Raw genomic sequence first — 54,581 nt, 5'->3', positions numbered from 1 at the left:
GCAAGACCGTCCCGCTCCAGGTCCCGGCGCAGGCGGAGGTCGTCATCGAGGGCTGGCTGGAGCCCGGCGAGATGCTGCCGGAGGGCCCGTTCGGCGATCACACCGGCTTCTACACGCCGCAGGAGCCGTTCCCGGCGCTGAAGATCGACTGCGTGACGATGCGGAAGCGGCCGCTGCTCCAGTCGATCGTGGTGGGGCGCCCGCCGACGGAGGACGGGCCGCTGGGCCGCGCGACGGAGCGTTTCTTCCTCCCGCTGCTGAAGATCATCGTTCCGGACATCGTGGACTACCACCTGCCGGAGTCCGGCGGCTTCCACAACTGCGCGATCGTCTCGATCGACAAGAAGTACCCCAAGCACGCGCAGAAGGTCATGCACGCCATCTGGGGCGCCCACATGATGTCGCTGACCAAACTGATCGTCGTCGTCGACGCCGACTGCGACGTCCACAACCTCCACGAGGTCTCCTGGCGGGCGCTGGGCAACACCGACTACGCCCGCGACCTGACCGTCGTCGAAGGCCCCGTCGATCACCTCGACCACGCCTCCTACCAGCAGTTCTGGGGCGGCAAGGCGGGGATCGACGCGACGCGGAAGTGGCCCGAGGAGGGCTACACCCGTGACGGCGGCTGGCCGGACATGGTCGAGTCGGACCCCTGTACGGCGGCGCTCGTCGACCGCCGGTGGAAGGAGTACGGCCTGTGAGCAGCGAGACTGTTGCCGCGGAGGGCAGCGCGAGCGGTCCCCACCGGCGTGGGGGTGTTCCGGCGTTCTTGCGCCTGGTGATGATCGAGCACTCGGTCTTCGCGCTGCCCTTCGCCTACATCGCGGCGCTCACCGCGATGTACGAGTGGGACCGGAACATCCACTGGGTCCGGCTGCTGCTGGTGACGGTGGCGATGGTCGGGCTGCGGACGTTCGCGATGGCCGCCAACCGCATCATCGACCGTGAGATCGACGCCCGGAACCCGCGCACCGCCGGCCGTGAGCTGGTGACCGGCGCGGTGTCGGTCCGCTCGGCGTGGACCGGCGCGCTGATCGCCGTCGTCGTCTTCCTGGGCGCGGCGGCGCTGCTCAACCCGCTGTGTCTGGCGCTGGCGCCGGTCGCGGTGGTGCCGATGGTGGTCTATCCGTACGGCAAGCGGTTCACCAACTTCCCGCAGGCGATCCTCGGTCTGGCGCAGGCGATAGGGCCGGTCGGGGCGTGGCTGGCGGTGACCGGGTCGTGGAACTGGGACGCGGTGATCCTCGGGCTCGCCGTCGGCATCTGGATCGGCGGCTTCGACCTGATCTACGCCTGCCAGGACGTGGAGACCGACCGTGAGGTCGGGGTGAAGTCGGTGCCGGCGCGGTTCGGCATCCCGGCGGCGATCCGGGGCGCCCGCGCCTGTCACACCGTCACCACCGCCCTGCTGGTCTGGTACGCGCTGGCCACCGGCGCCGGGGTGTTCTTCTGGATCGGCCTGGTGATCGTCGCGGGCGCGTTCCTCTACGAGCACACGATCGTCCGGCCGCACGACCTGTCGCGTCTGAACCGCGCGTTCTTCAGCGTCAACGGCTTCATCGGCATCGCGCTCTTCGTCTGCGCCCTGGCCGATCTGCTGGTGCGCGGTCTGACGGTGTGACGGCCTGACGCGGCGGTACACGGACGGCGGCGGCCCGGAGCTTCGGCTCCGGGCCGTTCACGTCGGCGGGGCGGGAGCGCCCGCACCGGGTGGCCCGGCCGGTCACCGCCGCGGCGACCGGCCCCGGGGGCTCACGGCTTGAGCATCGGCCAGGCGACGAGGCGGGGGTAGGACCACCACTCGCCGCGGTTGGCCTTCACCGTGGCGATGATGCCGCAGATCACGCCGGCGAGGCCGTACCCGCCCATCATGATGATCACCGTCAGCATCGGCACGGCGAGCCCGGCGGACTCGCGCTGCGCCTCGTTGGCCACCATGCCGTAGACGAGCATCGTGCTGAAGTAGAGGACGGTACCGATGACCGCCATGATCGCCTGGGTGAGGCCGAAGTTCAGCGCCTCGGTGGTGTGGTGACGCAGGTACGGGTCGTTCTTGTTGCGGGAGTCGTTCCGCATCGACATCGGACCGATCCAGCCGGCGAACGCGCCGATGCCGCAGCAGATCATCGATCCGGCGGTGAGCGTCAGTACCGCGCTCAGGTGCGCCCACATCGCGGTGGAGTGGGACGACCGTCCCGACGGGGGCTGCGGGGCGTACCCCGGGGCGGGGTACTGGCCGGGGGCCGGGTAGCCGTATCCGCCGCCCGGCGGGGCGGGCTGCTGCCATCCCTGGGAGCCGTAGGGCTGCTGCGGCTGCCCTTGCGGGCCGTAGCCGTAACCGGGCTGCTGGTCGGACATCTCGTCACCCCGTCGTACCGCTGAGCCGGACGGCAGGCCCGCCCGGTGCTCTTCCTTCACCGAGAGATTACGGGACACCACTGACAGCGGGGCGGGCGGTGCGCCGGGCCAGGGCCCGCAGCGCGAACGCGGCGAGCACCCCGCCGGCCAGCCCGAAGAGGTGGCCCTGCCAGCTGACGTCCCCGGCGCCGGGCAGCACGCCCCACAACAGCGAGCCGTAGACCACCGCCACGCCCAGGCCGATGAGGACGTCGGGCAGGGAGCGGTCGGTGAAGCCGCGGGTGAGGAGGAGGCCGAGGATGCCGAAGACGACGCCGGAGGCGCCCAGGGTGTTGCTGTGCGGGGCGGCCGTCAGCCAGACGCCGAGCCCGCTGACGACGGTGATGAGCGCGACGGCGGCGAGGAAGCGGCGCACGCCGGTGCGGAGCGCGGCGAGGAAGCCGAGGACGAAGAGCGGCACGGTGTTGGCGGCGAGGTGGGCGAAGCCGAAGTGGAGGAAGGCGGCGGGGACGATGTCGGCCAGCTCCGGCAGTTCGCGTGGCCGGATCCCGAAGGTGTCGAGGGCGTTGCCGCTGACGCTGTCGGCGATCTCCAGGACCCACAGAAGGGCGGTCCAGCCCAGCATCAGGAAGAGTGCGGGCTTCGCGCGGCTCATGGTCCGGCCTCCTCGGTCGCGGCGCCCGCCCGGACGGCGGGGTTCACGGGGGAGAACGGCCGTGACGGGGTCGGCGGTTCCGCCGGATAGGCTCGATGTCGTGGAGTTCTCGCCCGTCGACACCAGTTCATCCGGCGCCCCGCAGCCGGCTCCCGGCCCGCGCCGCCCGTGGGTCGTCGGGGTCTCCGGCGCCTCCGGCACCCCGTTCGCCGCCTCGGTGCTCCGCGCCTTGCTCGCCGCGGGCGAGGCGGTGGATCTGGTGGTGAGCCGGGCATCCCGGCTGACGTTGCTGGACGAGACCGGTATCGCGTTCCGGGACGCCCACTGGCAGCAGGATCTGCGGCAGTGGCTGGCGCGCGGCGCCGACGGCGGGCAGGGGACGTTCGCGGTGAGCGACGAGGAGCTGGCGCGGGTGCGGCACTGGCCGGCGGGGGATCTGGCGGCGGGCCCGTCGTCGGGTTCGTATCCGGCGAAGGGCATGGTGATCGTCCCGGCGAGCACGGCGTGTGTCGCCGGGGTGGCGCTCGGACTCTCGAAGGATCTGCTCCAGCGGACGGCGAGCGTGACGCTCAAGGAGCGGCGGCCGCTGGTGGTCGCGGTGCGGGAGACCCCGCTGAGCGGACCGACGCTGAAGCAGCTGGTGGCGCTGGACGAGGCGGGCGCCGTGGTGCTGCCCGCCTCTCCGGCGTTCTACGCGGGGGCGACGCACATCCAGGATCTGGTGGATTTCGTCGCGGGCCGGGTGCTGGACGCGGCGGGGGTACCGCACGGTCTGTACCGGCGTTGGGAGGGGGAACTGGGGCGGGCCTCCCGTGAGGAGGGCCCCGGTGTCCGTTAGGGAGGGGTCCGCGGGGGCCGTGCCGTTCGGTGGCGCGGGGCCCGCGGTGCGCGGGTCAGCGCTTCTTGGCGGCGCGCTGCGTACGGCGCCGGGCCCGCGGGGCGGCGGGCTGGTGAGCACGGGAACGATTGGCCCGGTCCTGCAGCTCGCGCATGCGGGCGTAGGCCATCTCGATCGAGTACACGGTGACAACTCCTGTGAAGATCGTCCTTGATCGTTTGAGAGAATCGCAGGGCATCGGGCCCTGTATGCCTTAGATTCTACATGTAGAACTCGAAAATGCATAAAGATTGGAAGGCTAGAGTCCATGGACGCGGTGGATAGGCAGCTCATCCAGGCACTTCGCGAGAACGGGCGGGCCTCGTACGCGGAGCTGGGCCGGCTCGTCGGCCTCTCCGGGCCCAGCGTCACCGACCGCATCAACCGTCTGGAGGCGGCCGGGGTGATCACCGGCTACCGCGCGACGATCGACGCCAAGTCCCTCGGGCTCGGCGTCACCGCGCTGGTCGGCATCTCCCTGTCGGACGCCGCCGACCACGAGGACGTCGCCCAGCGGCTGCGCGACCTGGAGGAGATCGAGGACTGCTGGTTCATCGCCGGCGACGACTCCTACATGCTCAAGGTCCGCGTCGGCGACGTCGACGGCCTGGAGACCACGATCCGGCGGCTCTCCGGCACCAAGGGCGTCTCCCGCACGCGTACCACCATCGTGCTCTCCACCAAGTGGGAGAACCGCGTCGGCGAACTCCCCGAGGAGTCCGCGTAGCAGACCCGGGGCGGGCGGGGTGCCCTCAGGGGGCTCCGCCCTCCCCGCGGGCGGGGGAGTAGGCTCGGGCGGGTCCGTTCGCAGGGGCGGAACAGGACGGAATCGGACACGGCAGAGACTGGAGGCGACCGGATGGCTGCGTCGATGGATGCGGGCCTCAAGCGCGAGCTGGAGGCGAAGGTCCACGCCGGCGAGCGGCTGACCCGCGAGGACGGCATCGCCCTCTACGAGTCCGACGACCTGGCGTGGCTGGGCGGTCTCGCCCACGAGGTGCGCACCCGTAAGAACGGCGACGTCGTCCACTTCAACGTCAACCGTCACCTCAACATGACGAACGTGTGCACCGCGTCGTGCGCCTACTGCTCGTTCCAGCGCAAGCCGGGCGAGAAGGACGCGTACACCATGCGCATCGAGGAGGCCGTCCGCCTCGCCAAGGCGATGGAGAACGACAACCTCACCGAGCTGCACATCGTCAACGGGCTGCACCCGAACCTGCCGTGGCGCTACTACCCGCGCTCCCTCAGCGAGCTGAAGAAGGCGCTGCCGAACGTCTCGCTGAAGGCGTTCACCGCCACCGAGATCCACCACTTCGAGACCATCTCCGGGCTCTCCGCCTCCGAGATCCTCGACGAGCTGATCGAGGCGGGTCTGGAGTCGCTGACCGGCGGCGGCGCCGAGATCTTCGACTGGGAGGTCCGGCAGCACATCGTCGACCACCGCACCCACTGGGAGGACTGGTCGCGCATCCACCGCCTCGCGCACGAGAAGGGTCTGAAGACCCCGTGCACGATGCTCTACGGCCACATCGAGGAGCCGCGCCACCGCGTCGACCACGTCCTGCGGCTGCGTGAGCTCCAGGACGAGACCGGCGGCTTCCAGGTCTTCATCCCGCTGCGCTACCAGCACGACTTCGTCGACATGCAGGACGGCAAGGTCCGCAACAAGCTCCAGGCGCGCACGACGATGGCCACCGGCGCCGAGGCGCTGAAGACCTTCGCCGTCTCCCGGCTGCTCTTCGACAACGTCCCGCACGTCAAGTGCTTCTGGGTGATGCACGGCCTGCAGACCACGCAGCTCGCGCTCCAGCACGGCGCGGACGACATGGACGGCTCGGTCGTCGAGTACAAGATCACCCACGACGCGGACAACTACGGCACGCCCAACAAGCTGACCCGTGAGGACCTCCTCGACCTGATCCGCGACGCCGGCTTCCGCCCCGTCGAGCGCAACACCCGCTACGAGGCGATCCGCGAGTACCCGGGCCCGGACCCGGACCGCCGTGAGTCGCCGCAGGCGATGCGCGTCTGACGCGGTGCACCGACAGCGCCCCCCGGCTCCGGCCGGGGGGCGCTGCCGGTGGTCAGGGGCGTCCCTGTGCCGGCCGGGCAACGGCCGCCGGGGCCACGGAAGATCGCCCTCGGCGCTGTGCTTGACTGGTTGGCGACCCTTTGGTTGCCGTTGAGAAGAAGGTTCCGCACCGTGAGCAGCCCCAAGTACGCCACCCTCCGCTACACCGCGCTCCGCATCGGCCTCTTCCTCGCCTGCTTCGCGGTGGCCTGGGGGCTCGCCTGGCTCGGGGTCATCCCGCTCGCGATCAAGGGCTCCAACATGGTCTGGCTGCTGCTGGTCGCCATCGTGGTCTCCGCGCCGCTCAGCCTGGTGCTGCTGCGCAAGCAGCGGGACGCGATGTCCGTGCAGATCGTCGACAAGGTCGAGCGGCAGCGGGAGCGGCTGGCCGCCAACCGCAGCCAGGAGGACGGCCTCCTCTGAGCCGCCGGGCCGCGCCGCGGCCCGCCGCCGTGCCACCGCCGCCCGCCCCCGCGGTGTCGGACACCTCACATCCCTCTCCCGCCGTCCCGGACGCCCCGCCTCGGAATTTCCCTTCCGTGGCGGGGCGTTCGGCATGGATGGCCGGTTCCGCGGGCGAAAAGACCAAAGATTTCCTTTGGGTTCCCCAAAGCTTGAGTGTTAACGTAATCGCCATGAAGACAGCAATCGCGCACACGTTCCCGCCGGGCATCCGGCTTGTGGCGCGCCTGCACGTCGATCTTTGCCGCTGTGTCTCCGCGGCCTGTTGCCGTCGCTGAACCTGAGCGGCCGGAGATCCGCGTACGGACCTCCGGGCGGCCTGACGCCCCCCACCTTCACCTTCCCGACGCCTGACCTGTCCAGGAGTGTGTCCGTTGTCCACGTCCTCCGAGACCTCCGCATCCGCGGCCAAGTCCCGCATACCGAAGATCCCGTTCTGGGCCCAGATCCTGGGCGGTCTGGTCCTCGGCGTCCTGCTCGGCTGGGTCGCCAAGAGCGGTGATGTCGCCTGGCTGACCTCCACGCTGGAGCACATCGGTGACCTCTTCGTCCAGCTGCTGAAGCTCGCCGTCGCCCCGCTGGTCTTCTTCGCGATCCTGGTGTCGATCACCAACCTGCGGCAGGTCAACAACGCCGCCCGGCTGGCCACCCGCACCCTGCTGTGGTTCATGGTCACCTCGCTGATCGCCGTCGCCATCGGCCTCGCGATCGGCCTGCTGACCCACCCCGGCGCGGGCACCGGCCTGACGCCGAAGGACGGGCAGGCGCCCGAGCACGCCGGTTCCTGGATCGACTTCCTGACCGGCATCGTCCCCACCGACGTCATCACGCCCTTCACCGAGCTGAACGTCCTGCAGATCGTCTTCCTGGCCGCCGTCGCCGGTATCGCCGCCCTCCAGCTCGGCGAGAAGGCCGAACCGGTCCTGAAGATCAGCCGTTCCGCCCTGGAGCTGCTGCAGAAGGCCCTGTGGTGGGTCATCCGCCTCGCCCCGATCGGCACCGTCGGCCTCATCGGCCGCGCCATCGCGACGTACGGCTGGGACCTCATCGGCAAGTACGTGACGTTCACCGTCGACATCTACGTCGGCTGCGCCCTCGTGCTCTTCGGCGTCTACCCGCTGCTGCTGTCGACGGTCGCCAAGGTCAACCCGATCCAGTTCTTCAAGGGCGCCTGGCCCGCGATCCAGCTGGCCTTCGTCTCGCGCTCCTCGGTCGGCACGATGCCGGTCACCCAGAAGGTCACCGAGCGTCTGGGTGTGCCCAAGGAGTACGCGTCCTTCGCGGTGCCGTTCGGCTCGACGACCAAGATGGACGGCTGCGCCTCGATCTACCCGGCCATCGCCGCGATCTTCATCGCCCAGATCTTCGATGTGCCGCTGGGCATCGGTGACTACATCCTGATCGTGTTCGTCTCCGTCATCGGCTCGGCGGCGACCGCCGGTCTGACCGGCGCGACGGTCATGCTGACCCTGACGCTGTCCACCCTGGGCCTGCCCCTGGAGGGCGTCGGCCTGCTGGTGGCGATCGACCCGATCCTCGACATGATGCGCACCGCCACCAACGTCGCGGGCCAGTCGGCGGTCCCGATCATCGTCGCCGCCAAGGAGAAGATCCTCGACCGCGACGCCTACGCGACGGCCCACGGCAGCACGCTGGAGGCGGACGCGGAGAGCGCCGCCGCCGAGCAGGTCGCCCCGGTGCCCGCCGCGGCGGCGGCGAGCTGACCCCGCGCGGGCCGTCCGTCCCCCGGCCCGCGCGCGAACGGCGCCCCCGGAACCCCACGGTTCCGGGGGCGCCGTCGTCGTACGGGCCCGGCGGCCGGCCGGCGTCCGCGATTCCGTCGGCGCCGGGGGCTGCTCAGCCCCTTTCCGCGGCGGCCGTGTGCGCCAGGATCGCCGCGGCGAGCGGGCCCTGGACGGCCGGCGGCAGGGCGTGGCCCATGCCCGGGATCTCCGTGGTGCGGACGGCGCCCAGGCACTGCGCGAGGTGGTGCGGGTGCGGCGGCGGGAACACCGGCTCGGCGGGGGCCACGACGACCTGCACCGGAACGCGGTTGGCGGCCAACTCGGCGGTGCGCAGCAGCCCGTCGGGGTCGGCGCGGGAGTGTGCGCTCGGCGGGGTGTGCGTCCCGGTGTGTGTGATGATCCGCCGCTCCAGCTCCCGGTACCAGGCCGCGTCGAACGGCAGCTGCCCGCCGGCGAGGAGCCGCCAGTGTTCGGTACGCCGGTCCAGTTCGGCCTCCTCGCCCCGGTCCTCGACCGGCCGTGCCCAGAACTCCAGGACCTCCGGTGCGATGCCCGGCAGTTCGTCGGCGGGCACCTCGGTGCCGTCCGGCGCGGTGTACGGGCGGGTGCTGAGCGCGTTGGTGCCCATCAGGGTGGCGGAGCGGACCCGGTCGGGGTGGTCGGCGAGGACGAGTTGGCTCAGCATGCCGCCGAGGGAGAGTCCGACGAGGTGGGCGCTGCCGATGCCCAGCCCGTCGAGGACCGCGACGACGTCCTCGGCGAGGGTGGTGACCGGATAGGGATCGGTGTCGAACGCCCAGGTGGAGCGGCCGGTGTCGCGGTGGTCGTAGCGGATCACGCGGTGCTGGACGGCGAGCGCGTCGACGAACTCCTCCGGCCAGCCGATGCCGGATGCCTGCGCGCCCATGACCAGCAGCAGCGGGGGTGCGTCGGCCGGTCCGCGCTGTTCGGTCCACAGGCGGATGCCGGGGGCGGCTTCGACGTACTGCTGCATGGGGGACCTCCGGGGTCGGATACGGGGCGCGGGCGGTGCCGGGCGGGCCGGTGTGTCGGCGTACGGCGGAACCGCACCGCGAAACGAGACGTTCCGTCTCGTTATGGCGAGACGCATCGTCTCGCCACATGGGGGGTGCCGTCAAGGGAAGGGGGGTGCGAGCCGAAGATCGTAAACTTCGGTGCGGTCGAGGGTGGGACGGAAGGGCGTTCGGCGTGGGTGCGGTGAAGGGCAAGCGGGTGCCGCGTGCGGTCCGCGAACAGCAGATGTTGGACGCGGCGGTGATCACCTTCGCCCGGCACGGCTACCGCGCCGCCTCGATGGACGGCGTCGCCGAACTGGCCGGGGTCTCCAAACCGCTCGTCTACCTCTATCTGCACTCCAAGGAAGAGCTGTTCAGCGCCGTCATCCGCCGGGAGGCCGCGGCGCTGACGGCGGCGGTGACGGCGGCGGTGGAGCCGGACGCGCCCGCCGACCGGCAGCTGTGGAGCGGACTGACCGGCTTCTTCGCCTACACCGCCGCGCACCCCGACAGCTGGGCGGTGCTGCACCAGCAGGCGCGGACGCAGGGCGAGCCGTTCGCCCGCGAGGTGGCGGCGATGCGCGCCGGACTGGTCGACTTCGTCGCCGGTCTGATCGCCGCCGCGACCCGCGAGGCGGGCTGCGCCACCGGACCGGCCGGCCACGAGGTGGCGGGCCTCGCCCATGCCCTGGTCGGCGCGGCCGAATCGCTCGCCGAATGGGCCAACGTCCGCCCCGGGGGAGAGGGTTCGGCGCCGGGTGCCGCGTCCGACCCGCAGGAGGCGGCCGAGCGTACGGCCGCCACGTTGATGGACTTCGCCTGGACGGGGATGGGGCGGCTGATGGCCGGAGAGCGCTGGGAGCGGCGGCCGGGGGCGGCCGGGGAGCGCCGCCCGTGAGGGGTGTCCCGGGGGGCGGGTTCCGCTCCGGGCCCAAGATCGAGTAACTGCCGGGGGGCGGGGCTTTTCCGCAGGTCGGGGGTGCGGCGCGGGGTGGGTGACGCCCCGCTCCGGCGCGGGGTGCGTCCGTGCTGCGTCCCGGCTCCGCCGTGCCGCGCTCCCGGTTGCGCCGTGGCTCGCTCCGGCTCTGCTGGACCCGTTCCGGCTCCGCCGTACCGCTCCCGGCTCCGCCGTGCCGCACTCCCGGCTCCGCCGTGCCGCTCCCGGCTCCGCCGTGCCGCACTCCCGGCTCCGCCGTGCCGCGCTCCGACTCCGCCGGGCGGACGGCGGGTTGGCGCCGTGCCGTCCGTGAATCCGTGCCACGAAGGCGGTCACCGGGCATTGGCCCCCGCGTCGCCCTCGCGTAAATTTACCCGGAAGTAAGGTTACCGGCGGGTCGGGTCGGCTGCTGGTCGCCCGCCGCCCGGTGGCCTCGCTCTGCCCTCAACACCCTGGAAAAGAAAGGGAGTTGGCAAACCGGCCGCGCGCCCCCACGCGTTCCCGTGCACCCCGCCCGCCCCGTACCGCTCCGCCCCGCTCCCCTCCCCACGTAGCGCACCCGTCCACGTTCCGCGTACGCGGCGTGGCCGCCGCCCGTCGGCCGTACGTGGCCGACGGCGACTCCACCACCGACGAGGAGCCGCTCGTGTCCCGCCAGGACTCCGCCCCGCCCCCGTACCCGCCCGCCGGTTCCGCGACGGCCCACGGCGGCGCCGTCCGGGAGGCGGCGACGCCCCCGCTGGCGCCGCCGCTCCTCCACGGCTCGCTGGGGGACCTGTCGTTCGTCAACGCCGACCGGGCGCCCGGAGCCGTCGCACTGGCCCGGCGGCAGGCCGACGGCGGCTGGCGCGACATGACCTGCGCGGCCTTCGCCGACGAGGTCCGGGCCGTCGCCAAGGGCCTGATCGCCCACGGACTGCGCCGTGGCGACCGGCTCGCCCTGATGGCCCGCACCACGTACGAGTGGACCCTCATCGACTGTGCCGCCTGGGCCGCCGGACTGATCACCGTCCCCGTGCACCCCACGGCCTCCGCCCCTCAGACGGCCTGGATCCTGCACGACTCCGGGGCCGCCGCCTGCGTCGTGGAGAGCGTCACGGAGACCCGGCTGGTCACCGGGGTGCGCGGCGGACTGCCCGGACTCGTCCACCTCTGGCAGTTCGACACCGGCGCCCTCGCCCAACTCACCGCCGCCGGACGGGAGGTGCCCGACGCGGCGGTGGACGAACGGCGCGCCGCCACCGGCCCGTCCGACCTCGCCACGCTCCTCTACACCTCCGGCACCACCGGCCACCCCAAGGGCTGCGCGCTCACCCACGGCGCCCTCCACGCCGGCATCGACAACACGGCGGCGCTGCTCCGCCCCGCCCTCACCCCGGACGACGAGGGCCCCGCGGCCACCCTCCTCTTCCTCCCCCTCTCCCACGTCTTCGGCCGGATGGCCGCCCTCACCTGCCTGCGCGCCGGGGTACGCCTCGGCCACGCTCCCGGCGTGGCGACCGGCGACCTCCTCGACGGTCTGGCGTCCTTCCGCCCGACCTTCCTCCTGACCATCCCGTACGTCCTGGAGAAGCTGTTCCGCTCCGGCCGGGCCACCGCCGATGAGGCGGGCCGCGCCGCCGTCTTCGACCGCGCGGCCCGTATCGCCCGCGCCTACGGGAAGGCCACCGCGGCCCGCGACCACGGCGGCGGAAAGGGCCCGGGGGCCGGTTTGAAGGCGGCCCGCCGTCTCTACGATCCGCTGGTCTACCGGCCGGTCCGCGAGGCGCTGGGCGGCCGGGTCCGGCAGGTGTTCTGCGGCGGCTCCCCGCTCGACCGCCGCCTCGCGGGCTTCTACGCCGGCGCCGGTATCGACGTCTTCGAGGGCTACGGCCTGGCGGAGACCTGCGGCGCCGCGACCGTCACCCCGCCGTCCCGGCCCCGGCCGGGCACCGTCGGCCGGCCGCTGCCCGGCGCGGCGGTACGGATCGCGGACGACGGTGAGGTGCTGCTGAGCGGCGGGCAGCTCTTCGCCGGTTACTGGGACGCGGCCCGCGCCACGGCGGTGCCCGCGACCACCGGCGGCTGGTTCGCCACCGGTGACGTCGGCGCCCTCGACGCGGACGGATACCTCACCCTCACCGGCCGCAAGGACGAGCTGATCGTGACCAGCGGCGGCCGGAAGATCGCCCCCGGCCTGCTGGAGGACCGTCTGCGCGCCCACCCGCTGATCGCCCACTGCCTGGTCACCGGCGACAACCGTCCCTACCTCACCGCCCTGCTCACCCTCGACCCCGACGCCCTCGCCCACTGGCGCCGCACCGCCCGCAAACCGGACGCCCCGCTCGCCCGCCTCGTCGGCGACCCGGACCTCCGTGCCGCCCTCCAACGCGCCGTCGACGACGCCAACCGCCTCGTCTCCCGCCCCGAATCCATCCGCCGCTTCGCCGTCCTCCCCACGGAATTCACCGAACGCTCCGGCCATCTGACCCCGTCCCTGAAACTCCGCCGCACGGCCGTGACCAGCGACTTCGCGGAGTGGATCGAGGGGCTGTACGCGAGTGGGGGCGGTGGCGGAGGTGCGGGGGTGAGGTGACGCGCCGCGTCGCGGGTGGCGCGTCACCCGCGACGCGGCTGCGGCGGCCGTCGCCCGCTGCGGCTCCGTTCGGTGGGCGCGGTGCGGTCCCGTACGGCCCGGGTGCGCCCCGTACGCGTGGATCGGGCGGCCCGTGTGAGCCGCCCGGAGTGACCCACGTGACCTGACTCCCGCGTAAGAAACCCGGCGCCCCCTATGGAGCCATCCCGCGCGGCACGTCAGACTGGAACCCCCGTGTCACCTCTGTGGGGGAGGTGGCACGGGGATTTCCGCGTACGGGGGAGGGCGGGGCGAGCGCCGCGGTGGGGCGAGCCCCGGGCGGAGGCGGAGAGCCGGCGCCGGGCCCGGGTCAGGCACCCTGGAATTCAGGGAAACCCCGGGGACCCTCCCGCCGTACCCCACCCCCTCACCGGGTAGGGGCAGAACCGGGGGCCCACTCACCCCCTACGGGACATCCCCCACCCGCCCCCGGGCCCCGCCCGAACTTCCCCCCGGCGCCTCACTCCCGCAGCAGCTCGCACCACACGGTCTTGCTCCCGTGGCCGCGCCGCACTCCCCAGCGCAACGCCACCGCCTCCAGCAGCGCCAGCCCGCGCCCGCCCTCCTCGTCCCGGCACGCGGTCCGCCGTACGGGTAGCGCGAACGGCTCCGGATCGGTCACCGCCAGCCACGTCCGCCCGTCGCCCCCGCCTGTGACCTGCACCGTCACCGGCGCCCCCGACCCGACATGCCGGATCACATTGCTCAGCAGCTCACTGGCGCACAGCTGCGCGTCCCCGCACCCGTCCCCCAGATGCCTCCGCAACTCCCGCCGTACGGTGCGGACCGCGCCCGGCACGGCCAGCAGCTCCAGCAACAGCGTCGCCCTCACCGCACCGCGGCCTTGAACAGTGCCCCCGCCAGCCGCAGCGCGGTCGTGCCGTTGCACCGCCCCAGCGCGACCAACGGCATGTGCCGCGTCCCCGCGAACGCCACCAGGTCCACGTCGAGCGAAGGCAACGTGATCCCGTTCGCCCGCAACGCGTCCCGCAACGTCGCGCAGCAACCGTCGACGTCATCGGGGGACGGGAAGTCCTCGGGAAGCGGTGAGAGGTGATCGGTCATGACATACGCCCTTCCGTGCGCTGTGTGACGAAGCCCTCACAGCGTGGGGTCACCGGGCGTAGCGTGGGAAGGGATTTCGGCCCCACTGCGAGAACCGTGGAACGGTGAACCATGCCTGCGCCCAAGGAGATTGACGGATCCGTCAGCGTCCCCGCCTTCTACGGCAAGGAGCTGCGCTGGAAGCGCGAAGAGGCGGGCCTGACGCTCGCCGAAACCGCCGAGGGGAGTTTCTTCAGCCCGACCTACCTGAGCGAGATCGAACGCGGCACCCGCCGCATGCCACTGGATTTGGCCCGCCATGTTGACCGCGTCCTGGGCACCGACTTCTTCGAGCGCCGCTGCGAGGACGTACGTAAGGCCAAGCAGGGCGCGCACGCGGCGTACTTCGCGCCGATCGCGGAGTCGGAGAAGCGGGCGCGGACGATTGAGGAGTGGAACAACGCCGTCATCCCCGGATTGCTCCAGACCGAGGTGTACGCCCGCGCTGTCATCCAGTCCACTCATCCACTTGACCTGCCGGAAGAGGTGGATGCGAAGGTGGAGGCTCGAATGCAGCGGGCCTGTCTCTTCGACACCCGGAAGCGGCCGGAGTACTGGGTGGTGTTGCACGAAGCCCTGGTGCGCGGCCCCGGTCTGCTGATTCCTCCGGCAGAGATGGCCAAGCAGCTGGACGAAATCGCAGAGCTGGCGCGGTCGCGTCGAGTCGTGACGCAGGTCCTGCCGTGGAACCTCGCGACCGGTCCGCTTGTGTCGTTGGCGCTCACGTTCATGGAGTTCGACGACGAGCCTCCGACGATGTACACGGAAGGGCCGTACCACGGCCAGACTGTGGACGATCCGGCGCTCGTGAAGCAGTACCACAAGGCATACGATCGGCTCAGGGCCGCCGCTCTGTCTCCGGAAGCGTCCCTCTCCCTGATCACCGAAGCCGCTGAGGACTACCGAAATGGCACACACCGCACCTGACTTGAGCGCAGCAGTCTGGCGGAAGAGCACCTACAGCAACGGTGACGGCGGCAACTGCATCGAGGTGGCGGAGGGGTTCCTCGGTGCCGCCCGCTGGCGGAAGAGCAGCTACAGCAACGGCGACGGCGGCCACTGCATGGAGATCGCCGACAACCTCCCCGGCATCGTCCCCGTCCGCGACTCCAAGGCGGCGCCGGGTGGACCGGCCCTCGTTGTTCCGGCGGGGGCCTGGCACCGGTTCGTCACGGCGGTGAAGGGCGAGGAGTTCGCCGCGTAGGGACAAGGGCCGGGAAATTCACCGAATTCTGATCTCCCCGGTCGGTTTCCTGTTCTCTCAACTGAGCTTGCTTGACCCTGCTGTTGGCCTTACGCGAGGATCCGTGGAGACATCAACGGAGGGTGGGGGATAGGTGAAGCTCAAGCAGCTTGCCAGTAGCTGTGAAGACGGGCCGTGCCCGACGGTATGGGCTGTTGAGGGGACGCGGGACATTCTCGTTCAGGGATTCACAGTTGATGACGCCGAGGCGTTGGCTGCCATGCAGCTCCCGAGCACCGAGACTGCCGTATGCATCCCTGTGGATTTGCCGAGGAAGGTTGCGCGTGACCATCTCAACTGAGGAATTTGGGAATCTCTTCGACACGTTCGAGCGCGAGGCATTCCGTCTGGAGACGCTCGACGACTACGGTCAGTCCGGTGGCGTGGACGCCTACCAAGATTTCCTTTCGGGGAAACCGCGGCCAGAAGGCTACGATTCGGCGCCCTGGGTGCAGAAGGTACGCAAGGCCACTCAGGCGGGAAAGCGGATGTACCGCGTGCACATCCTCTCCCGGCCGCTGACGAAGTACCTTCAGTACGAACTCTCCTGGGGGTATCGGCGGAACATGACGGCGGGCGAGGAGTTCTTCATCCTCGATACCACCGAGCAGGAGAACCCGTTGCCGGACGTCCCGGATTTCTGGATGTTCGACGAGCGGTCCGTGGCCCGCATGAACTATGACGGCGCCGGGAAATTCCTCGGCGCCGTCCAGCCGGACGGTGACCCGGCACGGTGGACGGAATACCGGGACGTGGCCCTGCGGCACGCCGTCCCGTTCGCCGAGTGGTGGGACCGGCACGGAACGGAGTGAACGGACCGGACATCGGCAAGGCGCTACGGGAACTACGCGAGGCCGACGACGTGCAGGCCAAAGTGGTTGCCCGTGGCGCCGCCATGTCTCCGAGCAAGCTCAGCAAGATCGAGAACGGGGCGCTGGCGCCGAGCGTCATCGACGTGGACCGCATCTTGACGGTTCTCGACGTCCCCGACGACGTGAAATCCCGGCTTTCCGAGGCGGCGCGCCGAACGGCTACCGAGGTCACGGCATGGCGGATATACCGCCGGGCCGGATTGCCACAAACACCAAGAAGATATCCGTGCTGTAGAGGCGCAGACCGCATTGCTCCGCGTCTTTCAGCCTTCCTGCATTCCGGGACTGCTGCAATCGCCGGAATATGTCCGGCGGCTCCAGCAGCGCCGGAATCCTACCGAAGATGCGTTGGAGAAAATGGTCGGCGCCAGACTGCGCCGCCAGGAGATCCTCTACGACCGTGAGCGGTCTTTCCGGTTCCTCGTCACGGAATCCGTGCTGCGGTGGCGGCTGGTGCCCGCCGCGATGATGGCCGCCCAGCTCGACAAATTGATTACCGTGTCACGTCTGCCGAACGTTTTCCTCGGCGTGGTGCCGCTGGCCGCCCAGATGCTCGATCTCCCCTCGTCCTCCTTCGTGATGTTCGATAATCGTCTCGTGATCGTCGAGATTCCGCATGCCGAGATCACCACCAGCGAACTCCGGGACGTGGAGGTGTACGCGGCGAAGTTCGCGGGGTTCGAGAACGTGGCCCTTTCTGGTGGTGCGATGCGGGAGTTCATCGCCCGTATCCGCGACGACTTCTTGAGCGAACAGGAAAGCGGCGCCGGCGGCGTCGAATCCGGGTGACGATGGACCGGAAAATCTCGTCATCCGAGGAATGAGGAAGGTGCATGACGGTGTCGCGGAATGAGGATCTTTACGTACTGCCGCTCGACGGGGTGGAATTCCGGGCGGCGTGCGGTGGCAACACGCACCCGGACGGGGAGTCCTGCGTGACCCTCGCCCGTATCGGTCCCGGCGTGTGGGCGATGGGGGTTCCGGCGCCCGCCGCCCCCGATGGAGCCGGTCGCGACCTGTCCGCCCGATGTGGTCGAGCGCTACCGGCGGGCGGCGGCGGAGTGGCGTACCGGTGAGATGCCGCCGATCGAGGTGGCGCTCTGGCTGACGAAACCGGCCGGGCAGGTACGGGGCACCTGGGGCGATCCGGCCGGGGCGGCGGACTGGCTGGCCGGGCAACTCGCCTCGTACGCACCGCGGTTCGCCTCGGTGCGGGAGCGGGACGGGGAGCGGCTGGCGCGATGGGCGGGCGCCGCGGCCGACCGGCTCGGGCGGGGGCTGGACGTGGTGCACGGGGTGTATCTGGGACGCCCGCTGTTCCTGACGTTGGGGGTGGTGACGTGCTCACCGAACCGGGCGCGGGGCGATCTGCCCTGCCCGTTGCAGCGCCCTGCCGGTGCTGTCCTTTCCGGTCCGGTTGCCGCTCAGTAGATTCGGCCCCACATTCGATCATCACGGGGGACGGTATGGACTGGGGGACGCTCGCGGGGGCGGTCAGCGGTGGGGCGTTGGCGATGGCGGGGACGGTGCTCGCCGACCGGTTGCGGCATCGGTACGAGGCGGACCGGGGGACGGGGGAGCGGCGCCGGGCGGTGTATCTGGAGTTCATCACGGCGGCGGAGGCGTGCCATGCGCGGTTGCGGGCGATAGCCGAGGATCCGGCGGCCCAGGCGGATCCGGAGGCGGCCGCGCGGGCGGCGTTGAGCGAAGCGGGGATCTACGAGGCGCGGGAGCGGCTGTTCCTCGACGCGACCACCGGGGTGGCCGGTGCCGGGCAGGCGATGTTCGAGCGGCTGCGTGCGGTGCAGCGCGCGGTGGCGGGCGGCGCCGCGCTGACCTCGGCCGCCTTCCACGACGCGTACCACCCGTACATCGAGGCGGTGTGGGCCTACCGCGTCGCGGTGCGCGCGGAGTTGGAGGGTCAGCACCTCGTGCCGGCGGATTTCGGATGGGGCCGGTGGGACGGTACGGACCGGTGCGCGCGGTGCCAGGAGGCGGCCGTGGCGCAGGTGTGAGGGGGCGGGCTCTCCTGGAATTCCGCCTCGGGCGGCCCGGCGGACGGGCCGCCGGGCCTTCCGTCCCGGACGGCCCGGTTCAGACGGCCCGGCGGGACACCGCGCCGACCCCGCCGCCCGCGTCGAGACGGGGGATGCGCTGCTGGGCGGCGTGCGCGGCGGCCCGGTAGCGGGGGTCGGGGCGGAGGGCGTACTCGCGCAGGCAGGCTTCGGTGAACTTGATGACGTGCTCGTCGCCGTGGTCGGCGGCGCGGGCGGCCTGGTCGGCGAGGGACGGCAGGTCGCAGACCTCGTCGCGCCAGGCGTCGCTGCCCTCGCCGCGCCGGTCGGTGGTGAACGCGAGCAGCAGCGCGGAGTGCACCTGCCAGAGCCGGGCCAGCGTCGGTTCGTACAACTCGTGGGGGAGGTGGGGCAGGACGAGGCGGGCGGCGGCGGGGGCGGTGACGCCGTGGACGAGGGGCACCGGTGCGACCTCGGGGTGGCCGAGGTAGACGTCGGTGAACTGGAGGGTCATGTCGCCGAGCAGGCGGGGCGCGTGTTCGGGGGCGAGGCGCGTCAGGCTCTCGTGGTAGCCGGGGTGGTCGGTGAGGGCGTCGAGGCGGTGGCGGACCGCGCCCGGGGTGAGGCCGCCGTCCTGCGGGTCGCGGGCGAGCGCGGCGACGGCGGACGGGAGGGTGAGGGTGCCGTCGAGGCCCGGCACGCCGGGGAGTTCGGTGTAGCGGGCGGCCCAGTAGGCGAGGCCGCGGGCGAGTTCGGTGAGCTGGAGCCCGGTGGCGTCGGCGCCGGCCGCGTGCAGGCCGCGGACGGCGTGGGCGGTGCGGATCAGACCGTGGGTCAGACCGGCGAACAGGCCGGGGAGCAGCCGCGGCCACCAGCGGACGAGGACGTCGCGCCAGGGGGCGTCGGCGAGTTCCCGGGTGAAGAGGGCTTCCCAGTCGCCGGCCCGGTCGAAGGCGCCGAGGGCGGGGCGCCAGGACGACGGGTCGGCGGGGTCGAGGGGGAAGCGGGCGGCGGGCGGGGCGTGGTGGTCGAGGGCGTCGCGGTAGCGGCCGACCCAGCGGGCGACCTCGTCCTCGTGGCCGAGTGCGGCCAGCGCCTCGGCACCCATGGGGCCGTGGCTGGCGAGGTCGACGCCGTGGCCGCGTTCGTAGCCGAGGTCGTCCATCCGTTCCAGGGCGTCGTTGAGGGCGTCGCGGTAGGCGGTCGGCGGCATGTGCTCTCCCCGTTCGGCTCGGTGCGGTCCGGTCCTGGGCGGTCCGGGCCGGTGGTCCGGGTGTCGGTCCCGTCGGATACTTCGGCTTGCCAAACAGTTTGGCTTTCCGAACCATCTAGACTCGCAGTATGCCCCACACGCCCGAACCCGGGAAGGCCCCCCGGGTGCCGACCCCCGCGGAACTCGAAGTCATCGGCCTCGTACCGCTGTTGGAACCGTTCTTCCGGGTCGGCGCGGTACGCGCCCAGATGCCGGAGAAGATGCGGACGGCGATGGAGGAGAACGGACTGACCGCCCGGCACGGCGCGGTCCTGCCGCAGCTGCTGTCCGGCGGCCCGCTGACCGTCGGCGAGATCGCCCGGCGGCTGCACATCTCCCTGCCCACCGCCAGCGAACTGGTCGGCGCCCTCAACCGCGCCGGTATGGTCACCCGGACCGAGGACCCGGCCAACCGCCGACGCGTCCTCGTCGCCCTCGCCGACGCCTACCGCCCCGCCCTCGAAACGTTCGTCGCCCAGCGCTCCGAAACCCTCCTGCGCGCCCTCGACGCCCTCACCCCCGAAGAACGCGCCGGCTTCCTGGCAGGACTGACGGGATGGGTACGGGAGATCGGGAAGAACTGAGGAGGTCGGGTCGGGGCCGGGAGCCGGGTCCGGGATGTGTCCGGCGCTGGGCTCCCGGGGCTGGAAACCCAGGGAGAAATCAGGGGCCGTCCCGCCGTACCCCCACCGCCCGCCGGGCAGGGATCAGCCAGGGGGCCCACCCGTCCCCTACGGGACATCCCGCACCCCCGCCCCGTCCTCCGCCCGCCCCCGTAGGGGAGCGGAAACATCTCCCCTACGGGAAGGGCCCCGGCCACACCCTGAGCGGAAGCGACCGCCAGGCCCCGTCCGGGGCGCGACCGCCCAAGTCCCGTAGGGGGAGAGGGGGCACTCCACCTGGTCATGTCCCGTACGGAAGAGGGGCAGCACTCCACCCGGTCATGTCCCGTACGGGGACCCCCGGCTACACCCCCACATCCCGCCGCTGGATGTCCTGAAGGTTTTCGCGGCGGACGAGCAGCCGGGCCTCGCCGTCGCGGACGGCGGCCACCGGGGGGCGTCCCACCAGGTTGTATCCGGAGGCCATGGACAGCTGGTAGGCGCCGGCGACGGGGACGGCCAGCAGGTCGCCGGGGCGGATGTCGTCGGGGAGCGGGACGTCGGCGGCGAGGATGTCGCCCGCCTCGCAGTGCCGTCCGACGACGGTGGTGGGCCGGACGTCGGCGCTCGCGCGGCGGCCGACCAGGCGCGGGGCGTAGCGGACGCCGTACAGGGCGGGGCGCGGGTTGTCGCTCATACCGCCGTCGACGGCGACGAAGGTCCGGCCGCCGGTGTCCTTGACGGCGAGGACGCGGTAGAGCGCGACGCCGGCGGGCCCGGCGACGGCCCGGCCCGGTTCGATGAGCAGGCGGGGCACGGTCAGTCCGGCGACCGCGCAGCTCTCGACGAGTTCGGCGCGCAGCCGCCGGGCCAGGGTGGTCAGGTCGAGGGCCGGATCGCCGGGGCGGTAGGCGATGCCGTGGCCGCCGCCCATGTCCAGCTCCGGCAGGGTCACGCCGTGCGCGTCGCGGACCCGGGCCATCAGGCCGACGGTGCGGCGCAGCGCCGCGAGGTACGGCCGGACGGTGGTGATCTGCGAGCCGAGGTGGCAGTGGAGGCCGGTCAGTTCGAGCTGCGGCTGGCCGAGGACGCGGGCGATGGCGTGCTGGGCGGAGCCGTCGGTGAGGGAGAGGCCGAACTTCTGGCCGTCGGTGCCGGTCCGGATCTTCTCGTGGCCGCCGGCGGAGATGCCGGGGACGACCCGCACCATGACTTTCTGATGGCCGCTCGGCCCGACGAGGGCGGCGAGGCGGGCGATCTCCGAGGGGCTGTCGATGACGATCCGGCCGACGCCGAGCCGCAGCGCGCTGTCGAGGTCGCGGGGGGATTTGGCGTTGCCGTGCAGCACGATACGGCGCGGGTCGAAGCCGGCGGCGACGGCGAGTTCCAGCTCACCGGCGGAGCAGACGTCGAGGCCGAGCCCTTCCTCGTCGATCCAGCGGACCATGGCGCGGCAGAGGAACGCCTTGGCGGCGTAGTGGACACCGGCTTCGGGGAACGCGTCGCGGTAGGTGCGGCAGCGGGCCCGGACCTCGTCCTCGTCGAGGAGGTAGAGGGGGGTGGCGAAGCGGCGGGCCGCCTCGGTGAGCGGGACGCCGCCGACCGCGAGGTCGCCGTCGGGCAGGCGGGTGGTGGAGGACGGCCAGACGGACAGGTCGTCGGCGTCCTCGGGGAGGCGGGGGAGGACCGCGGTGGTCATGGCGGCGCCTCTCAGACGGTCCGGGCGGGCTGCGGCGGGATGGCCGCGCGGGCCGGCGGCGCGGTGACGCGGGGTGCGGTGAACGTCGGGTCGACGGTCAGCAGGGGCGCGTCCAGCGGGGCGGTGAGGGTGCGCAGCGCGGTTTCGGAGAGCCGTATCCAGGGCTGTCCGGCGCCGAGGGTGGCGGTCAGCCGGTCGGGGCGGGTGAAGCCGACGGCGGTGCGGGCGCCGAGCGGGGTGCGGAACAGGCGGATCGCGGTTCCGGTCCGGCCCGGCCGGACGGGGACGCAGAGCAGTCCGGCCGGGGCCGGTTCGGGGGGCTCGGCGTCGTCGTCGTAGGAGTGCAGGCACATGCGTCGGTCCTCCGGGAAGTCGGGGCCCCGGACGCGGGGAGGCCGCCGGGGCGCACCGAACGTATCCCCGCCGGTGACGGCCGGCGGGCCTGTCCTGACGGGTCTTTGACGGCGGGCGGCCCGGCCCTTGCGGATCACTGACGGTGGGTCGGGAGGCGGCGAGCGGCCCGGAAGAGGGTGTTAACACCGGCCGGGTACGGTGTGCTCACGTCAAGCGCTGATGAACGACCCGGAAGTGTGGTGCAGGTGTTCGACCTCAAGTCTTTGGCCCCCGTGGCGGCCGTGGCGCTCGCGGCGGTGGTCCTGGTGATCTACTTCATCCCCACGTATGTCGCGTTCCGCCGCAAGGTGGAGGTCCGCTGGGTGGTCCTGGCGATCAACGTGTTCCTCGGCGGCTCGCTCGTGGGCTGGGTGATCGCCCTCGTGCTGGCGACGCGGAAGCCGGCCGGTCTTCAGCAGACGGCGTAGCGGCGTGAGCGGGCCCCGGCCCGGGGCGTGCGGGCCCGAGGGCTCCGTCCCGGGGGCGTCCGGCCCGTGCCGCCGGGCCCGCGGAATCATGACGGAACCCTGACAGAAAGCTCCGGAAGAACCTCGCCCAAGGGGCCTCCCGGAGGATTCCGCGGAACGGGGAACGGGCCCGGGGAACTCGCGGGAATTCCGGTGAACACACTCCTCGACTGACCTGGGAGTCAGGAAATCGTGGCGCTCATCCGGTGCCGCAGATCCGTTTCCGCGGCCGTTTCCCCTGAAGTTTTCGTCCGGTACATGCCCGGTTTGCGCGGCGTATGCCGGTGCTTCGGTACGGGGAATCGGAAAATCGGTTGCGGCCGGTGGAAAAACCGAAAAAAGCAGGAGCCCCGCTCGCCGCCGAAGTGGCGGAGCGGGACTCCTTGGGTACTGCTCTTGAGAACTCCTGCAATGGCCGTTACCGGCCGTCCCCAGGTGCTCAGACCGGGGTGACGTTCTCCGCCTGCGGGCCCTTCGGGCCCTGCGTGACGTCGAAGTTCACCTGCTGGTTCTCCTCCAGGGAGCGGAAGCCAGAGGCGTTGATCGCGGAGTAGTGGACGAAGACATCCGGGCCGCCGCCGTCCTGGGCGATGAAGCCGAAGCCCTTTTCAGCGTTGAACCACTTGACGGTTCCGGTAGCCATAAGCCCTCCTTGGGCCAAAGGGTTGCCCTGCTCCAGAACCTGCAAACAAGTCTGAAAACGACGAAAGCCTGCGGGTTACATGCTCCGCAGGCTCTGTACTGCAAGGGAAACCAAACTGCAACTTGCGCTGAGCGTAGCATGGTGCGCTCGTGCGGTGGAAGAGCCAAAGATCACGTTTACCCGAAGGGGTCAGAGTCATGCGTGTGCGGCACGGGGAGCCATATGCGCCCCCGCCGTGCCGGTTCCCGACCCGCGGGTCTAGCCTCCGCATGTGGACAATTCAACCTTTGGTGACGCTCCCGCCGATGCCGCTGCCGACGCCCGTCGCAGCCGGCCGCGGGTGGGCCACATCCAGTTCCTGAACTGCCTGCCCCTTTATTGGGGCCTCGCCCGTACGGGCACGCTGCTCGATCTGGAGCTGACCAAGGACACCCCGGAGAAGCTCAGCGAGCAGCTGGTCCGCGGGGAGCTGGACATCGCCCCGGTCACGCTCGTGGAGTTCCTGCGCGCCGCCGACGACCTCGTGGCCTTCCCCGACCTCGCGGTCGGCTGCGACGGCCCGGTGATGTCCTGCGTGATCGTCTCCCAGAAGCCGCTGGAGCAGCTGGACGGCGCCCGGGTGGCCCTCGGGTCGACGTCGCGTACCTCGGTGCGGCTGGCGCAGCTGCTGCTCGCCGAGCGGATCGGCGTCAAGCCGGACTACTTCACCTGCCCGCCGGACCTGGGTCTGATGATGCAGGAGGCGGACGCCGCCGTCCTGATCGGGGACGCCGCGCTCCGCGCCAACCTCCACGACGGGCCCCGGCTCGGCCTCCAGGTCCACGACCTGGGGCAGATGTGGAAGGAGTGGACGGGCCTGCCGTTCGTCTTCGCGGTCTGGGCGACCCGCCGCGAGTACCTCGCGCGCGAGCCGCGGGTGGTGGAGAAGGTCCACGAGGCGTTCCTCGCCTCCCGGGACCTGTCGCTGGAGGAGGTCACCAAGGTCGCCGAGCAGGCCGCCCGCTGGGAGTCCTTCGACGAGACGGTGCTGGAGAAGTACTTCACGACGCTGGACTTCCGGTTCGGCCCGGACCAGCTGCGCGGCGTCACGGAGTTCGCCCGCCGGGTGGGACCGACCACCGGTTTCCCCGCCGATGTGACGGTGGACCTCCTGGGGCGCTGACCGGCCGGGCCACCGGCGCGCGCCGCACCTCCCCGCGCCCCGGACGTCACCGGGCACGCCCCTGACGTCCGGCCCGGTGCCGGTACGCGTGCCACGGCCCGGTCCGCCTCCCGCCCGGTCCCGGCGGGAGGCCCCGGGGCGGCCCGGAGTGGCTGGCGTAGGCTGGGCCGGTCCGTCAATACCCCTCCGAAAGGGACGCTCCGGTGACCGAGAACGCCGACCTCCAGTCCGTACTCGACCGCGCCGCCGGGGGCGGCCGTATCACGCCGGAGGAGGCGCTCGACCTCTACCGTTCCGCGCCGCTGCACGCCCTCGGGCGCGCCGCCGACGCCGTGCGCCGCCGCCGCTACGCCGGCACCGAGCACATCGCGACGTACATCATCGAGCGGAACATCAACTACACCAACGTCTGCGTGACGGCCTGCAAGTTCTGCGCGTTCTACGCGGCGCCGAAGGACACGGAGAAGGGCTGGAGCCGGGACCTCGACGACATCCTGCGCCGCTGCGCGGAGACCGTCGAGCTGGGCGGCACCCAGATCATGTTCCAGGGCGGCCACCACCCGGACTACGGCGTCGAGTACTACGAGGAGCACTTCTCCGCGATCAAGAAGGCGTTCCCGCAGCTGGTGATCCACTCGCTCGGCGCGTCCGAGATCGAGCACATGGCGCGGATCTCGAAGGTGTCGGCCGAGGAAGCGATCCGGCGGATCCACGCCGCCGGGCTCGACTCGTTCGCCGGCGCCGGTGCCGAGCTGCTGCCGGAGCGGCCCCGTAAGGCCATCGCGCCGCTGAAGGAGTCCGGCGAGCGCTGGCTGGAGATCATGGAGATCGCCCACAACCTCGGTGTGGAGTCCACCTCCACGATGCTGATGGGCACCGGCGAGACCAACGCCGAGCGGATCGAGCACCTGCGGATGATCCGGGACGTGCAGGACCGTACGGGCGGCTTCCGCGCCTTCATCCCGTACACCTACCAGCCGGAGAACAACCACCTGAAGGGCCGGACGCAGGCGACGCTCTTCGAGTACCTGCGGATGATCGCCATCGCGCGGATCTTCCTCGACAACGTCGCGCACATCCAGGGTTCCTGGCTGACCACCGGCAAGGAGGTCGGTCAGCTGTCGCTGCACTACGGTGCCGACGACCTCGGTTCGATCATGCTGGAGGAGAACGTCGTCTCCTCCGCCGGTGCCAAGCACCGCTCCAACCGCCAGGAGATCATCGACCTGATCCGCAAGGCCGGTCGCGTCCCGGCGCAGCGCGCCACCACGTACGAGCACCTCGTCGTCCACGACGACCCGGCGAACGACCCGGTCGACGAGCGCGTCGTCTCCCACATCTCGTCCACGGCGATCGAGGGCGGGACGGCGCACCCCGAGCTGAAGCTCATCGACGCGGGCTGAGCCGCGGTGCTGACCCTTCACGTCGCCGAGTCCTCCCCGGACACCGCGGTCCTCGTCGAGGGCGCGTCGCTCGCCGCCGTCGGCCCGTACGAGGAGCTGGCCGCCGCCCGCCCCGGTGCGCGGGTGCGGCGGTGGCCCGGCGTCCTCACCCCGGGACTGCTCAACCCGTACGGGCCGGAGCTGCTGGAGGACGCCTACCACCCGGATCCGCGCGAGGCGGCGGAGTTCGGCACCGCCCCGGTCACCGGCGAGCGCGCGCAGGAGATCTTCCGGGCCGACCCCGCGCGGCGCGGCGCGAGCGCCCGGCGCGGGATCCAGCGGCTGCTGGCGCACGGCACGGTCGCCGTCGCCGGGGAGCTGCGCCACCGGGCGGTCGTGGACGCGGTGCGCCGCGCCGGGCTCGCGGTCGGGCAGCGCCCGCCGAACCTGCCGGGCCCGCCGTCCTTCTCACCGTCCCCGCTCGTCCTGCTGCCGCCGCCGGCGGCGGGCGGGCCCGCCCGGTTCGCCGTGTTCGACGTGCCGGACCGGGCCGCCCTCGTCCGGCTCGGGGCCGCCACCTGCGTCGCCACCGTCATCGGCGGGCATCTGGTCCACCGCCGCCGCTGAGGGCCGCCGCCCGCCGCGTCGCCCGTCCCCGGCGTCCCTTCCGTCCCGGTGCGTGCCCGGTGCCGGGTGCGCCGGGGCGACGGTGGACAATGGCCGGGTGACCCGAGCATCCCTGGACAAGCAGCCGCACGAAGTCGCCGCGATGTTCGACGACGTGGCGGCGCGCTACGACCTCACCAACGACGTGCTCTCCCTGGGGCAGGCCCGGCTGTGGCGCAAGGAGGTGGACCGGGCGGTCGCCGCGCGGCCCGCCGAGCGCATCCTCGACCTCGCCGCCGGGACGGGGACGTCCTCGCTGCCTTTCGCCCGCACCGGCGCCCACGTCGTGCCGTGCGACTTCTCCGTGGGCATGCTCCGCGAGGGCAAGAAGCGCCACCCGTGGCTGCCGTTCACCGCCGGTGACGGCACGAAGCTGCCCTTCGCGGACGAGGTGTTCGACGCCGTCACCATCTCCTTCGGCCTGCGCAACATCCAGGACACCGACGCCGCCCTCGCCGAGCTGTACCGCGTCACCAAGCCCGGTGGCCGCGTGGTGATCTGCGAGTTCAGTGAGCCGGTGTGGGGCCCGTTCCGCACCGTCTACACCGAGTACCTGATGCGGGCGCTGCCGCCGGTCGCCCGCGCGGTCAGCAGCAACCCGGACGCGTACGTCTACCTCGCCGAGTCGATCCGCAGCTGGCCCAACCAGCCCGCGCTCGCCGCCCGGCTCCAGGGTGTCGGCTGGTCGAAGGTGGCGTGGCGCAACCTCACCGGCGGCATCGTCGCCCTGCACCGCGGCGTCCGCCCCGCGCACTGACGCCGGGCGGCCGGGACGGCGCACCGCCCCGGCCGCTCACCGGCGCGGTCTCAGAGCGCCAGCCGGTAGCAGTACGCCGTGACGCCCGGCTTCTCGTACGTCTCCGCGCGCCGCATGCCGAGCCGTTCGGCGACCGCGATCGACCGGGCGTTTCGGGAGTTGATCATCGCGACGACCTCGGGGACCCCGGCCGCCCGGACGTCGTCCAGCGCCGCGCGGGCCGCGGCCGTCGCGTAGCCCTTGCCCCAGTGGCCGCGCGCCAGCCGCCAGCCGATCTCGATCTCGCCGACCGGGCCCCACGATTCGTGCGGCCACGGCTGGGCGCCGGTGAAGCCGAGGACGGTGCCGTCCGGGTCGAGCAGGGTGTAGAGGCAGTAGCCGCGTTCGGCGTGGTGGCGGCGCTGCCGGGCGGTCAGCTCCTCGTAGGCCGACAGTTCGTACGGGGCGCCGCCGTGGAACTCCATGACGTCGGGGTGGGCGAAGGCGTGGTGCCAGTTCCACGCGTCCTCCTCGGTGGGCACCCGCAGTGCGACGGCGCAGGGCGCGCCGTCCGTGGTCGTCTTCGTCATCGGCTTCACGGGCCAACCCTTCAGGTTCTGATCACCAAGGCCCCCATAGACTGCCCGTGCCCGGTGCCGTTCGGCACCTCGGATATGCAGAAATCCAGATATCGACTTCCCTGGAGAGGCCCCGTGACCGAGTCCGCGCCCGTGACCGAGTCCGCGCCCGCCGCCGAGCGGCGCTCTGAGCACAGCGCGGATGTGATCGTCGTCGGCGCCGGTCCGGCCGGCTCCGCGACCGCCTACCACCTCGCCCAGGCCGGGCTCGACGTCCTCCTGCTGGAGAAGACGGCGTTCCCCCGCGAGAAGGTCTGCGGTGACGGTCTGACGCCGCGCGCCGTCAAGCAGCTCGTCGCGATGGGCATCGACATCTCCGAGGAGGCGGGCTGGCTGCGCAACAAGGGACTGCGCATCATCGGCGGCGGCTCCCGCCTCCAGCTCGACTGGCCCGACCTCGCCTCCTTCCCCGACTACGGACTCGTCCGCAAGCGCGACGACTTCGACGAACAGCTCGCCCGCCAGGCGCAGAAGGCCGGCGCCCGGCTGTACGAGCGCTGCAACGTCGGCGCCCCGATCGTCCACGAACTGACCGGCCGGATCACCGGCGTCCACGCCAAGCTCGGCGAGGAGAAGACGCCGGTCACCTTCCACGCGCCGCTGGTCGTCGCCGCCGACGGCAACTCCACCCGCCTCTCCGTCGCGATGGGCCTGCACCGCCGTGAGGACCGCCCGATGGGCGTCGCGGTCCGTACGTACTTCACCTCGCCGCGCCACGACGACGACTACCTGGAGTCCTGGCTGGAGCTGTGGGACCGCCGCGGCGCCCAGGACCGGCTGCTGCCCGGCTACGGCTGGATCTTCGGCATGGGCGACGGCACCAGCAACGTCGGCCTGGGCATCCTCAACTCCTCCTCCGCCTTCAAGGAGCTGGACTGGCGCGAGATCCTCAAGGCGTGGTGCGCCTCCATGCCCGAGGAGTGGGGCTACACCCCCGAGAACATGACGACGACGATCCGCGGCGCGGCGCTGCCGATGGCCTTCAACCGCCAGCCGCACTACACCCGCGGCCTGCTGCTGGTCGGCGACGCGGGCGGGCTGGTCAACCCGTTCAACGGCGAGGGCATCGCGTACGCCATGGAGTCCGGCGCGCTGGCCGCCGAGGTCATCGTGCAGGCCCACGCCCGCGCCACCTACCTCCAGCGCGAACGCGCCCTGGAGCGCTACCCGAAGGTCCTCAAGGAGACCTACGGCGGCTACTACTCGATGGGCCGCGCGTTCGTGAAGCTCATCGGCAACCCCAAGGTCATGCAGATCGCCACCCAGCGCGGCCTGACCCACCCGCTGCTGATGCGCTTCACCCTCAAGATGCTCGCCAACCTCACCGACCCGACGGGCGGCGACGCGATGGACCGCATCATCAACGGGCTGAGCAAGGTCGCGCCGAAGGCGTGATCCGCCGGGACGACCCCGGCCACGCCCCGTTCGCGAGGTGTGGCCGGGGCCGCGTCGTCGCCGTCAGTCCGGACGGCGATCGGCGCCGGACGCCTGCCTGCGGTACGTGTCGAGCAGGTCCAGTGCGTGGTTGAGCCGCCAGGCGATGTCCGCCGCCTCTTCGGGCGGGATCGACCCGAGGAGGAGCCGGTATCCGGTCCGCCGGCACCCGCCGCACGGCTCCTTCAGCTCGATGTCGTCGAACTCGACGCCCAGGCGCCGGAAGGCGTTGACGAACGCGCTGCCCTTCTCCTCCGCCTCCTGCCGGTCGCCGTCCACCCAGAAGGCGTGATCGGCCTTGATGAAGTCCATGTGTACGTCTCCGTGGAAAGGCGCTACGCGACGGCGGCGCGGAGTTCTCGGGGCTGCGGGCGGACGGGCCGGGGCCCGGCCCGGCGTTCGTACGCGATGAGGTACGGGCGGACGAGGGCGATCTCCTCGCCGTCGAGCGGCAGTGCCCTGCGCCGGACGTGAGCGGGCAGCGGTCGCCGGGCGTACGGCGGGGGTGGCGCGATGACCGGAGGCGCGGGCGGCAGCGGCGGCGGGAAGAGATACGTGGTCGCCCGGCGAATGAGGGTACGGGCCCGGCGTCTGGTCGGTTCCGCTAACCAGATAAACAACAGGGCGATAAAGTCGCGCATTGGTGGTCAACTCCTCAGCGGTGGTGACTTCTGCCCCCGGTGGCCGTTGCAGCGGCGTGCCGGGGTGGTACCCGCGCCCCTGCCACGGCCGGGTCGTCGCTGGCAGGCGCCGACTGGATCGACCGGGCAGGGGGCGGGGCATCAGGGGCGTCGATCGGGACGGCCGCGAGGCTCGTGCCGCGGCGGTGCTCCGGGCGCACGTCGCCCGTCTCCCAGGCGCGCCAACCACGCCGCCACTTCGCGGGTCACTTCTTCTGTTCTGCGGCTCAGCTCGTCCCCTTTCTGCACGTCACCCTGCGGGGTGACGGCTCCTGCGCAAGCGGGCTCTTCGGGTTGATCAGGCACGGATGTACCTCCGACACGGCGAAACGGGCTCATCGCGTCCGGACGCAGCTGTGCATGGCAGGACTGCCCAACGGAGCTGCGTGGAGAGAAAGTTGCCGATCTCTGCGAACGTGCAGGAGTCTGCAGCACGGCCAGGGTCACGCGCAATGACACTAACGAGTGCAATTGCATGGGGAGTTGCAAGTCGGATCCGCAGGTGGTCAGACTGGCGTCTGTGACGACATCGAGCCCTGTAGTGCGGCGCCGACGGCTTGGCCAGGAACTGCGACGCCTCCGCGAAAACCTCGGCCTTCTCGGCAACGACGTGGCAGGCCGCCTCCGTTGGTCCACGTCCAAGCTGTCCCGGATCGAGGGAGGGCGTACCGCGCCCACGCCGGCGGACGTCAATCGCCTGCTCGATCTGTACGGGATGAGCGATGACGACAAGGAGCGGGACAAGCTCGCCAAGCTGACCAAGGAGGCGCGGAAGAAGGGCTGGTGGCAGCTCTACAGCGACATTCCGTACTCCACGTACATCGGCCTCGAAGCCGAGGCGGCACAGATCCTCACGTACGAGAACGTCGTACCGGGGCTGTTGCAGACGACTCGCTACGCGGAAGAGATCAACCGTGCCACGGACCCGGGTCTCTCAGAGGAAGCGCTCGAACAGCGCGTCGATGTCCGGATGCATCGGCAGAGACTCCTCACGGAAGGCGACGAGCCGCTGGAGGTCCGTGCCGTACTGGACGAATCGGCGCTGCGTCGGATGGTTGGCGACCGGGACGTGATGCGTGAGCAGCTACATCGCCTTCTGGATGTCGCGGACCTGCCGAACGTCCTGCTCCAGGTGATTCCCTTCTCTGCCGGGGCCCACCGTGGGACACTCGAAGGGCCGTTCATTATTCTGCGGTTCCCTGATCAGGAAGACCCGGACGTGGTCTACGTCGAGGCCAACAGTGATCAGTACCCGAGCGACGTGCCGAGGTATGAGCTGGCTTTCGACAACCTGAGAGCTGCTGCCGTCAGCGTTCCCGAGACGCTGATGCTGATCCGGAACATGGTGAAAGACCTATGACAGTCGACAACGGCAAGGACGTGAACCTCGCCGGTGCCGCGTGGCGTACCTCCACATACAGCCAGGCAAACGGTGCGTGCGTGGAGGTCGCCGACGGCATGGGCGCGGTCGTCCCGGTCCGCGATTCCAAGGACCGTGACCGTCGGCCGCTGACCTTCTCGTCGGCTTCCTGGGCAGCCTTCATCGCGGAGTTGAAGGCGGACCATAACTAGTCCTGGACGGCGAGTCCGACCGCTGACCTGGCGGACGCTGCGAAGTGCTCCCTGTACGGCTGGTCGTACAGGGAGCACTGTGCTGTTCGGCGGAGGGGCGATCCATGGTTCAACGCCCCGAAAGGCCCCGCCTATGACCCGTACCGGGTTCCTACGACGACTTCGACCCGCAGGCGCACCCCGAAGGCGTGAACCGCGGGGCGTCCCACGGGGCCCCGTGTCACCTCACCGGGTACGGCTGGCCCTGAGAACGTCCTCTTCCGAGCAGGTCACGCATGGTCCGCGCGGGCCGGGGGGAGTACGGAGGGGATTCATCAGCCCCTGGATGTGAGGTCATGGAGTTGGACGCGATGATCAGGGATGCCGAGGGAGCGCGCGACGAGCTGCGGGCCGCGCTGCTGGGGGTCGGTGTCGTCCTGCCCACCGTGCGGCTCGACGCCGCGTCGGTCGCCGGGGAGGACCCCCGGCCACTGGTGGAGCTGGGCCGCTGCGCTCCCGATGTGGCACGGCAGCTCGCCGCCGTCCTCCGCCGCTGCGCGATGCACAGCACCTACGAACGGAACCGGCAGGAGGCGGGCAGCACACCGTGAGCCGGGGCGCCGCCCGGGTGGCGCCCCACGACGCGGGCCGCCACCCGGGGGCGTGTCCTCCGTACGCCGTCCCCGGGAGCGGTTCGTCAGGGGCGTGCGGTCCCGTTGGCACGGCGTTGCCGGTGGTGGGTCAGCAGATAGCCGCCCGCGGCGGTCGCCGCGAGGACGGCGCCGCCGGCGGCGAGGAGCGTGGTGGCGCGCAGCTCCCCGGTGGTGAGCCGCGCCAGCTGCGCGAACCGCACCTCGGTCGTGGGGTGTTGCTCCGCCGTCCCGCCGCCCCCGGCGGCCACCGGCCCGTGCGGGGCGCGCGGGTGTGAGGTGCGCGGGCCTCCAGCGGCCGGACCGCCGGTGCCCGGCCGCTTCGCGTACGGGCCCTCGGTGCGGGGGAGTTCACGGTGCGGGCCGCCGGGCCGCGGCGCGGTGCCGGGCGCCGGGGCGGGCCCGCCGGACGGACCGGACGGGGCGCGGTGCGGCGCGGCGGACGGCGCACCCGAAGGGGCCTTGGACGGGGCGGCCGAAGAAGGGCCGGACGAGGCGCCGGACGGTTCGCGCGCCTCGTTCTGCTCCGCGACGGTGGTCCGTACGGTGACGCTCCAGGGCGCGTTGTCGGGGCAGACGCCCTCGATCGCCCAGGCCGCTCGGGCGTCGGCCCGCGCGGCGGCGGCCTCGTCGACCGGCCCGAGGCCCAGCGGCACCCGGGGGGCGGTCCGCGCCGTGCCCCGGTAGGTGCCGGTGTTCCCCTGGCGTTCCAGGGTGACGGTGCCGTCCCGCAGCACCCGCCCCTCGCCGCTGATGTTCCGCGGCATCCGCCGCTCGTCGCCGACCGCGCAGGTCACCGCCACCGTGACGGACCGGCCGCGGCGTACCGTCGCCGGGTCGACGGAGGCGGACGGCCCGTCACCGGAGGCCGCCGACCGGCCCGCGGCGGCGGATATGGACCGCGCGGGCGTGGCCGAGGCCGCCGGTGCGGTGAGGGCGACGGCGGCCGCGCCGAGCGCGGACACGGCCAGGGTGCGCGCGGCGCGGCACATACGGATCCTCCTGGTACGGCGTCGGGAACGCCCCGGGCCGACCGCCCCGGGCGCCGGGCCCCGCACCTCTTCCGTGCGGGGCCCGCTTCCGTGAGCCATGTCAGCCCAGGCCCGGCCGGCGCGCACCCGGAGCGGCGCGGCGGAGGGGCACCGGTGAGCCGAACGGGCGGAAGAGCCCGGGTCCCGCGCCGCTCCCGCGCCCCGGCTCCGGCCGACCCCCGCCCGGAGCACCCGGCCCGCGCCCGTACCGGACCCGGCCCGCGCCGTGCGCCGCGTCCGGTCCGGGGCGCGCCCCGGGATCAGCTCTCCACCGGGACCGCCGGCACCGTCGCCGGTGCCCGGCGGCGCGGTTCGGGGGCCGTCAGGCGGTCGGCGCCGGGCGGGACGGGGACGGCGGCGAAGAGGGCGTCCTGTTGCTCCTGGAGTTCGCGGGCCCGCTCGGGCGAGGTGCCGGGCAGCCGCTGCTCCTCGTACAGCTTGTGGGTCTCCAGCTGGGCTTTCTTGCTCTCGGGGGTGTGGAACTGCACCTCGAAGAGCTGACCGGAGCGGGGCGCGCGCCAGCCCGAGTTGACGGCCTTGTAGCCGTTCTTCCGGGCCCAGGTGTTGGACCACTTGGCGCTGTCGTTGCACCAGGAGGCCAGCAGCGCGGAGGCGGCGGTGACGCCCGCGGTGTACCGCTTGCCGGGCCACTGGAGGGTGAAGCGCACCGCGTCGTTGATCCGGGCCAGGGACTGGCCGACGGTGCGCCCGCGCTCCTCGCCCATCCAGGTGGCGACCTTCCGCTTGAGCGAATCGGGGGACTTCAGCCGCTGGTCGAAGCCGACCAGTTCGGCGTCGCTGAGCCGGGCGGCGGCCCGGATCTGCGGGCTGATGGCACGTTCGGCGGCGCGGGCGCGGGCGGCGTACGCGTCGACCGCGGCGTTGTCGGCCGGGTCGAGGTGGAGCCCGTCCTGGTCCCAGGCGCCGCCGGGCGCGGTGCGGTTGACCGCGTCGTTGCCGGTGACGACGGTGCCGGAGCCGGCGGGGCGGGCGGCGGCGGGGTGGACGGCACCCAGCCCGAGGGCGGCGGCCAGCGCGGCGCCGGTCAGGGCCCGGGTGAGGGTACGGGGTGTGGTCATCGGGTGCGGTGTCCTCTCGGCAGGCGCCGCGGTGCCCGTTCGGCGGCGCGGCGGACGGCGAGAGGCACAACGTCCCAGGCGGTCCACCGGTCGCTGCCGGGTCCCCCGTGAGGGTGGAATCCGTCCGGAATCCGCCGCCCCGCCCCGAGGAAGGACCACCCGGGTACGCCGGTACGGGCCCGACCGCGTACCCACACCCGGCCACGGGGCCCGCCGCACGCCGAAGGCCGCCCCTCCCGAGCGGTGGGAGGAGCGGCCTTCGTCAGGCGTTACAGGACGGCCGAACCGTCACGACGGGATCCGCCGAAAGGGGTCGTACCGGGAGGAATGGGCGCCGCAGTGCGCCGCGTCCGGACCGGTGACGGGCCGTCCGCCGTGGCGGCGCCGGGTCTCAGAGGACGCGGACGGCGCCGGTGGGCTGGTCGTAGCTGAGCGGACGCTCGACCACACCGGTGCTGGAGTTCTGCGCGCCGATGAAGTTGCCGTTTCCGACGTAGACACCCACGTGGTACGCGCTGCCCGCGCTGCCCCAGTAGAGGATGTCGCCGACCTGGAGGTTGCCCAGACCGACCTGGGTGCCGGCGGTCGACTGCGACTGCGAGACGCGCGGCAGCTCGATGCCGATCTGCCGGAACGCGGCCTGCGTCAGACCCGAGCAGTCGTACGCGGAGGGGCCGGTGGCGCCCATGACGTACGCCTTGCCGACCTGCGCGCGCAGGAAGGAGAGCAGGGTGGCGGTGGAGCCGGTGGAGGGTGTGGTGTCGGTGGAGCCGGACGGCTCACCGCCCGTCAGAAGGGTGCGGTCCGCGGAGCGGGAGGCGCGCACCTGCTGGGCCTCGGCGGCCTTCTTACGGGCCTCCTCCGCCTTCTTCTTCGCCTCGGCGGCCTTCTTCTCGGCCTCGGCCTTGTCCTTCTTCGCGGCCTTCGCGGCGGTCAGCGCCGCCTTGTCCTGTGCGGCCTGACGCTCGTACACCTCCGCGACCTGCTGCGTGGCGTCGGCGCTCTCGGCGAGGTCGACGGAGAGTGCCGTCGTGATGGTCGGCAGCTCCTGGGTCTCGGAGACCGGCTTCTCGGCGGCGTTGGCCGGAACGGTCGCTCCGGTCACCGCGAGGGTGAGGAAGCCACCGGTGACGCCCGCACGCAGGGCCCGCGAGGACGCGGAACGGCGGGGCTTCCGGTGGCTGGGTATGAGTGCGTTCGGGGACATGGCACCACGGCTATCAAGAGTCACAGGTTGCTGCCAACAAAGGTGGCTTGCGCCACACTTGACGCGTACACGATGAACAAAAGGGATCAATTGCCGCCCGTGGCGCCGCTCGAACGGTGTCCGAAAATCGCGATCATGCACCTACGCACGGCTTTTGCAGCCGATGCGGGGAGAAGAGGGCGCCTATCACCTCCGCAGGCGCCACGCCAAGGCTTCCCGTAGGTCAAGGAGTTATGGCGCGAAACCGCGTGGGATAGCTCACTCGTGAGTGTCCGTTATGTTCCCGTGATCCGCCGCCGGCCCGCCGCTCGTGAAGACGTGCACGTACGGACGATCACGAGCGGATCACGGGGTGGTCACGCCACCGACCGGGCGGCTTATAGCAGTTGACGGCGTCCAGTGCCAATTTGCTTGCGTGGCACCTGTCTTGATAATGACATCGCCGCCCTGACCAGCGGTAACCCGCGTGAATGTCACCTCTCGTGATCACTCGCGCGCTTCACGTACGTAGCTCACCGCTCATCCGACTTCATGATCCTTCGTCAGGTGGTGGAGATCACAAAGGCGTTGGCGTACCCCGTGTCGCAGATCACAGGAGGACGGGCATAGGATGCAGGCGGTCCGGGCTTGTGAACTGCCTCACATGCGCACGATCTCCGTGGGGCGGGCCCGGACGGACCGCCATCCAGTCATCGTCGACTGAAGGGAGCGAGGACGGTGAACGCCTATGCGCCCATCCTCGTACTGGGAGCCCTCGGGGCAGGCTTTGCGATCTTCTCCGTCGTGATGGCCACGCTCGTGGGACCCAGGCGCTACAACCGGGCCAAGCTCGAAGCGTACGAATGCGGGATCGAGCCGACTCCGCAGCCGGCCGGCGGCGGTCGCTTCCCGATCAAGTACTACCTGACGGCGATGCTCTTCATCGTCTTCGACATCGAGATCGTCTTCCTCTACCCCTGGGCCGTCACCTTCGACGCCCTGGGAGTGTTCGGGCTCGTCGAGATGCTCCTCTTCGCGCTCACCGTCTTCGTCGCCTACGCCTACGTATGGCGTCGTGGCGGCCTGGAATGGGACTAGGGGTCACCCATGGGACTTGAAGAGAAGCTGCCCAGCGGCTTTCTGCTGACCACCGTCGAACAGGCCGCGGGCTGGGTACGTAAATCCTCCGTCTTCCCCGCCACCTTCGGGCTCGCCTGCTGCGCCATCGAGATGATGACGACCGGCGCCGGACGGTACGACCTCGCCCGCTTCGGCATGGAGGTCTTCCGCGGCTCCCCGCGCCAGGCGGATCTGATGATCGTGGCCGGGCGGGTCAGCCAGAAGATGGCGCCGGTGCTGCGGCAGGTCTACGACCAGATGCCCGACCCGAAGTGGGTCATCTCCATGGGCGTCTGCGCCTCGTCGGGCGGCATGTTCAACAACTACGCGATCGTCCAGGGCGTCGACCACATCGTCCCGGTCGACATCTACCTGCCGGGCTGCCCGCCGCGCCCCGAGATGCTGCTGGACGCCATTCTCAAGCTCCACCAGAAGATCCAGGAGACCAAGCTCGGCGTCAATCAGCGGCAGGCGGCCCGCGAGGCGGAGGAAGCCGCGCTCAAAGCGCTCCCGACGATCGAGATGAAGGGACTGCTGCGGTGAGCGAGCAGGACGACCCCAACGCACCCGGCCAGAACGTCCCGGCCCAGCGCGACGACACCGGCGACCTCATCGCCACCCGCCGCGGCATGTTCGGCGCCGCGAACGGCGGCGACACCTCCGGCTACGGCGGACTCGTCCGCACCGTACGGCTGCCCGGCGCCAGCCCCCGCCCCTACGGCGGCTGGTTCGACGAGGTCGCCGACGAACTGGAGGGCGCCCTGGAGGAACAGGGCCTGGTCCCCGGCAACGTCATCGCCAAGACCGTCGTCGACCGCGACGAGCTGACCTTCCACATCGAGCGGGAGTTCCTCCCGGCCGTCGCCCGCACGCTCCGCGACGACCCCGCGCTCCGCTTCGAACTGTGCACCGGCGTCAGCGCCGTCCACTTCCCCGGCGACAAGGGCCGCGAACTGCACGCCGTCTACCACCTGCGCTCGCTCACCCACAACCGGCTGATCCGGCTGGAGGTCTCGGCCCCCGACGCCGACCCGCACATCCCGTCGGTCGTCTCCGTCTACCCGACCAACGACTGGCACGAGCGCGAGGCGTACGACTTCTTCGGCCTGATCTTCGACGGCCACCCGGCGCTCACCCGGATCATGATGCCCGACGACTGGCAGGGCTTCCCGCAGCGCAAGGACTACCCGCTCGGCGGCATCCCCGTCGAGTACAAGGGCGCCCAGATCCCGGCTCCCGACCAGCGGAGGTCGTACAGCTGATGACTCCTTCCCCTTCCCCCGCCGAAGCGTCCGCCGCCCCCGGGCCGCGCGAGACGACCGAGGGCGCCGTCTACACCGTCACCGGCGGCGACTGGGACGAGATCGCGACGGCCGCCGCCGCGTCCGACGACGAACGCATCATCGTCAACATGGGCCCGCAGCACCCTTCCACGCACGGTGTGCTGCGCCTCATCCTGGAGATCGACGGCGAGACCGTCACCGAGGCCCGCTGCGGGATCGGCTACCTCCACACCGGCATCGAGAAGAACCTCGAATACCGGACGTGGACCCAGGGCACGACGTTCGTCACGCGCATGGACTACCTGACGCCGTTCTTCAACGAGACGGCGTACTGCCTCGCGGTGGAGAAACTCCTCGGCATCACCGAGCAGATCCCCGACCGCGCCACCGTCATCCGCGTGCTGCTGATGGAGCTGAACCGCCTCTCCTCCCACCTCGTGGCCATCGCCACCGGCGGGATGGAGCTGGGCGCCACCACCATCATGATCTACGGCTTCCGCGACCGGGAACTCATCCTCGACCTCTACGAGTTGATCACCGGCCTGCGGATGAACCACGCGTACATCCGCCCCGGCGGCCTCGCCCAGGACCTGCCGCCCGGCGCCGTCGACCAGGTCCGCGCCTTCGTCAAGAAGATGCGCAAGAACCTCCCCGAGTACGACAAACTCGCCAGCGGCAACCCGGTGTTCAAGGGCCGCATGGAGGGCATCGGCTACCTCGACCTCGCCGGCTGCCTCGCCACCGGCGCCACCGGCCCGATCCTCCGCTCCGCGGGCCTGCCGCACGACCTGCGCAAGACCCAGCCGTACTGCGGTTACGAGACCTACGACTTCGAGGTGCCGACCGCCGACACCTGCGACGCCTACGGACGCTTCCTGATCCGCCTGGAGGAGATGCGGCAGTCGCTGCGGATCGTCGAACAGTGCCTGGACCGGCTGGAGCCCGGCCCCGTCATGGTCGCCGACAAGAAGATCGCCTGGCCCGCGCAGCTCGCCCTCGGGCCCGACGGCCTCGGCAACAGCCTCGACCACATCAAGAAGATCATGGGCACCTCGATGGAAGCCCTCATCCACCACTTCAAGCTGGTCACCGAAGGTTTCCGGGTCCCGCCCGGCCAGGCGTACGCCGCCGTGGAATCCCCCAAGGGCGAACTGGGCGTGCACGCCGTCAGCGACGGCGGCACCCGCCCCTACCGCGTGCACTTCCGCGATCCGTCCTTCACCAACCTGCAGGCCATGGCGGCCATGTGCGAAGGCGGCCAGGTCGCCGACGTCATCGTCGCCGTCGCGTCCATCGACCCCGTGATGGGAGGCGTCGACCGGTGACCGAGAACGCTGCGACGAGCCTGGGCATGCCCTCGCTCCCCGCCCCCGACTACCCGGACGACGTCCGCGCCCGGCTGGAGGCCGACGCCGCGGAGATCATCGCCCGCTACCCCGGCTCCCGCTCCGCGCTGCTGCCGCTGCTCCACCTCGTCCAGGCGGAGGAGGGGCACGTCAGCCGCACCGGCATCCGCTTCTGCGCCGGCCAACTCGGACTGACCACCGCCGAGGTCACCGCCGTCGCCACCTTCTACTCCATGTACCGCCGCGCCGACGGCGGCGACTACCAGGTCGGCGTCTGCACCAACACCCTCTGCGCGGTGATGGGCGGCGACGCCATCTTCGAGCGGCTCCAGGAGCACCTCGGCATCGCCAATGGCGAGACCACCGAGGACGGCGCCGTCACCCTCGAACACATCGAGTGCAACGCCGCCTGCGACTACGCGCCCGTCGTGATGGTCAACTGGGAGTTCTTCGACAACCAGACCCCGCAGTCCGCCACACGCCTCGTCGACGACCTGCGCGCCGGCCGTACCGTCGAACCCACCCGCGGCGCCCCGCTCTGCACCTTCAAGGAGACCTCCCGGATCCTGGCCGGCTTCCCCGACACGCGCCCCGGCGCCGTCGAGGCCACCGGCGGCGCCGGACACGCCTCCCTCGTCGGACTCCGCCTCGCCAAGGGCGAGACGGCCCCGGGCCGCCCCGCCGACCACGTCATCGCCCCGCGCACCACCGCCGACGGCGCGGACCGCCCCGCCGGACACCCGCCGGGCGAACCGCCGTCGGGCGCCCCCGGCGAGCAAGCGTCCCCGGCGCACCCCAGCTCCCACGACGCGCCCCAGGAGACCTCGGCCTCCGACGAGCACCACCCGTCCGGGCCCGCATCCGAGGAGGGGAAGTGATGACGGTGGCAGCCGAGGTCGACGAAGCCAGCCCGCAGAAACTCCTCGCGCCGGTCCTGTCCGCCTTCTGGGACCAGCCCGGCTCCTGGACCCTGGACACCTACCGCCGCCACGACGGTTACGAAGGGCTCCGCAAGGCCCTCGCCATGGCCCCCGACGACGTCATCGCGTACGTCAAGGACGCCGGACTCCGCGGACGCGGCGGCGCCGGTTTCCCCACCGGCATGAAATGGCAGTTCATCCCGCAGGGCGACGGCAAACCGCACTACCTCGTCGTCAACGCCGACGAATCCGAGCCCGGCACCTGCAAGGACATCCCGCTCCTCTTCGCCAACCCGCACTCCCTCATCGAAGGCATCGTGATCGCCTGTCACGCGATCCGCTCGAACCACGCCTTCATCTACCTGCGCGGCGAGGTCGTCCCCGTCCTGCGCCGGCTGCACGAGGCGGTGCGCGAGGCGTACGCGGCGGGCTTCCTCGGCAAGGACGTCCTCGGCTCCGGACTCGACCTCGACGTCACCGTGCACGCCGGCGCCGGGGCGTACATCTGCGGTGAGGAGACCGCGCTGCTCGACTCGCTGGAGGGCCGCCGCGGCCAGCCCCGGCTGCGCCCGCCCTTCCCCGCCGTGGAGGGCCTGTACGCCTGCCCCACCGTGGTGAACAACGTCGAGTCCATCGCGTCGGTCCCCGCCCTCATCCACCGCGGCAAGGACTGGTTCCGCTCCATGGGCAGCGAGAAGTCGCCCGGCTTCACGCTCTACTCCCTCAGCGGCCACGTCGCGAGCCCCGGCCAGTACGAGGCGCCGCTCGGCATCACCCTGCGCCAGCTCCTCGACATGAGCGGCGGGATGCGCCCCGGCCACCGCCTGAAGTTCTGGACCCCGGGCGGCTCGTCCACCCCGATGTTCACCGAGGAACACCTCGACGTCCCCCTCGACTACGAGGGCGTCGGCGCCGCCGGTTCGATGCTCGGCACCAAGGCGCTCCAGTGCTTCGACGAGACCACCTGCGTGGTCCGCGCCGTCACCCGCTGGACGGAGTTCTACGCCCACGAGTCCTGCGGCAAGTGCACCCCCTGCCGCGAGGGCACCTACTGGCTCGTCCAGCTGCTCCGCGACATCGAGGCGGGCAAGGGCCGCCCCGGCGACCTCGACAAGCTCAACGACATCGCCGACAACATCAACGGCAAGTCGTTCTGCGCCCTCGGCGACGGCGCCGCCTCGCCGATCTTCTCCTCCCTGAAGTACTTCCGCGAGGAGTACGAACAGCACCTGTCCGGCAGGGGCTGCCCCTTCGACCCCGCCAGGTCGACCGCCTGGGCCGACAACGACGCTCACCTGGGGGTGAACGCATGACCGTCACCACGAACGCCCCCCACGACGGGGGCGGCGAGGCGGCGAAGCCGCCCGAGGACCTCGTCACGCTGACGATCGACGGTGTGGAACTCTCCGTCCCCAAGGGGACGCTGGTCATCCGCGCCGCCGAACTCCTCGGCATCGAGATCCCGCGTTTTTGCGACCACCCGCTGCTCGACCCGGCGGGCGCCTGCCGCCAGTGCATCGTCGAGGTCGAGGGCCAGCGCAAACCGATGGCCTCCTGCACCATCACCTGCACCGAGGGCATGGTCGTCAGGACGCAGCTGACCTCGCCGGTCGCCGAGAAGGCCCAGCGCGGCGTCATGGAGCTGCTGCTCATCAACCACCCGCTGGACTGCCCGGTCTGCGACAAGGGCGGCGAGTGCCCGCTGCAGAACCAGGCGATGCAGGTCGGCGACCCGGAGAGCCGCTTCGAGGGCCGCAAGCGGACGTACGAGAAGCCCGTCGCCATCTCCACACAGGTCCTCCTGGACCGGGAACGCTGTGTGCTGTGCGCCCGCTGCACCCGCTTCAGCAACCAGATCGCCGGTGACCCGATGATCGAGCTGATCGACCGCGGCGCCCTCCAGCAGGTCGGCACCGGCGACGGCGACCCGTTCGTGTCGTACTTCTCCGGCAACACCATCCAGATCTGCCCGGTCGGCGCCCTCACCTCCGCCGCGTACCGCTTCCGCTCCCGCCCCTTCGACCTGGTGTCGTCGCCGAGCGTCTGCGAGCACTGCGCCGGGGGCTGCGCCACCCGCACCGACCACCGCCGCGGCAAGGTCATGCGCCGCCTCGCCGCCGACGACCCCGAGGTCAACGAGGAGTGGCTCTGCGACAAGGGCCGCTTCGCCTTCCGGTACGCACAGCAGCGCGACCGGCTGGAGAGCCCCTTCGTCCGCAACGCCGCGACGGGTGAGCTGGAGCCGGCCAGCTGGCCCGAGGCGCTGGCCGCCGCCGCCCGCGGACTGGCCGCCGCCCGTGGCCGCACCGGCGTGCTGACCGGCGGCCGCCTCACCGTCGAGGACGCCTACGCGTACGCCAAGTTCGCCCGTACCGTCCTCGCCACCCACGACATCGACTTCCGGGCCCGCCCGCACAGCGCCGAGGAGGCCGCGTTCCTCGCCTCCCGGGTCGCCGGACGCGGCCTCGACCTCGACGGGAGCGGGGTCACGTACCGCGCGCTGGAGCAGGCGCCCGCCGTTCTCCTCGCCGGGATCGAGGCGGAGGAGGAGGCGCCCGGCGTCTTCCTGCGACTGCGCAAGGCACACCGCAAGCACGGGCAGCACACCTACGGGCTCGCCCCGTACGCCACCCGCGGGCTGATCAAGACCGGCGGCACGCTGCTGCCCGCCGCCCCCGGCACCGAGACCGAATGGCTCGACGCACTCGCCGGCGGCGTCGGTCTCGACGGCGACGGGCGCGAGGCCGCCGAGGCGCTGCGCGCGGAGGGCGCCGTCCTCGTCGTCGGCGAACGCCTCGCCACCGTGCCCGGCGCGCTGACCGCCGCGGTCCGCCTGGCCACCGCCACCGGCGCCCGCCTGGTGTGGATCCCGCGGCGCGCCGGGGAGCGCGGCGCCGTCGAGGCGGGCGCCCTGCCGGGGCTGCTGCCCGGCGGCCGGCCCGCCACCGACCCGCGCGCCCGCGCGGAGACCGCCGCGCTCTGGGGCGTCGACGAACTGCCGTCCGGCCACGGCCGGGACACCGGCGAGATCATCGAGGCCGCCGTCACCGGTGAGCTGGGCGCTCTGCTCGTCGGCGGTGTGGAGGTCGCCGACCTGCCGGATCCGGCCCGCGCCACCGCCGCGCTCGACGCCGTCGGCTTCCTGGTCAGCCTGGAGCTGCGGCCGTCCGCCGTCACCGACCGCGCCGACGTCGTCCTCCCCGTGGCCGCCGTCGTCGAGAAGTCCGGCACCTTCCTCAACTGGGAGGGCCGGGCCCGGATGTTCGAGGCGGCGCTCAAACCGGACCAGATGACCCGGCGCCACCTCCAGGCCGACGCCCGCGTCCTCCACATGCTGGCCGACGCGCTCGGTACGCCGCTGGGGCTGCCCGACGTGCACGCCGTCCGCCGGGAGCTGGACCGCTTCGGCGGGCGCGGTGGCCCGTACGCCGCCGACCCGCTGGAGACCGGCCGTCCGGTGCCCCGCCCGGAGCCGGGCGAGGCGGTCCTCGCCGGTCACCGTCTCCTGCTCGACCAGGGAAAACTCCAGGACGGCGACGAGGCGCTGGCCGGCACCCGGCATCCGGCGGTGGCGCGGCTCTCCGCCGCCACCGCGCGGGAGACCGGCGTCGCCGACGGTGAGCTGCTGGCCGTCACCGGCCCGGCGGGCACCGTCCGCCTGCCGCTGCACATCACGCCGATGCCCGACCGGGTCGTCTGGCTGCCGCTGAACTCCACCGGCGGCGGTGTGGCGGCCGACACCGGCGCGCACCCGGGTGAGCCGGTCACGATCGCCGCCGTCCCCGGTGCCCCGGCGACGGCCGAGGAGGTGGACGCATGATGCCGCAACTCGCGCTCGGCACCACGGCGCTGGCCCAGGAAGACCTGTCGATGTTCGGCCGCGACCCGTGGTGGCTCATCGTCATCAAGGCGGTCTTCTGCTTCGCCTTCCTGATGCTGACGGTGCTGTTCTCCATCGTCTGGGAGCGCAAGGTCGTCGCCTGGATGCAGCTGCGCATCGGCCCCAATCGCCACGGTCCGTGGGGGATGCTCCAGTCCCTCGCCGACGGCATCAAGCTGATGCTGAAGGAGGACGTGGTCGTCAAACGCGCCGACAGGGCGGTCTACGTCCTGGCGCCGGTCGTCGCCGCGATCCCCGCCTTCATGGCCATCGCGGTGATCCCCTTCGGCCCCGCGGGCAACGAGATCTCGGTCTTCGGCCACCGCACCCCGATGCAACTGACCGACCTGCCCATCGGCATCCTCTACATCCTCGCCACCGCCTCCGTCGGCATCTACGGCATCGTCCTCGCCGGCTGGTCGTCCGGCTCGACGTATCCGCTGCTCGGCGGGCTCCGCTCGTGCGCGCAGATGATCTCGTACGAGATCGCGATGGGCATGTCCTTCGCGGCGGTCTTCCTCTACTCCGGGTCGATGTCGACGTCGACGATCGTCCAGGCGCAGCAGGACCGCTGGTACGTGCTGCTGCTGCCGGTCTCCTTCCTCATCTACATCGTCGCGATGGTCGGTGAGACCAACCGCGCGCCGTTCGACATGCCGGAGTCCGAGGGCGACCTCGTCGGCGGTTTCAACACCGAGTACTCGTCCATCAAGTTCGCGATGTTCATGCTCGCCGAGTACATCAACATGGTCACCGTCTCGGCGGTTGCGATCACCCTCTTCCTCGGCGGCTGGCGCGCCCCGTGGCCCGTCTCGACGTTCTGGGAGGGCGCCAACCACGGCTGGTGGCCGCTGCTGTGGTTCACGCTCAAGGTGCAGCTGCTGTTGTTCTTCTTCATCTGGCTGCGCGGCACACTGCCCCGGGTCCGCTACGACCAGTTCATGAAGCTGGGCTGGAAGGTCCTCATCCCGGTCTCGCTGCTGTGGCTGATGCTCGTCGCCACCGTCCGCGTCCTGAAGAACGAGGGCCACGACTTCCAGCAGATCGTCCTGTACGTCGCCGGAGCCGCCGTCGCCCTGCTGCTGATCTCCCTGGTCGTCGACTTCTTCCGGCGCGGCGCCGCACCGGAGGACAAGGAGCCGGACGGCGCGGAGGACGGCGCGTTCGACCCGATGGCGGGCGGTTTCCCCGTCCCGCCGCTGCCCGGACAGGAGGTGCCGCCGGTGCCGCGCCGACGGCCGCGCCAGGAACGCGAGTTGATTGTCAGTGGTCGGGTGGACACTGTCAGTGACGTAGAGGGAACGGACGGAAAGGGGGGCGACGGTGCCTGAGTTCCAGAACCCTGTGGCCGGCTTCGGCGTGACCTTCAAGGCCATGTTCAAGAAGCGGCTGACCGAGCAGTACCCGGAGGAGAAGAAGCCGACGGCGCCCCGGTTCCACGGCCGCCATCAGCTCAACCGCCATCCGGACGGCCTGGAGAAGTGCGTCGGCTGCGAGCTGTGCGCCTGGGCCTGCCCCGCCGACGCCATCTACGTCGAGGGCGCCGACAACACCGACGAGGAGCGCTACTCCCCGGGCGAGCGCTACGGCCGCGTCTACCAGATCAACTACCTGCGCTGCATCCTGTGCGGCCTGTGCGTCGAGGCGTGCCCGACCCGCGCGCTGACCATGACCAACGAGTACGAGCTGGCCGACCGGACCCGGGAATCGCTCATCTACACCAAGGAGGAGCTGCTCGCGGGCCTGGAGGACACCATGGTCGACACCCCGCACGCGATCTTCCCCGGGATGACGGAGAAGGACTACTACCGCGGCCTGGTCACCGAGGCCGCCCCCGGCACGGTCCGCCAGACCGCCCACAGCAAGGGCGAGATGCCGCAGGAAGCGGCCCACACCACGGGGGAGAACGAACCGGCCGCCCCGGAGGTGATGGAGCGATGAACTCCCTCGCCGCCGCGGCCTCCACCGGTGAGGCCGTGCAGTTCTGGATCCTCGGCACCGTCGCCGTCGTCGGCGCGCTCTGCACGATCCTGATGAGGCGCGCCGTCCACAGCGCCCTCTCCCTCGCCGGCACCATGATCGTCCTGGCGGTCTTCTACCTCGCCAACGGCGCCTACTTCCTCGGCGTCGTGCAGATCGTCGTCTACACCGGCGCGATCATGATGCTCTTCCTCTTCGTCGTGATGCTCGTCGGTGTCACCGCCGCCGACTCCCTCAAGGAGACGCTGAAGGGCCAGCGCTGGCTCGCCGCCGCCCTCGGCCTCGGCTTCGGCGTCCTCCTCATCGCCGGCATCGGCAACGCCTCCCTCAAGGAGTTCAACGGCCTCGGCGACGCCAACGCCGGGGGCAACGTCCAGGGCCTGGCCGCGCTGATCTTCACCAAGTACGTCTTCGCCTTCGAGGTCACCGGTGCCCTGCTGATCACCGCCGCCGTCGGCGCGATGGTCCTCACCCACCGCGAGCGCACCGAGCGCACCCCGTCCCAGCGGGAGCAGTCGCTGGCCCGCGTCAAGGAGGGCAAGCAGGTCACGCCGCTGCCCGCGCCGGGTGTCTACGCCCGCCACAACGCCGTCGACATCCCCGGCCTGCTGCCCGACGGCACCCCGTCCGAGCTGACCGTCAATCCCACGCTCCGCGGGCGCGGCCAGATCCGTGACGTCTCCCAGGAATCCCTCGCCGAGCTGAAGGCCCTGGAGCAGCGGTCGCAGGAGTGGCTCGGCCGCGGCGCGTCCGAGCCCCCGACCGCCCCGTCCCCGGCGGCGCCGAAGGAGGAGGCCAGCAAATGAACCCGGTCTACTACCTCTACCTCGCCGCCCTGCTGTTCACCATCGGCGCGGCCGGCGTGCTGATCAGGCGGAACGCCATCGTGGTGTTCATGTGCATCGAGCTGATGCTCAACGCCTGCAACCTCGCCTTCGTCACCTTCTCCCGTCTGCACGGCAATCTCGACGGCCAGATCATCGCCTTCTTCACGATGGTCGTCGCCGCCGCCGAGGTCGTCGTCGGGCTGGCGATCATCGTGACGATCTTCCGCACCCGTCATACGGCCTCGGTCGACGACGCCAGCCTGATGAAGCTGTAAGGGGTCGCCCAAAGTGGAGAACTTGATCGCGCTGCTCATCGCGGCACCGCTGGTCGGTGCGGCCCTGCTGCTGTGCGGCGGGAAACGCCTCGACCGCACCGGCCACTGGATCGGCACGCTCCTCGCGGTCGCCTCCTTCGCCGTCGCCGCCGTCCTCTTCACCGACATGCTCGGCAAGGCCGCTGACGACCGCGCCCTGCACCAGCACCTGTTCACCTGGATCCCGGTCGGCGGCTTCCGCGCCGACCTCGCCTTCCAGCTCGACCAGTTGTCGATGACCTTCGTCCTGCTGATCACCGGGGTCGGCTCGCTGATCCACCTCTACTCGGTCGGCTACATGGCGCACGACGAACGGCGCCGCCGCTTCTTCGGGTACCTCAACCTCTTCCTCGCGGCGATGCTCCTGCTCGTCCTCGCCGACAACTACCTGCTGCTGTACGTCGGCTGGGAGGGCGTCGGCCTCGCCTCGTACCTCCTCATCGGCTTCTGGCAGCACAAGCCCAGCGCCGCCACCGCCGCGAAGAAGGCGTTCCTCGTCAACCGCGTCGGCGACGTCGGCCTCTCCATCGCGATCATGCTGCTGTTCACCACCTTCGGCACCTTCGCGTTCGGTCCGGTCCTCGACGCGGCGGGCACGGCGACGTCGGCGGGCGAGGGCAAGGTCACCGCCATCGCGCTGATGCTGCTGCTGGCCGCCTGCGGAAAGTCCGCCCAGGTGCCGCTGCAGTCCTGGCTGGGGGACGCGATGGAGGGCCCGACCCCGGTCTCCGCCCTCATCCACGCCGCCACCATGGTCACCGCGGGCGTCTACCTCATCACCCGCTCCGGGGCGCTCTTCGACGCCGCGCCCGCCGCGCAGACCGCGGTCGTCGTGGTCGGCGCCGTCACGCTCCTCTTCGGTGCGATCGTCGGTTGCGCCAAGGACGACATCAAGAAGGCCCTCGCCGGTTCCACGATGTCGCAGATCGGCTACATGATCCTCGCCGCCGGCCTCGGCCCGATCGGCTACGCCTTCGCGATCATGCACCTCGTCACCCACGGCTTCTTCAAGGCGGGGCTCTTCCTCGGCGCCGGTTCGGTGATGCACGGGATGAACGACGAGGTCGACATGCGGCGTTACGGCGGACTGCGCTCGTACATGCCGGTCACCTTCGTCACCTTCGGCCTCGGCTATCTGGCGATCATCGGCTTCCCCGGTCTCTCCGGCTTCTTCTCCAAGGACAAGATCATCGAGGCGGCGTTCGCCAAGGGCGGCACCGAGGGCTGGATCCTCGGCGGCGCGGCCCTCCTCGGCGCCGCGATCACCGCGTTCTACATGACCCGCGTGATGCTGATGACCTTCTTCGGCGAGAAGCGCTGGGACCCGGACGAGGTCCACCCGCACGAATCCCCGAAGACGATGACCATCCCGATGATCGTCCTCGCCTTCGGATCGGTCTTCGCCGGCGGCCTGTTCAGCGTCAACGAAGCCTTCGTCACCTGGCTGGAGCCCGTCACCTCCCTCGCCCACGGCCACCCGCCGCTCGGTGCGACCGCCATCACCGGTGCCACCGTCGCCGTCCTCCTGATCGGCGTCGCCACCGCGTGGTTGATGTACGGCCGCAGGCCCGTACCGGCCACCGCGCCCCGCGGCTCGCTCCTCACCCGCGCCGCCCGCCGTGACCTCCTCCAGGACGACTTCAACCACATCGTCCTGGTCCGCGGCGGCACCCACCTCACCGACACCCTCGTCCGCCTCGACCACACCCTCGTCGACGGCGCCGTCACCGGCACGGCCCTCACCATGGGCGGGCTCTCCGGCCGGCTGCGCCGTCTGCAGAACGGCTTCGTCCGTTCCTACGCCGCCCAAATGGTCGGCGGGGCCGCCGTCCTCGTCGCCGTGACCTTGCTGATGAGGGGTGTCTGACCCATGGCAGCCATGTCGTTCCCCCTGCTGACCTGCGCCGCGGCGCTCCCGGCGGTCGGCGCCGTCGCCACCGCCGCGCTCCCCGCGGCCCGGCGCACCGCCGCCAAATGGGTCGCGCTGCTCTTCTCCGTGGCCACCTTCGCGCTGGCCCTGGTCATCGCGTTCCGCTTCGACCCCGGCGCGAAGGGACCGTTCCAACTCACCGAGTCCCACGCCTGGATCGCCGACTTCGGCGTCCGCTACGAACTGGGCGTGGACGGTATCGCCGTCGCCCTGATCGCCCTGACGGCGCTGCTCATCCCGTTCGTCATCCTCGCGGGCTGGCACGACGCCGATCCGCTGGAGGAGGCCCGGCCCAACCGCCGCTGGCGGCCCACCCAGGGTTTCTTCGCTCTGATCCTCGCCGTCGAGGCGATGGTGATCCTCTCCTTCGAGGCCACCGACGTCTTCCTCTTCTACCTCTTCTTCGAAGCCATGCTCATCCCGATGTACTTCCTCATCGGCGGCTTCGGCGACGGCGCGAGCGGCGCCGACGAGGAGGGGGCGGCGGCCCGGCGGGCGAGCGCCGCGGTGAAGTTCCTGCTCTACAACCTCGCCGGCGGCCTGATCATGCTCGCCGCGGTCATCGGTCTCTACGCCGTCACCGCCGATCAGCTCGGCTCGGGCACCTTCTCGCTCCAGCAGATCGTCGAGGCGCGCGCCGCCGGCCGGCTCTCCCTCGGCACCGGCACCGAACGCCTGCTCTTCCTCGGCTTCTTCTTCGCCTTCGCGGTGAAGGCGCCGCTGTGGCCGCTGCACACCTGGCTGCCGGGTGCCATGGGCGAGTCCACGTCCCCCGTCGCCGTGCTGATCACCGCGGTCGTCGACAAGGTCGGCACCTTCGCGATGCTCCGCTTCTGCCTCCAGCTCTTCCCCGAGGCCAGCAGCTGGGCCACCCCGGTCATCCTCGTCCTGGCCCTGATCAGCATCCTCTACGGCGCGCTGCTCGCCGTCGCCCAGCGGGACATCAAGCGGCTGATCGCGTACGCCTCGATCTCCCACTTCGGCTTCATCATCCTGGGCATCTTCGCGATGACCTCCCAGGGCCAGGGCGGCGCCACCCTCTACATGGTCAACCACGGCATCTCTACCGCCGCGCTGATGCTGGTCGCCGGGTTCCTCATCAGCCGCCGCGGCTCCCGGCTCATCGCCGACTACGGCGGGGTGCAGAAGGCCGCGCCGCTGCTCGCCGGCACCTTCCTCATCGGCGGTCTGGCCACCCTCTCGCTGCCCGGCCTCGCCCCGTTCGTCAGCGAATTCCTCGTCCTCGTCGGCACGTTCAGCCGCTACCCGGTCATCGGCATCATCGCCACCGTCGCCATCGTCCTCGCCGCGCTCTACGTCCTCGTCCTCTACCAACGCACGATGACGGGCCCGCCGAAGGACGAGAAGATCCGCGCCCTGCCGGATCTGCGCGTCCGCGAGCTGCTCGTCGTCGGCCCGCTGATCGCCCTGCTGCTCTTCCTCGGCGTGTACCCCAAGCCGCTGACCGACCTCGTCAACCCCGCGGTCGACCACACCCTCTCCGTCGTGGACGAGCAGGACCCCGAGCCCGAGGTGCGGGTGGACGCGGTGCCCGGGCACCAGCGGGCCGGTCACCCCGCGCACCACCACGATGCGGAGGCCGCGAAGTGAACCTCGTGACAGACGTCCACACCCTGTGGACAACGGCGGCCGAGGCGCCCGGGAGGATCCCGGCCCCGCACATCGAGTACGCCCAGATCGCCCCGACCCTCATCGTCCTCGGCGCCGCCGTCGCCGGCGTCCTCGTCGAGGCGTTCCTGCCCCGCCGCCACCGCTACACCGCGCAGCTGCTGCTCTCCGTCGTGGCGCTGGCCGCCGGGTTCGCCGCGGTCATCGGCCTTGCCGCAGGCGGCTTCGCCACGACCGAGGCGCATCTCGCGGCGATGGGCGCCCTCGCGGTCGACGGCCCGGCGCTCTTCCTCCAGGGCACCATTCTGCTGGTCTCCCTGGTCGCGGTGTTCACCTTCGCCGAGCGGCGACTCGACCCGGTGGCGCACGGCAAACGCGTCGATTCGTTCGCCGCGCAGGCGGCCGCGGTGCCGGGCGGCGCGGCCGAACAGCAGGCGGTCAAGGCCGGGTTCACCACCACCGAGGTCTTCCCGATCCTGCTGTTCGCCGTCGGCGGCATGCTGATCTTCCCCGCCGCCAACGACCTGCTGACCCTCTTCGTCGCCCTGGAGGTCTTCTCCCTCCCGCTCTACATCCTCTGCGCCCTCGCCCGCCGCCAGCGCCTGCTCTCCCAGGAAGCCGCCCTGAAGTACTTCCTGCTGGGCGCGTTCTCCTCGGCGTTCCTCCTCTTCGGCATCGCCCTGCTCTACGGCTACGCCGGAACGGTCACCTACGCGGGTATCGCCGAGGTCATCGCCGACGGCGCCAAGCAGATCGACCCCGCCCTCGCGGGCACGATGGGCAACGACGCGCTGCTGCTCATCGGCGGCGCGCTCGTCCTGATGGGCCTGCTCTTCAAGGTCGGCGCGGTCCCCTTCCACATGTGGACGCCGGACGTCTACCAGGGCGCCCCCACCCCCGTCACCGGCTTCATGGCCGCCGCCACCAAGGTCGCCGCCTTCGGCGCGCTGCTGCGGCTGCTGTACGTCGTACTGCCCGGGATGCGGTGGGACTGGCGTCCGGTGATGTGGGCCGTCGCCATCGTCACGATGCTCGGCGGCGCGATCGTCGCCATCACCCAGAACGACATCAAGCGACTGCTGGCGTACTCCTCCATCGCCCACGCCGGGTTCATCCTCGCCGGTGTCCTCGCCACCAACCGCGACGGCATCTCGTCCGTCCTCTTCTATCTCGCCGCCTACTCCTTCGTGACGCTCGGCGCGTTCGCCGTCGTCACCCTGGTCCGGGACGCCGGGGGAGAGGCGACGCAGCTGTCCAAGTGGGCGGGGCTCGGCCGCCGTTCACCGCTGGTCGCCGCGGTGTTCGCGGTCTTCCTGCTGGCCTTCGCGGGCATTCCGCTGACCTCCGGGTTCGCCGGGAAGTTCGCCGTCTTCAAGGCGGCGGCGCAGGGCGGCGCCGGTTGGCTCGTCGTCATCGGTGTGGTGTCGTCGGCGATCGCCGCGTTCTTCTACATCCGGGTGATCGTGCTGATGTTCTTCAACGAGCCGAAGGCCGATGGCCCGACGGTCGCCGTGCCCAGCCCGCTCACCACGACGGCCATCGCCATCGGTGTCGTCGTCACGCTGGTGCTCGGTCTGGCGCCGCAGTACTTCCTCGATCTCGCGGGGCAGGCGGGCACCTTCGTCCGCTGACCCGGCGGTCGGGGCCGGGCGCCGTGCCCGGCCCCGACCGCAGAAGAACGGCCGCCGCCCGGACCCCGCGCAGGGTCCGGGCGGCGGCCGTTCGTACGGTCCGGGCTCCGGGCTCAGCTGCCGTTCGGCGCGCCGCTGGGCAGCTTCGGCAGATCCGGGATCTTCACCTTGCCGTCCTCCGCGCGCTGGTACTTCTCCGTCGGGCCGCCCTTCCAGTTGACGGTCAGGCTCTTGCCGTCCGCGCCGGGCTTGAGCTGACCCATCGTGCGGCTGGTGTCCCCGTCGGTGCACTTCAGCGCGACCATCGACATCCCGGCCATCGACTCGACCTTGCCCAGGCAGCCCGCCTCGTGGCCCCGGCTGAGGGCGGCGGTGCCGTTCTTGAAGACCAGGATGAGCGGGTCGCCGCCCTCCTTGGTCTCCCAGGCACCCTCCAACGCCGCGTCCCCGCTGGGCTTGGAGCCCGCGTCGGGGGCCGACGGCGCACTGCTCTCGGGCGTGGCCGGCTTGTCCTCGGAGCTGCTGCTGCCGCAGCCGCTGAGCAGCATCGCGGCGAGGGCGGCCGCTCCGGCGATCTGCGCTGCCTTGCGCACCTGCGTCTCCTCGATCGGTGGGGAGTTGGGAGCCGTGAGGCTAGCAGGAGGGGTGTGGAGACGAGGTGACGATCGTGCGCCGACCGCCGACCGCCGACCGCCGACCGCCGACCGCCGACCGCCGACTCCGTCTCCCGCCGCCGCTGCGGCCGGGGCCGGGAGGTCAGGGCGCGGCCGGCGCCTCCGGTGCGGGGAGGATGCGGCCGGTGACCTCGCCCAGTCCGATGCGGGCGCCGTCCGGGCCGGGGGCCCAGGCGGTCAGGGTGACCTCGTCGCCGTCCTGGAGGAACGGGCCTTTGCCCTCGGTGAGTTCGAGGAGGCAGCCGCGCTGGTCCGGCTCGGGGCCGGAGACCGTACCGGAGGCGTAGAGGTCGCCGGTGCGCAGCCAGGCGCCGTTGACGGTCATGTGGGCCAGCTGCTGGGCGGCCGTCCAGTACATCGAGGCGAACGGGGGCCGGGAGACGGTCTCGCCGTTGATCCGGACCTCGATACGCAGGTCGATGCCGCCCGGCTCGGCGGCCGTGTCGTCGAGGTAGGGCAGCAGCGGGAAGTCGCGGGCGGGCGGGGTGGTGCGGGCGTCGTCGAAGGCGTCGAGCGGGGTGATCCACGCGGAGACGGAGGTGGCGAAGGACTTGCCGAGGAACGGGCCGAGCGGGACGTACTCCCACGCCTGGATGTCGCGGGCGGACCAGTCGTTGACGAGGCAGACACCGAAGACGTGGTCGCGGAACGACTCCAGCCCGACGGGCTCGTGGGGCGCGGAGGGGGTGCCGACGACGAAGCCGACCTCGGCCTCTATGTCGAGGCGTCCGGAGGGGCCGAACGTGGGTGTGGCGTCGGCGGGGGCCTTGCGCTGGCCGTTGGGGCGGACCACGGGGGTGCCCGACACGACGACGGTGCCGGCGCGGCCGTGGTAGCCGATCGGCAGATGCTTCCAGTTGGGCGGGAGGGCGGCACCGTCCGGGCGGAAGATCTTGCCGACGTTGGTGGCGTGGTGCTCGCTGGCGTAGAAGTCGACGTAGTCGGCGACGTCGAAGGGGAGGTGGAGGGTGACGTCGTCGAGCGGGTGGAGCAGGGGGGCGACGGCGGTGCGGTGTGCGGGGTCGGTCAGCGCGGTGCGGACGGCGTCGCGGACCTCCGTCCACACCGCCCGGCCCGCGGCCAGCAGAGCGTTGAGGGACGGCGCGGCCAGCAGTGCGGCGTGGACGGGGCGCAGGGGCGCGGGCAGCGCGCTCACATCGAGGACGTACCGGCCGTAGCGGACGCCGATGCGGCGGCGCGCGGGCGCTCCGGTGAGGGTGAACACGCCGTAGGGCAGGGTGTGCGGGCCGAAGGGGTCGTCTTCGGGGAGGTCGAACGGGCTCTGCTCGGTCATGCCAGCTCCTCGCGTTCGTCGTCACCGGCGGGCGCGGCGTGGTGGCCCTGCCCGCCCGGCCGGTGGCCGTGGGGTCGATCAGCAGACTACGGCCCGTCCACCGCCCGCCGCGGCCCCTGTGGATAACTTCTCGCGACCCCCTGCCCGGGTGGCGGAAACGGGCGGGGGAGGGCGGGACCGGGTCCGGGGGCGAGGCCCGTACGCGCGTGGCCGTACGCGGCGCGGGCGGGGGCTCCGTGGCCCGGTGCGCGGTCTCCGGCCGGGCCTCGGGGCGGGCGTCCCGGTACGGCCGAGGCGGCTGGATGCCCCGGGGCGGCTCGTACGCGCCGGGAGCCCGTACGGGCCCGGTTCCGGCGGCCGTGAGCGTCCGGCAGCCGCAGCCGCAGCCGCAGCCGGTGAACCGGTCCGGGCCCTTCTGCCGCGTTCCCGGGCCCGGCCACCCGTCCCGGACGGCCCCGCCCGCTCCCCACCCCGCGCCCCCCTCACCAGGGGAGTCCTCCGAGCCCCGCCCCCATCCGCGTCATATCG

Annotated in this window: 57 protein-coding genes and 1 pseudogene (1 of these 58 only partly in view); 40 read left to right on the top strand and 18 right to left on the bottom strand. The window is 71.6% G+C overall.

All coding sequences use genetic code 11. The annotated features are described in order from the left end of the window. On the top strand, positions 1–704 hold the 3' portion of the coding sequence (locus ACZ4M8_RS22325; RefSeq protein WP_467609867.1) for a menaquinone biosynthesis decarboxylase. 754 nt of this gene lie to the left of the window's left edge; 704 of the gene's 1,458 nt are visible here — the last part of the coding sequence; its start codon lies off the left edge, out of view; its stop codon occupies positions 702–704. Further along, entirely contained in the window at positions 701–1,624 is a 924-nt protein-coding gene (gene mqnP, locus ACZ4M8_RS22320; RefSeq protein WP_467609865.1) for a menaquinone biosynthesis prenyltransferase MqnP, read from the top strand. Before ACZ4M8_RS22325 ends, mqnP begins: the two co-directional genes overlap by 4 nt. A 131-nt stretch (positions 1,625–1,755) precedes the next feature. Here the strand turns inward: mqnP and ACZ4M8_RS22315 are convergent, their stop codons facing one another. Continuing rightward, positions 1,756–2,361: a DUF4870 domain-containing protein gene (locus tag ACZ4M8_RS22315; RefSeq protein ID WP_467609863.1), complete on the bottom strand. Its 606-nt coding sequence runs from the start codon at positions 2,359–2,361 to the stop codon at positions 1,756–1,758. 67 nt (positions 2,362–2,428) lie between these two features. Continuing rightward, entirely contained in the window at positions 2,429–3,016 is a 588-nt protein-coding gene (locus tag ACZ4M8_RS22310; protein ID WP_467609861.1) for a rhomboid family intramembrane serine protease, read from the bottom strand. Positions 3,017–3,116: 100 nt separating this feature from the next. Between ACZ4M8_RS22310 and ACZ4M8_RS22305 the strand changes: the two genes are divergently transcribed. Next, positions 3,117–3,854 carry a UbiX family flavin prenyltransferase gene (locus ACZ4M8_RS22305; RefSeq protein ID WP_467609860.1) on the top strand — a complete coding sequence of 246 codons (738 nt, stop codon included), beginning with the start codon at positions 3,117–3,119 and terminating at the stop codon, positions 3,852–3,854. 55 nt (positions 3,855–3,909) lie between these two features. Here ACZ4M8_RS22305 and ACZ4M8_RS22300 read toward each other — a convergent pair whose 3' ends face one another. Further along, positions 3,910–4,038, bottom strand: a complete 129-nt coding sequence (locus ACZ4M8_RS22300) for a hypothetical protein (RefSeq protein ID WP_399089006.1) — start codon at positions 4,036–4,038, stop codon at positions 3,910–3,912. A gap of 123 nt (positions 4,039–4,161) precedes the next feature. On the opposite strand from ACZ4M8_RS22300, the gene ACZ4M8_RS22295 reads away from it, so the two are divergent. The 4 genes from ACZ4M8_RS22295 to ACZ4M8_RS22280 all read left to right on the top strand — a co-directional run bounded on the left by ACZ4M8_RS22295 (position 4,162) and on the right by ACZ4M8_RS22280 (position 8,153). Further along, on the top strand, positions 4,162–4,620 hold the full coding sequence (locus ACZ4M8_RS22295; protein WP_467609858.1) for an Lrp/AsnC family transcriptional regulator: 459 nt from the start codon (positions 4,162–4,164) through the stop codon (positions 4,618–4,620). A gap of 144 nt (positions 4,621–4,764) precedes the next feature. Further along, entirely contained in the window at positions 4,765–5,928 is a 1,164-nt protein-coding gene (gene mqnE, locus ACZ4M8_RS22290; RefSeq protein ID WP_030287665.1) for an aminofutalosine synthase MqnE, read from the top strand. Between the two features lie 171 nt (positions 5,929–6,099). Next, positions 6,100–6,390 (top strand): DUF4229 domain-containing protein, encoded by a 291-nt coding sequence (locus ACZ4M8_RS22285; protein WP_399089010.1) that lies wholly within the window; start codon positions 6,100–6,102, stop codon positions 6,388–6,390. 413 nt (positions 6,391–6,803) lie between these two features. Beyond that, positions 6,804–8,153 carry a dicarboxylate/amino acid:cation symporter gene (locus tag ACZ4M8_RS22280; RefSeq protein WP_467609856.1) on the top strand — a complete coding sequence of 450 codons (1,350 nt, stop codon included), beginning with the start codon at positions 6,804–6,806 and terminating at the stop codon, positions 8,151–8,153. Positions 8,154–8,286: 133 nt separating this feature from the next. Here the strand turns inward: ACZ4M8_RS22280 and ACZ4M8_RS22275 are convergent, their stop codons facing one another. Beyond that, positions 8,287–9,168, bottom strand: a complete 882-nt coding sequence (locus ACZ4M8_RS22275; protein ID WP_467609854.1) for an alpha/beta fold hydrolase — start codon at positions 9,166–9,168, stop codon at positions 8,287–8,289. 266 nt (positions 9,169–9,434) lie between these two features. Between ACZ4M8_RS22275 and ACZ4M8_RS22270 the strand changes: the two genes are divergently transcribed. Continuing rightward, positions 9,435–10,088 (top strand): TetR/AcrR family transcriptional regulator, encoded by a 654-nt coding sequence (locus ACZ4M8_RS22270; protein WP_467610022.1) that lies wholly within the window; start codon positions 9,435–9,437, stop codon positions 10,086–10,088. A gap of 685 nt (positions 10,089–10,773) precedes the next feature. After that, positions 10,774–12,702 (top strand): AMP-dependent synthetase/ligase, encoded by a 1,929-nt coding sequence (locus tag ACZ4M8_RS22265; RefSeq protein WP_467610020.1) that lies wholly within the window; start codon positions 10,774–10,776, stop codon positions 12,700–12,702. 499 nt (positions 12,703–13,201) lie between these two features. Here ACZ4M8_RS22265 and ACZ4M8_RS22260 read toward each other — a convergent pair whose 3' ends face one another. Continuing rightward, positions 13,202–13,573, bottom strand: coding sequence for an ATP-binding protein (locus tag ACZ4M8_RS22260; protein ID WP_467609852.1), 372 nt, complete (start codon positions 13,571–13,573; stop codon positions 13,202–13,204). Next, on the bottom strand, positions 13,570–13,806 hold the full coding sequence (locus tag ACZ4M8_RS22255; protein WP_399089020.1) for a hypothetical protein: 237 nt from the start codon (positions 13,804–13,806) through the stop codon (positions 13,570–13,572). The genes ACZ4M8_RS22260 and ACZ4M8_RS22255 overlap by 4 nt, the downstream gene beginning before the upstream one ends. A gap of 111 nt (positions 13,807–13,917) precedes the next feature. On the opposite strand from ACZ4M8_RS22255, the gene ACZ4M8_RS22250 reads away from it, so the two are divergent. The 7 genes and pseudogenes from ACZ4M8_RS22250 to ACZ4M8_RS22220 all read left to right on the top strand — a co-directional run bounded on the left by ACZ4M8_RS22250 (position 13,918) and on the right by ACZ4M8_RS22220 (position 17,975). Beyond that, positions 13,918–14,772 carry a helix-turn-helix domain-containing protein gene (locus ACZ4M8_RS22250; RefSeq protein WP_467609850.1) on the top strand — a complete coding sequence of 285 codons (855 nt, stop codon included), beginning with the start codon at positions 13,918–13,920 and terminating at the stop codon, positions 14,770–14,772. Then, the gene (locus ACZ4M8_RS22245; protein ID WP_467609849.1) at positions 14,753–15,049 is read left to right on the top strand and encodes a DUF397 domain-containing protein; all 297 of its coding nucleotides are present in this window, start codon (positions 14,753–14,755) and stop codon (positions 15,047–15,049) included. Before ACZ4M8_RS22250 ends, ACZ4M8_RS22245 begins: the two co-directional genes overlap by 20 nt. A gap of 323 nt (positions 15,050–15,372) precedes the next feature. After that, positions 15,373–15,900, top strand: a complete 528-nt coding sequence (locus tag ACZ4M8_RS22240) for a DUF6879 family protein (RefSeq protein ID WP_467609847.1) — start codon at positions 15,373–15,375, stop codon at positions 15,898–15,900. Further along, positions 15,822–16,031, top strand: a pseudogene (locus ACZ4M8_RS22235) (helix-turn-helix domain-containing protein); the annotation flags it as partial. The gene ACZ4M8_RS22240 and the pseudogene ACZ4M8_RS22235, both read left to right, overlap by 79 nt. Positions 16,032–16,209: 178 nt before the next feature. After that, positions 16,210–16,749, top strand: coding sequence for a DUF5753 domain-containing protein (locus ACZ4M8_RS22230; protein ID WP_467609845.1), 540 nt, complete (start codon positions 16,210–16,212; stop codon positions 16,747–16,749). A 210-nt stretch (positions 16,750–16,959) separates the two neighbouring features. Further along, positions 16,960–17,391, top strand: a complete 432-nt coding sequence (locus ACZ4M8_RS22225) for a hypothetical protein (RefSeq protein WP_467609844.1) — start codon at positions 16,960–16,962, stop codon at positions 17,389–17,391. Between the two features lie 35 nt (positions 17,392–17,426). Next, complete coding sequence (locus tag ACZ4M8_RS22220; protein WP_467609842.1) at positions 17,427–17,975, top strand: CchlQ; 549 nt, start codon at positions 17,427–17,429, stop codon at positions 17,973–17,975. Positions 17,976–18,054: 79 nt separating this feature from the next. On the opposite strand, the gene ACZ4M8_RS22215 is transcribed toward ACZ4M8_RS22220, so the two are convergent. Next, entirely contained in the window at positions 18,055–19,188 is a 1,134-nt protein-coding gene (locus ACZ4M8_RS22215) for a questin oxidase family protein (protein ID WP_467609840.1), read from the bottom strand. 128 nt (positions 19,189–19,316) lie between these two features. Between ACZ4M8_RS22215 and ACZ4M8_RS22210 the strand changes: the two genes are divergently transcribed. Further along, on the top strand, positions 19,317–19,811 hold the full coding sequence (locus ACZ4M8_RS22210) for a MarR family winged helix-turn-helix transcriptional regulator (protein ID WP_467609838.1): 495 nt from the start codon (positions 19,317–19,319) through the stop codon (positions 19,809–19,811). Positions 19,812–20,193: 382 nt separating this feature from the next. Here ACZ4M8_RS22210 and lysA read toward each other — a convergent pair whose 3' ends face one another. Together lysA and ACZ4M8_RS22200 are read right to left on the bottom strand one after the other, a co-directional pair. Further along, on the bottom strand, positions 20,194–21,528 hold the full coding sequence (lysA, locus tag ACZ4M8_RS22205) for a diaminopimelate decarboxylase (RefSeq protein WP_467609836.1): 1,335 nt from the start codon (positions 21,526–21,528) through the stop codon (positions 20,194–20,196). Between the two features lie 11 nt (positions 21,529–21,539). Beyond that, positions 21,540–21,881 carry an SAV_915 family protein gene (locus ACZ4M8_RS22200; protein WP_467609834.1) on the bottom strand — a complete coding sequence of 114 codons (342 nt, stop codon included), beginning with the start codon at positions 21,879–21,881 and terminating at the stop codon, positions 21,540–21,542. 246 nt (positions 21,882–22,127) lie between these two features. On the opposite strand from ACZ4M8_RS22200, the gene ACZ4M8_RS22195 reads away from it, so the two are divergent. Further along, complete coding sequence (locus tag ACZ4M8_RS22195; protein ID WP_467609832.1) at positions 22,128–22,349, top strand: superinfection immunity protein; 222 nt, start codon at positions 22,128–22,130, stop codon at positions 22,347–22,349. 478 nt (positions 22,350–22,827) lie between these two features. Here the strand turns inward: ACZ4M8_RS22195 and ACZ4M8_RS22190 are convergent, their stop codons facing one another. Then, positions 22,828–23,031 (bottom strand): cold-shock protein, encoded by a 204-nt coding sequence (locus ACZ4M8_RS22190; protein ID WP_003984261.1) that lies wholly within the window; start codon positions 23,029–23,031, stop codon positions 22,828–22,830. A 271-nt stretch (positions 23,032–23,302) separates the two neighbouring features. Here ACZ4M8_RS22190 and ACZ4M8_RS22185 point away from each other — a divergent pair, with 271 nt between their 5' ends. The 4 genes from ACZ4M8_RS22185 to ACZ4M8_RS22170 all read left to right on the top strand — a co-directional run bounded on the left by ACZ4M8_RS22185 (position 23,303) and on the right by ACZ4M8_RS22170 (position 26,998). Further along, positions 23,303–24,193 carry a menaquinone biosynthetic enzyme MqnA/MqnD family protein gene (locus ACZ4M8_RS22185; RefSeq protein ID WP_467609831.1) on the top strand — a complete coding sequence of 297 codons (891 nt, stop codon included), beginning with the start codon at positions 23,303–23,305 and terminating at the stop codon, positions 24,191–24,193. A 203-nt stretch (positions 24,194–24,396) separates the two neighbouring features. Then, entirely contained in the window at positions 24,397–25,596 is a 1,200-nt protein-coding gene (mqnC, locus tag ACZ4M8_RS22180) for a cyclic dehypoxanthinyl futalosine synthase (RefSeq protein WP_467609829.1), read from the top strand. Positions 25,597–25,602: 6 nt separating this feature from the next. Continuing rightward, positions 25,603–26,202 (top strand): hypothetical protein, encoded by a 600-nt coding sequence (locus ACZ4M8_RS22175; protein WP_467609827.1) that lies wholly within the window; start codon positions 25,603–25,605, stop codon positions 26,200–26,202. Between the two features lie 97 nt (positions 26,203–26,299). After that, a complete protein-coding gene (locus ACZ4M8_RS22170; RefSeq protein WP_450956490.1) occupies positions 26,300–26,998 on the top strand; it encodes a demethylmenaquinone methyltransferase in 699 nt (232 codons plus the stop codon). Positions 26,999–27,048: 50 nt separating this feature from the next. Here the strand turns inward: ACZ4M8_RS22170 and ACZ4M8_RS22165 are convergent, their stop codons facing one another. Next, positions 27,049–27,567: a GNAT family N-acetyltransferase gene (locus ACZ4M8_RS22165; protein ID WP_467609824.1), complete on the bottom strand. Its 519-nt coding sequence runs from the start codon at positions 27,565–27,567 to the stop codon at positions 27,049–27,051. Between the two features lie 123 nt (positions 27,568–27,690). On the opposite strand from ACZ4M8_RS22165, the gene ACZ4M8_RS22160 reads away from it, so the two are divergent. Then, positions 27,691–29,010 (top strand): geranylgeranyl reductase family protein, encoded by a 1,320-nt coding sequence (locus tag ACZ4M8_RS22160; protein ID WP_467609822.1) that lies wholly within the window; start codon positions 27,691–27,693, stop codon positions 29,008–29,010. A gap of 63 nt (positions 29,011–29,073) precedes the next feature. On the opposite strand, the gene ACZ4M8_RS22155 is transcribed toward ACZ4M8_RS22160, so the two are convergent. Together ACZ4M8_RS22155 and ACZ4M8_RS22150 are read right to left on the bottom strand one after the other, a co-directional pair. Beyond that, positions 29,074–29,361 (bottom strand): hypothetical protein, encoded by a 288-nt coding sequence (locus ACZ4M8_RS22155; RefSeq protein ID WP_467609820.1) that lies wholly within the window; start codon positions 29,359–29,361, stop codon positions 29,074–29,076. Positions 29,362–29,384: 23 nt separating this feature from the next. Then, positions 29,385–29,690 (bottom strand): hypothetical protein, encoded by a 306-nt coding sequence (locus ACZ4M8_RS22150; protein WP_467609818.1) that lies wholly within the window; start codon positions 29,688–29,690, stop codon positions 29,385–29,387. 559 nt (positions 29,691–30,249) lie between these two features. On the opposite strand from ACZ4M8_RS22150, the gene ACZ4M8_RS22145 reads away from it, so the two are divergent. The 3 genes from ACZ4M8_RS22145 to ACZ4M8_RS22135 all read left to right on the top strand — a co-directional run bounded on the left by ACZ4M8_RS22145 (position 30,250) and on the right by ACZ4M8_RS22135 (position 31,891). Further along, on the top strand, positions 30,250–31,089 hold the full coding sequence (locus ACZ4M8_RS22145) for a helix-turn-helix domain-containing protein (RefSeq protein WP_467609816.1): 840 nt from the start codon (positions 30,250–30,252) through the stop codon (positions 31,087–31,089). Then, complete coding sequence (locus tag ACZ4M8_RS22140; protein WP_467609815.1) at positions 31,086–31,301, top strand: DUF397 domain-containing protein; 216 nt, start codon at positions 31,086–31,088, stop codon at positions 31,299–31,301. Before ACZ4M8_RS22145 ends, ACZ4M8_RS22140 begins: the two co-directional genes overlap by 4 nt. 335 nt (positions 31,302–31,636) lie before the next feature. After that, positions 31,637–31,891: a hypothetical protein gene (locus ACZ4M8_RS22135; RefSeq protein ID WP_467609813.1), complete on the top strand. Its 255-nt coding sequence runs from the start codon at positions 31,637–31,639 to the stop codon at positions 31,889–31,891. A gap of 86 nt (positions 31,892–31,977) precedes the next feature. Here the strand turns inward: ACZ4M8_RS22135 and ACZ4M8_RS22130 are convergent, their stop codons facing one another. The 3 genes from ACZ4M8_RS22130 to ACZ4M8_RS22120 all read right to left on the bottom strand — a co-directional run bounded on the left by ACZ4M8_RS22130 (position 31,978) and on the right by ACZ4M8_RS22120 (position 35,247). Continuing rightward, complete coding sequence (locus ACZ4M8_RS22130; RefSeq protein ID WP_467609811.1) at positions 31,978–32,922, bottom strand: hypothetical protein; 945 nt, start codon at positions 32,920–32,922, stop codon at positions 31,978–31,980. A gap of 299 nt (positions 32,923–33,221) precedes the next feature. After that, positions 33,222–34,040 (bottom strand): ATP nucleotide 3'-pyrophosphokinase, encoded by an 819-nt coding sequence (locus ACZ4M8_RS22125; RefSeq protein WP_467609809.1) that lies wholly within the window; start codon positions 34,038–34,040, stop codon positions 33,222–33,224. Between the two features lie 391 nt (positions 34,041–34,431). After that, complete coding sequence (locus tag ACZ4M8_RS22120; protein WP_467609807.1) at positions 34,432–35,247, bottom strand: C40 family peptidase; 816 nt, start codon at positions 35,245–35,247, stop codon at positions 34,432–34,434. A gap of 717 nt (positions 35,248–35,964) precedes the next feature. Here ACZ4M8_RS22120 and ACZ4M8_RS22115 point away from each other — a divergent pair. The 14 genes from ACZ4M8_RS22115 to nuoN are packed head-to-tail and all read left to right on the top strand — an operon-like array spanning position 35,965 to position 52,085. Continuing rightward, positions 35,965–36,324, top strand: a complete 360-nt coding sequence (locus tag ACZ4M8_RS22115; RefSeq protein WP_399089074.1) for an NADH-quinone oxidoreductase subunit A — start codon at positions 35,965–35,967, stop codon at positions 36,322–36,324. 9 nt (positions 36,325–36,333) lie between these two features. After that, entirely contained in the window at positions 36,334–36,888 is a 555-nt protein-coding gene (locus ACZ4M8_RS22110; RefSeq protein ID WP_399089076.1) for a NuoB/complex I 20 kDa subunit family protein, read from the top strand. Beyond that, on the top strand, positions 36,885–37,607 hold the full coding sequence (locus ACZ4M8_RS22105) for an NADH-quinone oxidoreductase subunit C (protein WP_467609805.1): 723 nt from the start codon (positions 36,885–36,887) through the stop codon (positions 37,605–37,607). The genes ACZ4M8_RS22110 and ACZ4M8_RS22105 overlap by 4 nt, the downstream gene beginning before the upstream one ends. Continuing rightward, a complete protein-coding gene (locus ACZ4M8_RS22100) occupies positions 37,607–38,953 on the top strand; it encodes an NADH-quinone oxidoreductase subunit D (RefSeq protein WP_467609803.1) in 1,347 nt (448 codons plus the stop codon). Before ACZ4M8_RS22105 ends, ACZ4M8_RS22100 begins: the two co-directional genes overlap by 1 nt. 26 nt (positions 38,954–38,979) lie before the next feature. Next, positions 38,980–39,852, top strand: a complete 873-nt coding sequence (nuoE, locus tag ACZ4M8_RS22095) for an NADH-quinone oxidoreductase subunit NuoE (protein WP_467610018.1) — start codon at positions 38,980–38,982, stop codon at positions 39,850–39,852. Continuing rightward, positions 39,852–41,207 (top strand): NADH-quinone oxidoreductase subunit NuoF, encoded by a 1,356-nt coding sequence (gene nuoF, locus ACZ4M8_RS22090; RefSeq protein ID WP_467609801.1) that lies wholly within the window; start codon positions 39,852–39,854, stop codon positions 41,205–41,207. The genes nuoE and nuoF overlap by 1 nt, the downstream gene beginning before the upstream one ends. Next, the gene (locus tag ACZ4M8_RS22085; protein WP_467609799.1) at positions 41,204–43,714 is read left to right on the top strand and encodes an NADH-quinone oxidoreductase subunit G; all 2,511 of its coding nucleotides are present in this window, start codon (positions 41,204–41,206) and stop codon (positions 43,712–43,714) included. The genes nuoF and ACZ4M8_RS22085 overlap by 4 nt, the downstream gene beginning before the upstream one ends. Further along, positions 43,711–45,105, top strand: a complete 1,395-nt coding sequence (nuoH, locus tag ACZ4M8_RS22080) for an NADH-quinone oxidoreductase subunit NuoH (RefSeq protein ID WP_467609797.1) — start codon at positions 43,711–43,713, stop codon at positions 45,103–45,105. Before ACZ4M8_RS22085 ends, nuoH begins: the two co-directional genes overlap by 4 nt. Further along, positions 45,098–45,715 (top strand): NADH-quinone oxidoreductase subunit NuoI, encoded by a 618-nt coding sequence (gene nuoI / locus ACZ4M8_RS22075; protein ID WP_399089088.1) that lies wholly within the window; start codon positions 45,098–45,100, stop codon positions 45,713–45,715. The genes nuoH and nuoI overlap by 8 nt, the downstream gene beginning before the upstream one ends. Then, positions 45,712–46,560 carry an NADH-quinone oxidoreductase subunit J gene (locus ACZ4M8_RS22070; RefSeq protein ID WP_467609795.1) on the top strand — a complete coding sequence of 283 codons (849 nt, stop codon included), beginning with the start codon at positions 45,712–45,714 and terminating at the stop codon, positions 46,558–46,560. Before nuoI ends, ACZ4M8_RS22070 begins: the two co-directional genes overlap by 4 nt. Beyond that, positions 46,557–46,856 (top strand): NADH-quinone oxidoreductase subunit NuoK, encoded by a 300-nt coding sequence (gene nuoK / locus ACZ4M8_RS22065; protein ID WP_030283548.1) that lies wholly within the window; start codon positions 46,557–46,559, stop codon positions 46,854–46,856. Before ACZ4M8_RS22070 ends, nuoK begins: the two co-directional genes overlap by 4 nt. Before the next feature lie 13 nt (positions 46,857–46,869). After that, positions 46,870–48,762, top strand: a complete 1,893-nt coding sequence (gene nuoL, locus ACZ4M8_RS22060; RefSeq protein WP_467609793.1) for an NADH-quinone oxidoreductase subunit L — start codon at positions 46,870–46,872, stop codon at positions 48,760–48,762. 12 nt (positions 48,763–48,774) lie between these two features. Then, entirely contained in the window at positions 48,775–50,436 is a 1,662-nt protein-coding gene (locus ACZ4M8_RS22055; RefSeq protein ID WP_467610016.1) for an NADH-quinone oxidoreductase subunit M, read from the top strand. Then, positions 50,433–52,085 carry an NADH-quinone oxidoreductase subunit NuoN gene (gene nuoN / locus ACZ4M8_RS22050; protein WP_467609791.1) on the top strand — a complete coding sequence of 551 codons (1,653 nt, stop codon included), beginning with the start codon at positions 50,433–50,435 and terminating at the stop codon, positions 52,083–52,085. Before ACZ4M8_RS22055 ends, nuoN begins: the two co-directional genes overlap by 4 nt. 113 nt (positions 52,086–52,198) lie before the next feature. Here the strand turns inward: nuoN and ACZ4M8_RS22045 are convergent, their stop codons facing one another. Both ACZ4M8_RS22045 and fahA read right to left on the bottom strand, forming a co-directional pair. After that, positions 52,199–52,678, bottom strand: coding sequence for a hypothetical protein (locus ACZ4M8_RS22045; RefSeq protein ID WP_467609789.1), 480 nt, complete (start codon positions 52,676–52,678; stop codon positions 52,199–52,201). Positions 52,679–52,841: 163 nt separating this feature from the next. Beyond that, the gene (gene fahA, locus ACZ4M8_RS22040; protein WP_467609787.1) at positions 52,842–54,053 is read right to left on the bottom strand and encodes a fumarylacetoacetase; all 1,212 of its coding nucleotides are present in this window, start codon (positions 54,051–54,053) and stop codon (positions 52,842–52,844) included. Between the last annotated feature and the right edge of the window lie 528 nt (positions 54,054–54,581).

The organism is Streptomyces sp. NPDC027185 (genome assembly GCF_055567035.1).
This window is presented reverse-complemented; position numbering and strand designations above follow the sequence as displayed.

Coding starts and splice junctions, on each gene's coding strand:
- ACZ4M8_RS22315 (WP_467609863.1), bottom strand. CDS start 2,361: ATGTCCGACCAGCAGCCCGGTTACGGCTACGGCCCGCAAGGGCAGCCG.
- ACZ4M8_RS22310 (WP_467609861.1), bottom strand. CDS start 3,016: ATGAGCCGCGCGAAGCCCGCACTCTTCCTGATGCTGGGCTGGACCGCC.
- ACZ4M8_RS22295 (WP_467609858.1), top strand. CDS start 4,162: ATGGACGCGGTGGATAGGCAGCTCATCCAGGCACTTCGCGAGAACGGG.
- mqnE (WP_030287665.1), top strand. CDS start 4,765: ATGGATGCGGGCCTCAAGCGCGAGCTGGAGGCGAAGGTCCACGCCGGC.
- ACZ4M8_RS22275 (WP_467609854.1), bottom strand. CDS start 9,168: ATGCAGCAGTACGTCGAAGCCGCCCCCGGCATCCGCCTGTGGACCGAA.
- ACZ4M8_RS22270 (WP_467610022.1), top strand. CDS start 9,435: ATGTTGGACGCGGCGGTGATCACCTTCGCCCGGCACGGCTACCGCGCC.
- ACZ4M8_RS22255 (WP_399089020.1), bottom strand. CDS start 13,806: ATGACCGATCACCTCTCACCGCTTCCCGAGGACTTCCCGTCCCCCGAT.
- ACZ4M8_RS22250 (WP_467609850.1), top strand. CDS start 13,918: ATGCCTGCGCCCAAGGAGATTGACGGATCCGTCAGCGTCCCCGCCTTC.
- ACZ4M8_RS22245 (WP_467609849.1), top strand. CDS start 14,753: ATGGCACACACCGCACCTGACTTGAGCGCAGCAGTCTGGCGGAAGAGC.
- ACZ4M8_RS22225 (WP_467609844.1), top strand. CDS start 16,960: ATGGAGCCGGTCGCGACCTGTCCGCCCGATGTGGTCGAGCGCTACCGG.
- ACZ4M8_RS22220 (WP_467609842.1), top strand. CDS start 17,427: ATGGACTGGGGGACGCTCGCGGGGGCGGTCAGCGGTGGGGCGTTGGCG.
- ACZ4M8_RS22215 (WP_467609840.1), bottom strand. CDS start 19,188: ATGCCGCCGACCGCCTACCGCGACGCCCTCAACGACGCCCTGGAACGG.
- ACZ4M8_RS22210 (WP_467609838.1), top strand. CDS start 19,317: ATGCCCCACACGCCCGAACCCGGGAAGGCCCCCCGGGTGCCGACCCCC.
- lysA (WP_467609836.1), bottom strand. CDS start 21,528: ATGACCACCGCGGTCCTCCCCCGCCTCCCCGAGGACGCCGACGACCTG.
- ACZ4M8_RS22200 (WP_467609834.1), bottom strand. CDS start 21,881: ATGTGCCTGCACTCCTACGACGACGACGCCGAGCCCCCCGAACCGGCC.
- ACZ4M8_RS22190 (WP_003984261.1), bottom strand. CDS start 23,031: ATGGCTACCGGAACCGTCAAGTGGTTCAACGCTGAAAAGGGCTTCGGC.
- ACZ4M8_RS22165 (WP_467609824.1), bottom strand. CDS start 27,567: ATGACGAAGACGACCACGGACGGCGCGCCCTGCGCCGTCGCACTGCGG.
- ACZ4M8_RS22155 (WP_467609820.1), bottom strand. CDS start 29,361: ATGGACTTCATCAAGGCCGATCACGCCTTCTGGGTGGACGGCGACCGG.
- ACZ4M8_RS22150 (WP_467609818.1), bottom strand. CDS start 29,690: ATGCGCGACTTTATCGCCCTGTTGTTTATCTGGTTAGCGGAACCGACC.
- ACZ4M8_RS22140 (WP_467609815.1), top strand. CDS start 31,086: ATGACAGTCGACAACGGCAAGGACGTGAACCTCGCCGGTGCCGCGTGG.
- ACZ4M8_RS22135 (WP_467609813.1), top strand. CDS start 31,637: ATGGAGTTGGACGCGATGATCAGGGATGCCGAGGGAGCGCGCGACGAG.
- ACZ4M8_RS22130 (WP_467609811.1), bottom strand. CDS start 32,922: ATGTGCCGCGCCGCGCGCACCCTGGCCGTGTCCGCGCTCGGCGCGGCC.
- ACZ4M8_RS22125 (WP_467609809.1), bottom strand. CDS start 34,040: ATGACCACACCCCGTACCCTCACCCGGGCCCTGACCGGCGCCGCGCTG.
- ACZ4M8_RS22120 (WP_467609807.1), bottom strand. CDS start 35,247: ATGTCCCCGAACGCACTCATACCCAGCCACCGGAAGCCCCGCCGTTCC.
- ACZ4M8_RS22110 (WP_399089076.1), top strand. CDS start 36,334: ATGGGACTTGAAGAGAAGCTGCCCAGCGGCTTTCTGCTGACCACCGTC.
- ACZ4M8_RS22100 (WP_467609803.1), top strand. CDS start 37,607: ATGACTCCTTCCCCTTCCCCCGCCGAAGCGTCCGCCGCCCCCGGGCCG.
- nuoE (WP_467610018.1), top strand. CDS start 38,980: ATGCCCTCGCTCCCCGCCCCCGACTACCCGGACGACGTCCGCGCCCGG.
- nuoF (WP_467609801.1), top strand. CDS start 39,852: ATGACGGTGGCAGCCGAGGTCGACGAAGCCAGCCCGCAGAAACTCCTC.
- ACZ4M8_RS22085 (WP_467609799.1), top strand. CDS start 41,204: ATGACCGTCACCACGAACGCCCCCCACGACGGGGGCGGCGAGGCGGCG.
- nuoH (WP_467609797.1), top strand. CDS start 43,711: ATGATGCCGCAACTCGCGCTCGGCACCACGGCGCTGGCCCAGGAAGAC.
- ACZ4M8_RS22070 (WP_467609795.1), top strand. CDS start 45,712: ATGAACTCCCTCGCCGCCGCGGCCTCCACCGGTGAGGCCGTGCAGTTC.
- nuoK (WP_030283548.1), top strand. CDS start 46,557: ATGAACCCGGTCTACTACCTCTACCTCGCCGCCCTGCTGTTCACCATC.
- ACZ4M8_RS22055 (WP_467610016.1), top strand. CDS start 48,775: ATGTCGTTCCCCCTGCTGACCTGCGCCGCGGCGCTCCCGGCGGTCGGC.
- fahA (WP_467609787.1), bottom strand. CDS start 54,053: ATGACCGAGCAGAGCCCGTTCGACCTCCCCGAAGACGACCCCTTCGGC.